This window comes from Halopseudomonas sp., assembly GCF_047631575.1.
Classification (GTDB): Bacteria; Pseudomonadota; Gammaproteobacteria; order Pseudomonadales; family Pseudomonadaceae; genus Halopseudomonas.
This window is the reverse complement of sequence record NZ_JBLIAB010000003.1, coordinates 1-57671: the sequence shown is the minus strand read 5'-3', so window position 1 is coordinate 57671 and position 57671 is coordinate 1. Positions and strand designations below refer to the sequence as shown.

The window sequence follows — 57671 nt, the reverse complement described above, 5'->3', positions numbered from 1 at the left end:
AGTCCTGCAGCGCGTCGATACTGTGGCGTCCGGTGAAAGTTCCTTCCGGCCTACCATTCTGACTGCTGATACTGCCAGCCACAGGGTTACCCAGAAACAGCCCTCTGAGTCCTTCGGCCTGCAACCCGCTGGCAGAGGTATAGGAAAACTGTCCTGCAAGGTCGCTTAGCGTGGTCTGAAGTAACGGAATCGACAGGGTCGACGCGTCCACACGCCAGGCAACATCAACCAGAGGCGCGGCACCCTCCACAAGGTTCAACAGCAGTGCCAGCTGACCCTTTACGCGCCCATCACCCATCCAGCCTTGTAGCGTATTCTTAGTCAAATCAGCCAGCGGCGTCTCCTGCATCAACCGCAAACCGTCCTGCAATGGACCCGACACATCACCTTTGACATTCAGTGCAAGCGGATCAGTTGGTTGCGCGCGGTCAGTGGTAACGCGTATATCGGTAAGCGCTGTATCCCAGAGCTGCGCAGAGGCTTGGTCAATCCGCACCAACAGATTGTCCACCCGCAATGTTCCATCCACCGCCTGAAGTCTTGGCCAACCCCGCTGGAACGTGAGACCACCATCCTCCAGCCGAGCGTACAGGGAAAATTCCCGCTCAGCCGGCAAGGCATCGCGTAGCAATGAGCCCTGATAACTAAAGATGGCCAGGGGTACAGGTCCCTCAATCTGAGCTTGATCAATCCATTGCGCCAGCTTTGAGCTGAGTGCAGGTGCGCGCGTGGGTAGATAGCGTGTACTAAAGCTCGCTTGAGTATCGTGCAGCGACACTCTAAGGGCCATCGTCGGCGTTATGCCGTTCATCGGCAGTTCCAGCTGGAGTGTAGCGGCACCTACCCCCTCTTCACTTTCTACTCGAAACCCAGGCGCATTCAGCCGTAGGCCCTTTGCTTCAGACCATTGCCAATCCATTTGACCAGTGAGCCGATCATATGACCATGCCTGGGGAAACAGTTTTGGCAAATGCATACTCCATTTATCACTGGCGACCCGCAACTGGCCCTTGGACGGGCTACCAATCAGGCTACCACTGATACCCTGTATTGCCGGCGCCCCCTGCCACGCCTGCACGCCAACGTCATCCAGCAGTGCTTGCCAACGGATGGTGCGCCAGTCACGGGCAGTCCCTTCACCTTCCAACAAGATCTGACGCACTGTACCTTGGGGGGCCAGTGTCACCAGAGTAGCCGCGGCTTTCTCGGAGAGTAGATGGGCAGGTATCATCTGCACCAACAGGCCCAGAGACAAACTATCAGCACGCAACTGCCACCGATCTTCGGCTATGTCGCGTGAAGCAAAGAAGCGGCTTACAGGCCAAGCCTGGCCGCCCAGCTGGAACTCAATGTCTTGAATGCGCAATTGTTGCGTTTCGCCCCATTGCAAAGCGAAATCTGCCCGCAAATCGTCGATTGCCGGAATGGACTGCGTGGGATCCAGCCGAACAAAAGGCGCCTTTAACCGCCCCTGCAGGGACTGTAATCGCTGTTCTTGCCAACTACCCCAAAACTGTCCGCCAGCAGTTAAGGCCTCCAGACGGGCCAGTTCAAGCCAGGTCGGCGGCACATGCTGCACCCAGTCGATCGGCGGCAAGTCGAGGAAAAAACCCAGGGACATATCCTGCCAGCGTTTGCCGTTCTGCAGGGCGCTGACCTGCCAACGAGCCACCCCCCCTTCTGGCAGATCGACTTGGCCATCCAGCCGATGCCATCCGGCACCATTCAGCAGCGAGATCTCACCCTTTTGAAAAACCCATTGTGGCCGCTCGTGAGGACTGACGAGAATATGCGTATCGAGCAAGGTAATACGACGCTGTTCAAACAGCATATTCAACGTCGCATCGAGATCAAAATCACCGGTTAACCGCTCCCCCAGTCCATGCAACCGCCAGCGGCCTTCAGCCTCCTGCACCAGTTCGAGGGCAAGCCCTTCAATCTGCAAGGCATCCATGACCAGCCTGCGTTGCCAGAGGCTCGACCATACATCGATCCGGGCCGTGACATGGTCGAGCGCCACCAGAGTAGGACCAGCGGGATCAGATGTCTCGTGGACACGCAAACCGCGCAAGGTCAGCACCGGCTGGGAGCCCTGCATCTCGCCACGCAAGCTATCCACCGTTATAGCTCGTCCGGTTTTATCCTCGACCCATTGGAGCAGTTCGGCACGGTAATCAGCGATGGCCGGGACAAACTGGCGGCCCAGACTCACGTAGGCAGCCGCCACCAGCAGCCAGGCCACCAGTAGCAAGATCAGACCATCGAGAACGCGGCTCAACCAGCGTTGCTTGTGCATCGGCTCAGTCCATCATCACATCAACACCACATCGTACTGTTCCTGGGTATAAACCGTTTCCACTTGGAACCGGATGGGCCGTTCGATAAAAATTTCCAGATCGGCCACGTTGCCAGACTCCTCGTCCAGCAAACGGTCAATGACCGCCTGTGAGGCGAGTACCGTGTAGGCGCCAGCCTGGTAAGCCCGGGCCTCGCGAAGTATCTCTCGGAAAATTTCATAACAGACACTTTCTGGCGTTTTCTGGATGCCCCGTCCGCTGCAGCAGGGGCAGGCTTCGCACAAAATCTGTTCGAGGCTTTCGCGGGTACGTTTGCGGGTCATCTGCACCAACCCTAATTCAGTGATGCCTATAATGTTGGTTTTAGCGTGATCACGCTCGAGTTGTTTTTCCAGCGTTCGCAAGACCTGACGCTGGTGCTCCTCATCCACCATGTCGATGAAATCGATGATGATGATACCGCCCAGATTACGCAGCCGAAGTTGCCGGGCGATCGATATAGCCGCTTCCAGATTCGTCTTGAAAATGGTTTCTTCAAGATTGCGATGACCCACGAAGGCACCGGTATTGACGTCGATCGTGGCCATGGCTTCAGTCTGGTCGATAACCAGATGCCCACCGGACTTGAGCATGACCCGTCGCTCCAGCGCCTTCTGAATCTCGTCTTCGATACCATACAGGTCGAAAATGGGCCTCTCACCAGGGTAGTGCTCCAGGTGGCTTTCCACTGCCGGCATGAGCTCCTGGACAAACACCTCGACTTTCTGAAAGGTTTCACGAGAGTCAACACGGATCTTTTCAGTACGCGGGCTCACCAGATCACGCAAGGTGCGCAGTGCCAGGGGCAAGTCTTCATAAATCACCGATGGCGCCACAGCGACCTGAGTCTGCTGGGCAATTTGCAGCCACAATCGCCTGACGTAGCGTATATCGGCGAGTATTTCATCTTCGCGAGCGGCCTCGGCGGCGGTACGCAGGATAAAACCGCCTGCCTCGTCCACGCCCTCAGTTTCCACGCACGAGGCCACCACCTGCTTGAGCCGCTCACGCTCTGCCTCTTCTTCAATTTTCAGGGAAATCCCGACATGCGGGGTGCGCGGCATATAGACCAGAAAGCGTGACGGAATGGACAGATGGGTCGTTAGTCGGGCGCCTTTGGTTCCTATAGGATCCTTGGTCACCTGAACTACCAGGCCCTGGCCTTCGTGAAGTAATACGTTAATCGATTCGACCGCCTGCCCTTCCCGCTCTGAAACCTCAGAGGCATGGATGAAAGCTGCGCGTTCCAGTCCAATATCGACAAAGGCAGCTTGCATTCCCGGTAGCACCCGGACCACCTTGCCTTTGTAGATATTGCCGACAATGCCCCGACGCAACGTACGCTCGACGTGAACTTCCTGCAGCACACCGTTCTCAACCAAGGCAACCCGGGTTTCCATCGGCGTAATATTGATCAGTATCTCTTCGCTCACAGGCTCTGCTCTCCAGACCAGATCACCAGGCAACGGCGTCGATCGCAATCCTTGACGATCTGGATATTATGCTTCGGAAGGCCTGAATGGACTCTCCGTTTCAAGGCTTTGCCAGCAGCCGATACCGTAATCGGCCAGCAGCCGGACGGTCTCAGACAAAGGCAGCCCAACCACCGCGCTGTAGCTGCCTTCTATTTTCTCAACAAAGACCGCACCCAGGCCCTGTATGGCGTATCCACCCGCCTTGTCTCCCGGTTCTCCGGTGGTCCAGTAGGCTTGGATCTCGTGTTCTTCAATCACCCGCAAACAGACCCGAGCCTCTACCAGAACAATGCTAATGCGCTCATCCGCGGTCACAGCCACCGCTGTCATCACCTTATGCCAGCGACCTGACAGTTGACGCAGCATACGTGCAGCGTCAGCAGCATCGACCGGCTTGCCTAGAATGCGTCCACCCACAACTACTGCGGTGTCAGCCGCCAAAACAATGGCTCCCTTCGGTACCTGGCTCTGGCCAGCCATGGCTTTAGCCCTGGTCACCCGTTCCACGTAGTGTGACGGCGGCTCATCGGCCAACACGCTCTCATCAATATCGCAGCCAAACTGGCGGTGAAAGATACCGACTTGCGCCAGCAGAGCACTGCGCCGAGGCGAAGCAGAAGCCAGGAATAAAACAGGCTGGATCAGATCAGAGTACATGAAAGCGCCGCCTTACGCCGCGCAGAACGGAAAACACCCAGGGCCATAGAACGGCGCTGACAATGACGGGTAACAGGAAAAGCAATGTGGGCGGACGGCTGCCGGTAAGACTGTTCAGCCACAACAGCAATATCTGCGCGATGCCCAGTACGGGAAGCATCACCAGACTCTGCTGCCACAGCGGGAACCGCCGAATGCGCTGGTGCAACAAAAGCATCATCCAGGCAATCAGTGTCATTACCAGCGCGTGCTGGCCGAATATCTGCCCGTAAAGCACATCGATTGCCAGGCCGGCGACCCAGGCAGTCAACAAGCCTACCCGATGGGGTAACGCCATGACCCAGTAAGCCAGCACCATCGCCAACCACATGGGGCGACCCAACTCGAGCATGGTAGGCATCGGCATCACACTCAGCAGCAGGGCCACAGCGAAGGTCATACCGATAACGAAGCTATTGCGCATCGCGGCTCTCCCCTTCTGCCGAAGTTACTTCATCTATTTCGCTCGCACCAGCAGCACCCTCCGCCGATGCACCCGTATCGGGTTGTTCGACCCCAGGCTCCTGCAAGTCAAGCGCGGGTAAGACCTCCCCATATCCGGACTCGGCGCTGAAAACCAGTAACATGTATCGGCTCCGGTTCAGTTGCGCCGTAGGCGCTACACGAACGTCAGCGAAGGGCTGGGCCGGATCCTGATTGACCGAAATGACTCGACCGACCGGATAACCCGCAGGGAATCGCTGCCCCAAACCGGAGCTGACAAGAATATCGCCCACTCGGATATCCGCGGTATCACCAATAAAGCGCAGTTCAAGCCACTCGTTGTTACCCGTACCGCTGGCTATAGCACGCAAACCATTGCGATTGACCTGTACTGGCAGACTGTGAGTAGTGTCGGTGATCAACAAAACGCGGGCAGTGTAGGGCATGACTTCGACTACCTGCCCCATTAAACCGGCGGCATCAAGCACCGGCTGCCCGAGGAATACCCCATCACTCTCGCCCCGGTTGATGAGGATGCGCTGGGTGAAAGGATTCGGATCAACGCCTACGAGTTCAGCTACCAGCACCCGCTCATCAACCAATGAGGACGAGTTGAGCAATTCGCGCAGGCGCACATTTTGTTCGGTCAAGGTAGCCAGTTTCTGCAGCTTGCGCTGTATCAACAAAGCCTCGGCGCGCAGGCGTTCATTTTCGGCAAGCAGATCAAGACGACTGGAAACCAGCTGATAGCCAGTATCCCAGCCACGAACTGGCAGATCGGCCATGTAATAGACTGGCGTCAACAACAGGCTCAGATGCGAGCGCAGAGGCTGCAATGTGGCAAAGCGGGCATCAACCACCATCAGCGCGATTGAAAGCACCGAAAAGACCAATACCCGAACACCCAATGAAGGGCCTTTGATAAACAACGGTTTAATGGCAAGCTCCTCGCAGCTGCAAGCCTCAGCCCGTCAGCAGCAACCCGCATGGACAGCAGCACACTGCCAGCAGGAGCGCTGTTCGGTGTCCGATCACTCGGTAGAGAGCAGATCCATAGTGTGCTGATCCATCATTTCCAGCGCCTTGCCGCCGCCACGCGCAACGCAGGTAAGGGGCTCTTCAGCCACGATGACTGGCAAGCCGGTTTCCTGGGTCAACAGCTTGTCCAGATCCCGCAGCAAAGCACCGCCACCAGTCAGAATCAAACCACGCTCGGCAATATCCGACGCAAGCTCAGGGGGTGACTGCTCGAGCGCACTCTTGACCGCTTGGACGATTGTGGCCAGTGATTCCTGAAGCGCTTCGAGCACTTCATTGGAGTTCAGCGTGAAGGCGCGGGGCACGCCTTCCGCCAGATTACGTCCGCGAACATCGACTTCCAGCACTTCGCCACCTGGGAAGGCAACACCGATTTCCTGCTTGATCCGCTCAGCGGTCGACTCACCTATCAGACTGCCGTAGTTGCGACGAACGTAGGTCACAATGGCTTCGTCGAAACGATCGCCACCTACTCTGACGGACTCGGCATACACGACACCGTTGAGGGAAATCAGGGCAATCTCAGTGGTACCACCGCCTATATCCACGACCATCGAGCCACGAGCTTCTTCAACCGGCAGACCGGCACCGATCGCGGCAGCCATCGGCTCTTCAATCAGAAACACTTCGCGCGCGCCAGCGCCTAGGGCTGATTCGCGAATAGCTCGGCGCTCAACCTGGGTAGACTTGCACGGCACACAAATCAACACTCTCGGGCTGGGCTGGATAAAGCTGTTCTCGTGCACTTTGTTGATAAAGTACTGCAGCATCTTCTCGCATACGCTGAAGTCGGCGATAACTCCGTCCTTCATCGGACGGATAGCTTGGATATTCCCCGGCGTACGGCCCAGCATGCGCTTGGCGTCAGTACCGACCGCCACCACGCTCTTCTGGTTGCCATGCGTGCGAATAGCCACTACAGAGGGTTCGTTGAGGACAATGCCGCGATCGCGGACATAGATAAGGGTATTGGCAGTGCCCAGGTCGATGGATAAATCACTGGAGAACATGCCGCGGATTTTTTTGAACATGCGTTGAGTACACCCTAGGACGCGTGGGTTAATTGTATGAGAAACACTGATAAGTTACCTGCGGTCACGCCTGGCTGCTCTGCCATTAAGTAAGGCGAAGACAACAGGCAGCAGAACTGGCAAGGCGGCGGGGGTAGGTACGCTCGCAGTAAACTGATCGGTACTTCCAGAAGTGTCGCAACTCTAACAACGGCGGGGTTTTTGGGCAAGGCGAGACTGTGGTAAATTCGTCCCTTCGTCCGGTTTTATACGACAAAACCACGTTATGCTCAGCACATCAGGTAAATTCAGTCCGCTCAGCCCTGTTTCACGGAGAACAGCACCATGGCATTAGACCGCAAAGCGGTGGAAGACATTGCGCACCTGGCCCGAATCGCCTTGAATGAGGACGACATTCCTGCCACCACAGCAAAGCTCTCCGGCATTCTCGATCTGATAGACCAGATGCAGGCAGTCGACACGCTAGGCGTGACACCCTTGGCGCATCCACTGGAGACCATCCAACGTTTGCGGGCCGACCGGGTCACCGAGACCAATCAGCGCGACGCATTGCAGGCTATTGCGCCCGCGACTGAGGACGGGCTCTACCTCGTGCCACGCGTTATCGAGTGATGTATCACGAACACCCTGTAAAGAGCGCCGCCATGCCATTGCGCACCAGACCGCGCCCAGCAATGAGACTATCCCATGCATGAAAACACCCTGGCCCAGCTTTCGCGGGCCTTGCAGAGCAAGACGCTATCGAGCGTCGAACTGACCGAACATTACCTCAAACGTATCGAACGGCTGGACCCGGTGCTCAACAGCTTTATTACCGTCGCACCCGAGCTGGCACTGGCCCAGGCCAAGGCTGCCGACGCACGTATTTTCGGGGGTACCGCCACGCCATTGACCGGTATTCCGCTGGCTCACAAGGACCTGTTCTGCACAACAGGCTTGCGTACCAGCTGCGGCTCGAAAATGCTCGACAACTTTATTGCTCCCTATGAGTCCAGCGTGACTACGCGATTCATTGATGCGGGTGCAGTGACACTGGGCAAGACCAATATGGACGAGTTCGCGATGGGCTCATCCACCGAATCCAGCTTTTATGGTCCAACCCGCAACCCATGGAACATCGATCATGTTCCAGGCGGCTCATCTGGCGGCTCAGCCTCGGCAGTCGCCGCTCGTCTTTGCGCCGCAGCCACCGGCACAGATACCGGCGGCTCGATCCGGCAGCCGGCAGGCTTTACGGCGCTGACAGGGCTAAAGCCAACCTACGGCCGAGTATCCCGCTGGGGGATGATCGCCTACGCCTCAAGTCTCGACCAAGCAGGCCCCATGGCGCGTTCGGCGGAAGATTGCGCGCTGATGATGCAGGTCATGGCGGGTTTCGATGAGCGTGACTCAACCTGCGTTGACGAACCCGTGGCCGACTACAGCGCGGGCCTGAACGATTCGTTAAAAGGTTTGCGCATCGGTCTACCGAAAGAATACTTTAGCAACGGCCTGGATGCAGCGACCGCCGACGCGATTCATGCAGCGGTCAAGGAGTTTCAGGCACTGGGCGCGGAGGTCAGGGAAATCAGTCTGCCCAACGCCGAGCTGGCGATTCCGGCCTACTACGTTATCGCCCCAGCTGAAGCCTCTTCCAACCTGTCGCGGTTCGATGGCGTGCGCTTCGGCTATCGCTGCGAGGATCCAGCGGACTTGACCGACCTGTACAAGCGCTCACGCGGTGAAGGTTTTGGCCCCGAGGTCAAGCGTCGCATCATGGTTGGCGCCTATGCGTTGTCAGCCGGTTACTACGATGCTTACTACCTGCAGGCACAAAAAATTCGCCGCCTGATCAAGAACGATTTCATGGCAGCCTACGAGCAGGTCGATGTCATCCTCTGCCCAACCTCACCGACACCCCCGTTCCGCCTCGGTGAAAAGATTGACGACCCCGTCAGCCTGTACCTCACCGACATCTATACCATCACCGCCAACCTGGCTGGCGTACCGGGCATAGCGCTGCCAGCCGGTTTTGCCAATGGACTGCCGCTGGGCATGCAGTTGCTAGGCCCCTATTTCAGCGAGGCACGCCTGCTAAACATCGCACACCAGTACCAGCAGGTGACCGACTGGCACAGCCGCGCTCCAGCAGGCTATTGAGAGGATCAAGAACAGACTATGCAATGGGAAATTGTTATTGGCCTGGAAATCCATGCCCAACTGACCACCGCCTCGAAGATTTTCTCCGGCAGTGCCATCGCCTTCGGCGCCGAACCTAATACCCAGGCAAGCCTGATTGATCTGGGCATGCCCGGCACACTGCCCGTGCTCAACGCACAGGCCGTGCGCAAAGCGGTCAAATTTGGCCTGGCAATCAACGCAGAGATTGCGCCGACCAACGTTTTCGCGCGCAAGAACTATTTCTACCCCGACCTGCCAAAGGGCTATCAGATCAGCCAGATGGATCTGCCCATTGTAGGCAAAGGCTTCGTCGATATCACCCTGGAAGACGGCACCATCAAACGCGTCGGCGTGACCCGTGCGCACCTGGAAGAAGATGCCGGCAAGAGCTTGCATGAAGACTTCCAGGGTATGAGCGGCATTGACCTGAACCGGGCTGGCACACCGCTGTTGGAGATCGTTTCGGAGCCGGACATGCGCAGTGCGCGCGAAGCCGTAGCCTATGCCAAGACTATCCATTCGCTGGTGCGGTACCTGGGCATCTGCGACGGAAACATGGCAGAAGGCTCCTTGCGCTGCGATTGTAACGTCTCGATCCGACCCAAGGGGCAGGAAGCCTACGGTACGCGCTGCGAAATCAAGAACGTCAACTCCTTCCGGTTCATCGAAAAGGCTATTAATACCGAAGTTCAGCGTCAAATCGAGCTGATCGAAGATGGCGGCACCGTTACTCAGGAAACCCGTCTGTACGACCCGAACAAAGACGAAACTCGCTCAATGCGCAGCAAGGAGGAAGCCAACGATTATCGCTACTTCCCCGACCCCGACCTGCTGCCGGTTATTATTGAGCCCACACTGCTGGAGGAGATTCGCGGCGAGCTGCCGGAGCTGCCACAAGAGAAGCGCGAGCGCTTCGAAAGTCAGTTCGAGCTATCTGCCTATGATGCCAGCGTACTGTCTGCCCAACGCGAAATGGCGGATTACTTCGAGCAGGTACAACAGACTTGTGACGATGCGAAGCTGGCGGCTAACTGGGTCATGGGTGATCTTTCTAGCCTGCTCAACCGCGATGATCTGGATATCATTGAATCACCGATCACCGCCGAGCAACTAGGCGCGATGATTGCGCGGATCAAGGACAACACGATCTCCGGTAAAATCGCCAAGATGGTCTTTGAGGCCATGGCTAATGGCGAAGGTGACGCTGATCAGATCATCGAGAATCGCGGGCTGAAGCAGGTGACGGACAGCGGAGCGATTGACGCTATGCTCGACGAGGTACTGGCTGCTAACGCGGATCAGGTGGAGCAGTACCGGGCCAGTGACGAAAACAAGCGTGGCAAGATGTTCGGCTTTTTTGTTGGCCAGGCCATGAAGGCATCGAAAGGCAAGGCGAACCCCCAACAAGTCAACGAGCTATTACGCAATAAGCTCGACGGCTGATCGTCAGAATGAGGTCAGGCTCTGGTCAAGCGACGCAGAGCCTGTCAGCTTCCAGAATGGACGTTACTCCGCGGCCGGCTTCAGTTTGTAAGAAAACTCATGATTCACATCCCGATGACCCGCTTCGTCCGCGCGCACGGCCACGATCACTTCTCGCAATCTCGCATCAGCCGGCAGCCGGCAGCCCCCAATAGTGTATGGCCAGTTGCGGGGCCGGAATATTCTCGTAGGTGCCATCGTCCACACCCTGCAGATACTGCGTGTAACTGTAAACGGCTTCTTCCTACAGATAACCGACGACCCGGTGCGCCGTGCGCGAAGAACACAAATAGAGCACAAAGAAAAGATTATAGAAAACGCTCTGGGCAATCATGACCAGAGTTCGTTCCAGGCGAGACGGCTGAGCAATCTGCACAAATGTCAGCAAGTGCATGTGCTCATTCTCCGCCTCCTCCAGCAACTGATGGATCCAGCCACCATCCTCTTTCATCCGGCGCGGTGAGTTCAGGTGCTGAATCGCCCCGCCGACCATACCAGGTACCGCTGCGACAGTTTCCAATACCACCGCACGATTGCCATAACGACGGGAAAAGAATGCGTCCGCAAAAAAACGCATGCATTTTACAGTGCCCAGCGCGATTCGGTCTGACACACAGCAGGGTTCATAATGCTACTTTGATACATCATCCATCAAATCACCCCTGTTCCGCCGTTTGTCGGTTTAGCGCTGCAGTACTCTTACTATTTCCGAATCCTTGAACACGCGGGTCAACGCATCGCTCATCACTTCGGTGACCAACCGGGTGTTGGTCGCCTGATTGGGCGCGTAACCGAAACGATGTTGCGCGGATGCACCGTAACGGCCCTGATATCGCGTATTACCCGCTTGTGCCTCGGCAATGAACGTTGCCGCGATATTGGCTTCGGTCACATAGGTCGTGGCGGTCGGCGACAGGTACTTGAGCTCGGCCAGACTCACGGTCAGGTTATTGGCGTTCGGAGTGCCCTCGGGGACAACATTGAAGCCTTGTTGCCGCAAAGCCTGCTCCACCTGCTGGCGTACTTTGGGTAAGGTTTGCTCACTGATAGTGATGCTGCTGGAATCAGGGTAAATACCTCCACGGGTACCCAAAACCTTACTTGTCCGAGTGTCACGCACGGTCACAACCACTGGCTGCTGACGCGCTACCGGGTTCAATGGCACCAGTATTTCCGGCTGCACACTGAGTTGCTGCGGGCTGTGAGCACAACCCACGAGGACCAGCGTGAGGCCTGCAACCAACAGCATGGACATACGATTAATCATTTTGAGACTCCTGCAAGAAACCAGTGGGACGACAAATAGTAGAGAAAAGGAACCTTCCCTGCGATGCATAGCATATCGCGGTTAAGGCTTGATGAGCAGCGCTTGCGTGTGTCGTCACGCTGCAACCTAAAAGACCCAGATTATATTCAGACAACCAAGGAGTCGGAGATGTTCAGATTACATATGAGCCGGCGCGCACGGACACGGTTTTATGCGAGGTTGGATGATGTGGGCCGCTGCGAAACACTCTAAGCGACCGAAAGCTCAATGCCTTCAGGCCGATGGGTTGATGTGACAGAGTTAAATCCGTTTTGGAATGGCCGCCAGTGACCACTCTCGGCCAGATCTGGCTGTCACGTCGACTCATTGACCCCAGCGCCTGCGAGTTATCGAGCGCGTTCTAAAGCATCCACATAATCCTCAGCCTGAGCATGCCCTCGAATAGTCTGTAAAAAACTCTTTCCTTGCGCGTCAGGCGCATCAAGATCAAAACCTTCCTGCTTGAACATCTCGATAAAACGCTCGAAGTCATGCGCCCGCAAACCTCGGTAGGCGCGCGTCAGAATATGCTGCTCGACCGATTCGCCGGCATAAGGCCGGGCGGTTAAAAACGCAGCAATCTGTTCGTCCGTCATCGGCTCGCCAATCACTTTCTGCTTGTCTTTACGCACCTGCTACCCCTTTTCTGCCATAGGCTCGATTCGATTTGCAGTATTGTACTCAGCCTGGGCACGCCTCACTAGGGGCTGATCCTTCGCCAGGAAACCCGGCAAGCCAAAGGAAGCGTTGCGATAAGCCCTATCCTGGCCAAGCGAGGAGTATGCTGTCCGGATCTGGCGCCACATCCTTGAGCCATCATCAACAGGCATGGCTGTCGGGCTCTCACCAAGGAACACATCATGGCCAATGGCACCAATCGCAGACCGGTCCTTTTCGCGGCACTACGCGATAGCCTGAGCGGGGGCTATAGCCTGCAAATGCTTCGCGGGGATCTCATCGCTGGGCTTACTGTGGGTATCATCGCGATACCTCTGGGTATGGCGTTGGCTATCGCGGTGGGTGTCGCTCCTCAACATGGTCTGTATACCGGTATTGTCGGCGGACTGATTATCGCGTTGATGGGCGGCTCGCGCTTCAATATTTCCGGTCCCACCGCCGCCTTCGTCGTGGTTCTGCTGCCCATTACACAGCAATACGGCATTGGCGGGCTTTTACTGGTGACCGCCATGTCTGGCCTGATCCTGCTGACGCTGGGCTTGGCTCGCATGGGTAATCTGATTCAATTCGTGCCCTACCCTGTGGTTCTGGGCTTCACTGCAGGGATAGGGATAGTTATTGCGACGCTGCAAATCAAGGATTTCTTTGGCCTGCAGGGCGTGGCGCAGCACGAAAGTTATCTGGATCAGTTACAGGCACTGATGGCTGCTCTGCCCAGCATCCAGCCAGGCGATACCCTGGTGGGAGCGGCGACCCTTGGCGTCCTGTTGGCCTGGCCATACCTGACCCGTCGAATACCTGGTCACATGGTCGCCTTGTTAGTCGGCAGCCTGCTTGCTGCATTGGCACTGCAAATGGATATGCAGGTCAGCACACTCGGCTCGCGTTTCAGCTATGAACTGGATGGTGTAATACACGGCGGTATTCCGCCTTTCGCTCCCCACTGGCTACTCCCATGGACATTAGCCGGCCCTGATGGCCAACCGCTGGTAATCAATTTTAATTTGCTGCGCGAGCTACTGCCCTTTGCGCTGGTCGTGGCGATGCTGGGCGCGATCGAGTCGTTGCTCTGCGCGCTGGTGGCCGATGGCATGGCCAATACACGCCACGATCCCAACGCCGAACTCGTCGGCCAAGGGCTAGGCAATCTTGTCGTGCCCTTCTTTGGGGGCATTCCAGCGACCGCTGCAATAGCCCGCACCGCGACCAGCGTGCGCTCCGGAGCGCGAACCCCGATTGCTGCCGTTATTCATGCACTGCTTATCCTGTTGTCCGTTGTCTTGCTCGCGGATCTTTTCGCCTATTTGCCGATGGCGTCGCTCGCAGCAATGCTGCTCGTGGTTGCCTGGAATATGAGCGAAGTACCGCACCTTGTGCGCATGCTGCGCATCGGACCGAAGCAGGATGCCTGGGTACTGGTGGTGTGTCTCGTTCTGACGGTATTGTTCGACATGGTGCTAGCGGTTGGCGTCGGTCTGGTGCTGGCGTCCGTCCTGTTCATCAAGCGCATGGTCGATCTTAGCCAGGGCGCCACCGTACCCCGCATAAACCATGAAGCACTCTCCGGGTTACCCGACAGTGTGGCGCTATATCAAATAGCCGGCCCGCTGTTCTTCGCTGCCGCAGACAAAGCATTGAGCGCGATGGCACGTCATGACGACAGAGTTCGCCATCTGGTAATCGATATGCACGCGGTGCCGAGCATGGACATGAGCGCGCTGGTGATGTTCGAGAAAGCGCTGGAAGAGTTCGAAAGGCGAAAGATCGAGATCTATTTTGTTGGAGTCAATGCACGGGTAAGATTGAAATTGACACGGGCAGGTATGGGAGCAACCGTCGACCGGCGTTACTATGTAACCAACGCCGAACGTGCGGCGACTATCATCCGGCACAAACTAGAAAAATCGGCGGTGCCGGCCAACACCGCATGACATCATTACCGCAGATTATCAGGCCAGGTTATTCCGGGATGGCGAATATACCTGCGGCGTTGCGCCAGTAGCCCTTGTAGTCGAGGCCATATCCAAAGATGTAGCGGTCTACCACATCAAGGCCGGTAAAGTCGGCGCGCATGCCCTTGTAGGCCTTGCGATCGTGCTGCTTGTCCAACAAAACAGCGGTCAGTACCTGAGCAGCACCGGCATCGCGACAATATTCAACAATGGCATCGAGGGTATGCCCTTCATCCAGAATATCGTCCAGGATCAACACCGTTCGACCAACCAACGAGTGTTCCGCTCGGGCTTTCCAGAAGAGCTCGCCACCAGACAGCTTGTTGCGGTAACGGGTCGCATGCAGGTATCCCAACTCCATCGGAAAATCCAGACGCGTCACCAGTTGCCCGGTAATCACCAACCCGCCATTCATGACACTGTAGACGATCGGATTGCTGTCCGCCAAAACCCGGTTGATTGCTACAGCCATGCGATCCATCGCCTCTTCTACCTGCGCGGCGGTGTAAAGGCAATCTGCCTCAGCCATCACCTGCTTGATGTGTTCCAGATCGACGGACATACGCAATCTCCAAAAAGGGTGACTATTCACGAGGGTGGGCAAAATACTGATCTTAGCGTGCAAAGGCAAGTAAACCGAAGCCGACTACCGTGAGCGGGTGACCCCAATGGCGCATTGGTTTAGGCTATAGCGCATTTACAGCGCCCCGCACGAGAGCAAACACGTCATGAATGTGAAAGAAATTCGTCATCCCTTGATTCGTCACAAACTCGGTCTTATGCGCCGCGCCGACATAAGTACGAAGAACTTTCGCGAACTCGCTCAGGAGGTCGCGGCACTGCTCACTTACGAGGCGACACAGGATATGCTGCTCGAACCGCAACAGATTGAAGGCTGGTGCGGGCCAGTGGAAGTTGAGAAGTTGTCCGGCAAAAAGGTCACTGTTGTGCCAATCCTCCGCGCTGGCCTGGGCATGCTCGACGGTGTATTGAGCCTGATACCCAGCGCCAAGGTGAGCGTGGTCGGCCTCGTGCGAAACGAACAGACGCTGGAAGCCGACACCTACCTGGAAAAACTGGTTGGCGAAATGAACCAGCGCACTGCGCTGATCATCGATCCAATGCTAGCCACCGGCGGCTCAATGCTCGCCACTATTGAAATGCTCAAACGCGCCGGCGCTCGGGAAATACGCGCTCTGGTACTGGTCGCGGCCCCTGAGGGGATCAAGCGCATCCACGACGCGCACCCGGAAGTACAGATCTTCACCGCTTCCGTCGACGAGCGACTGAACGAGCATGGTTACATCATTCCAGGCCTGGGCGATGCCGGCGACAAGATATTTGGTACCAAACAGAAGGATGTGGACTGATGGAACCAATCAATACTACCGGTTGGCGCTCAGCGCTGGCAGGTTCACAGATGCTGTTTGTCGCCTTCGGCGCACTGGTACTGATGCCACTGATTACCGGCATGGACCCGAATGTGGCTTTGTTCACTGCGGGCTTTGGCACGCTTATGTTCCAGTTCACCACGAAACGTCAGGTACCGGTTTTCCTTGCTTCCAGCTTCGCCTTCATTGCACCGATTTTATACAGCAACCAGACCTGGGGGCTGGCAGCCACGCTCGGTGGTCTGTTAGCGGCTGGCCTGATGTACATTTTGCTGAGCATGCTGATCTATTTACGCGGCCCAGGTTTCATTCGTCGACTGTTACCCCCGGTCGTGGTCGGACCGGTGATCATGGTCATTGGTCTTGGACTGGCGTCGGTGGCAGTCAACATGGCTATGGGCAAAGCCGGCGATGGTAGCGCGCAACTGATTGATTATCCGCTGGCCATTCTGATCTCGATGGCATCCCTTACAACAACTATTATCGTCGCCGTTTTTGCCAAAGGCATCTTCCGCCTTGTGCCCATTCTCGCGGGCGTCGTAGTCGGCTATGGGCTGTCCTGGATATTGGGTGTGGTGGATTTCAATGCAGTTGGCGCAGCCAGCTGGTTGGCGGTCCCGGCGTTCGTCACGCCGGAGTTCAAACTGGCCGCCATTCTGTTCATGATACCCGTCGCCATCGCCCCGGCGATCGAGCATATTGGCGACGTACTGGCTATCGGTTCAGTTACCGGTAAGGATTACATCCGCGAGCCTGGACTGCAACGCACGCTGCTGGGTGACGGGCTGGCTACTTCGGCGGCAGCATTGCTCGGCGGCCCGCCTAACACCACGTACTCAGAAGTCACTGGTGCGGTGATGCTGACGCGCAACTTCAACCCCAATGTGATGATCTGGGCGGCAATTTTCGCCATGATACTGGCGTTCATCGACAAGTTCGGCGCCGCTTTGCTGAGCATGCCGGTGCCCGTGATGGGCGGCATACTCTGCTTGCTGTTCGGATCTATTGCGGTCGTTGGCATGAACACTTTGATAAAGAACCAGGTTGATCTATCTCAGCCACGTAACCTGTGTATCGTTTCGGTTACGCTGGTATTTGGCATTGGCGGATTGATGATCGGCAATCAGACTTTCAGTCTTCAGGGCATCAGCTTATGTGGCGTGGTTGCAATCGTTCTTAATCTGCTGCTTCCCCGCGCTGATGAGGCGCTTGAGCCAGTTCAATGATCCGGTAATGCCAAGCCCTCAACGACGCCAACATTGGATATTTGCCGGCGTGCGCTGACCGACTTGATTGAAGGTATAGGTCGCACAGGCATCTTGCGCCATGATTCCACCCTGTACCGCCGTTGCGGTCAGGGTGAAGGTCGCCGGCCCCCTCACCGCGACCAGGGTATAAACCGCAGTACCACTGACCGGACTCTGCGCAGCCAGACTGACGGCGCCTGCATTATAGGTGCCAGTGCGGGTAAAATGGCGCTCCAGCAATTGCGCGTTTTCCAACAGCACAGTGGTCACTTCTGCCCGTCGAGTCTGGCGTACCTGCTCCTGATAGGCTGGATAGGCGATCGCGGCCAGGATACCGACCACGGCGACCGCAATCATAAGTTCAATCAGCGTGAACCCCGCTCTTGTGCATCCGTTCATCATGTCGTCTCCCTGACTTATCACATCAATTGTCGCCACATAATCCGGTTAAAATGGCATTGGCCCGAGCCAACAACCAGCTCAAGCGTATTGCTGGTCTGACTCAGGTTGTACTCCTGCCCGCAGTAGATGTTTTTGCATGCAGGATCTCCAGATTCACAGACGCAATCATCCACAGCCGGATCACAGGGACAGAACTCGGTCGCCGGGTTACAACTGCCTCGCGCCAGCGGAGCAGCAGGAACCGCCGGCTTGATGCGTGGCAGTTCAAGAACAATCAAATCACCTGGAAGCCCTCCCGACAAGCTGACGCCCGCACTCAGAGGGTCGCGTGCATCCACCATACCGTCGCTGTTACTATCTAGTGTTGCCACCCGCGACATGCTCCCGGAAAAGCTGTCAACAGACATAAGCCAGCCACCACCCGTATTGGTGCAAGGGTCAGCGCTGTTACGAATCAGGCTGGTATTGAAAAGAACCCGGCTGCCGCGAACCAGAATATTGCGGATAACACGCTCGCCACGCGCGGTGCCGTGCAAGAGGGGAAGGTACCAGCCCTGCCCATTCGATGAGCTCCAGTTCACGCGATTGGCTGTTACGGTTCTGACGTTACGGTTGCCTAGGGCACTTTCGGTCAGGATCGCCTGAGCCTGAAGATTCGCATAGGTGAGGTTGCCGACACCTGTCGGTTTGTCCCATACGGCATAAAAGGTCTGTACGCTGGTATCCAGGCGATCTGCCGCCTCCAGGAATGTACCGGTGCCGAAGAGTACCAGCCGCCCTCCCTGGGGATGCTCCATCAGCACGGGTTGCACAGTGATTGACTGATGGGGGTTTGCAGCAATGCCCGCTCTGAATAAAGGGTCGCCAGCAAAGGCCACGCTCCAGTCACTGATCTGGCCAGACAGGTCGAACTTCCATAACCTGCCCTGCAAATCACCTGCGTAGGCAGCCAAGGCACGACCATCGCTATTGACCCGCACCTGAGGAGCGGAAAGTCCGTTGCCGCTGAAGGAATCCCCGGGCCCCGCCTCGATGCTCTTGATCAGGCTGCCGTCAGCCAGATCGATCACATACAGAGTCGGCTGTCCGCCAGCATTACCGTAACCATTACCGCTAATGGCTACCCACCTACCGTCGAGCCTGGAAATCACTGGCTTGCCATAAACATGACCAAGATCGACAAAACCTTGTGTGTTCGGACTGATTTCCCACAGTGCACCGAGAGCATCGTTCTTGAAATCCTGATCATACAACCGGATGCCGACCAGCGCTTTCCCACCAGCACCCAGGCCCGCCACAGCGAGAGTTGTCCAGGTTGTATTGAGAACTGTATCAGCAACGGTTATCGCGCCGTCAACCCCTGACCGATGACCTCCTTGACCAAAGTCCAGGCCGGCCCGAGCACCCGCACTGGCCTGCGTTGCAGCAGGCAAGAATGCCAGGCGATGGGCACCGTTATTGGCTGCCAGCACATGCAAAAAACCATCGTTTGCACCAACAACCAGAGAAGCCTGCATATTCTGGCGTTTGTCCGCACGATACGCTTCGTATCCGGCATGGCTGTTTGCGCCCAATGTTCGCTGCGTACTGGTGAGCACCAGAGATGAGTTGACCACATCACCAAGCAAGCGCGCGCGGCTGCGATAGCCGCTCACCGACTCCCCACGAATCCAGTTCAGCAGATCCTGTCCGCTATTGGGCGCAGCGGCGAGATCAAGAACCGCCTGCTGCGCAGCTCCCATATCCAAATAGGCAGTATTATTGAGCGAGATCACCGCTCCGGGCCGGATATCGGATGACTCGCGCCAGGTCTGGTACCGCACATTACTCACGTTGCTGATAGTCGAGTCGCTAGACCAGACTCTGCTACCCAGACTCCCGTCAGCTTTAAGATTGTAGGCTTCTACCGTCCCGCTCCAATCGGCTGGGTCATACTCGGTACGATAGAACCGCGAACCAGACGTCAGGTCTGGCCCACTTGCTACACCGCCACCCCCGGAGCCGGTCATCGCGTTGATTTCCTGCAAAACACCGTGCAGCGCAAAGCTGAGCTCCTGACGGTTTTCTGCGGTGTAATACTTGCCACCGCCGAGAACCGCTGCACGCTGCAAATTGGGATCGTTGTGGGCAAAGCCGACTGTGTAAGTCCGCAGTGTTTGAGTAGCAAAGTCAGTGGCATCCCAACTGACCCCGGCAGCATCCTTGGCGACACCCGTACGATTCGTATTACGCATATCGATATCAAAGGCGAACTGGGCAATGTCATCCAGATAGAAGGTGCTCCCCTCATCATTGAGATCAGTGCTGCTCATGTCGCCGGCTGAGACTCCGTCCCAGTCCGGCAGATTCAGGCTACCCGGAATGCTTGGATTGTCGATATCGGGCTCTACCTTGACGTCCGTTGGAAATTCACTGTCATAGGTGGGTAGTCCGTCAGTCAGGATCAGCCCAGCGTTTCTCTGGCATCGATATTGTGCAGGACTGACAAATTGCTGTCGGCTACCCGCCGCCATCGACTGCGGATAAAACGCCCGCAGTCCTCGCATATACCGGGTAACTTCATAGTATGTTTCAGCCAGTGGGGTGTGGGTAAAAGGAGGCGATGCACTTGGATTAATTGCATCCAGACTGGTGTTCAACATATTGAAGTGTGAGACCCCAGCCAGGGTATTGGCCGATATATCGCCTACTTCCACCAACAGTTGGCCTCCCGGTGCATCGTGCCCATACGAAGCGGGAGGGGTATCCCTGAAACTGAAGAGCCCAAAACGCACGTTGCGGTTCTTGGCGATCACGTCCTTGGCAACATCCCGCGCTATATCAAGACGCGTCTGGCTCCCTGCCTTGTTTAGCACCATGCTCGAGGAGTTGTCGAACAGCATGATCACATTCGGCGAAACGGCCGGCCCAGACAAGGTAGGGCCGCTTAGCGGATTGAATGCCCCCTGTGCAGGAAGCGCCAGAAAAAGGCCTATCAACACACCACCTTGCAGGCCGCCAATGAATCTTTTTATACCTTGGTCAAACCGCATAATGGACATATACGCTCTCCAATACCGTACGAGTGGATCCTAGAAAGCTCACTACAACAATGCGGTACAGGTTGCCGGGGCCTTCGTAGGCGGTATTGGCGCTGACTGTATTAGCCGGCGCAAGAGTTTCACCCAGACTGGTTATGCGATACCAGACCTCCATATTATTGATTGCCGCCGAGCGGGGTATTTGAACCCATCCCGCACCAGGCGTGCCGGTGGAGTCCAAGTCGAAGACAGCATCATTCGTATTGCAGGATGCGCCAGTGCAGGGTTTGGGTAGCGGTTTATTGTTGCTGGTTGCCAACGCCAGCTGATGCTGAATGAGCCGCAGGGCTGACTCCGCAGCCTGAAAGCTGTCAATCTTGAGCTTCACATTGGCCGCCATACGCTCCTGGCCAGTAGAGGACTTGATGCCTGCTACGCTGACCAGTGTGAGCAATAACAGAAAAACCAGACTGACAATCAGTGCCGACCCCTGTTGATCCTGTGGTTGTTCCTTAACCATCGGGTCCCTCCCGGTTCTATTCCAATCTGTTGCGTATTGCGACCACCTGCTTGAAGTTCTGCGCTTTGATGTTGCCGCTCGCCGGTGTCGCCGGATTGTCACTGAGTTGCCATTGCAGATTCACACTGCGGATACGTGCAGCATCGGACGCTGCTAAAACGTTCACATAAGTGCCGCTGACCTCCCTTCCCGACGGGCTGGCCGCCAGCCCAAAACTGATAACAAGATCGGCCACACCATCGATCAAGGTTTGAAAATTGCCGGCTCCGTTGTTGCGAACCTGAATAGCGTTCTTGCTGAAGCGGTATTCCATCTGACGGATAGGAATGACGACATCCCCTGGTCGAACAGCAAGCGGGCCCGTTGCAGAAATCCTAAAATCCAGGGTGTCGCGGCAGTTGGTTACGATCAGCCATCGAGCACCATAGTCCGATGGGCTACGCGAAGCACGGGCGGTAAAGCGTTCAAAGTTGGGAACAGCGGTAACCAGTGTCAGAATACCTACTCCGGATCCGACGGTGTAACGGATCGGGTCATTGAAGGCCGCAGGAATGCTAGTGCGAATATCGGCCGGTAAGCGGGCCAGATCCAGACACCCAAACATGTTGACCATGCGTATTTCCTGGCCCAGGCGGCCGCTTAGATAACGCGCATCCTCATACAGATCTCCTGCGGCTCGTTGCAGCACGAAACTCTGTTTACTAGCGATAAAAACCTGAATGACACCCATCACCATAACGAGACCGAGGGTGAGCGCGATGAGCAGTTCAATCAGCCCAAAACCACGTAAAGAGAAGCGACTCCACACTCTCATCGGATCACCGATGACATGAGAAAGACAGTGTCTTCTTCATTTGCCACGGTTCTCGCCTCGGACCAGGAGATCGAGACTGTGGCCTGGTCACCAACGACGGCAATACTCCCATTAGCAACGGGCAGTTCGCAGCTGATCAATTCGGCGAAATCCGCCAGATCCTGGGCCGCAATATCTGCACCTCCGGGGTTTACCTGACAGACACCGGCCACAGAAGCAGTGGCGTAACGGGAAAGCTCCGATGGATTAGCCCGCATGCGATCCAGCATGTCGCGGGCAGCAAGGGCCGCCTGAGTGCTGTGACCCGCACTGACGCTATAGCGTATTGCGTTGAGCTGAAGCGACGCCGCACCCAGAACCCCGACCGCGAGGACCAGCACAGCAATCATCACTTCCAACAAACTGACACCGCCCTGCCGATGTCTGGCCTTGAGACGATCACTCAAGTGCGCTGAGGTGCCGGAAGAGTATCTTTCGTCCATCGGTTGCAGAAAACTTTCTGGCAGCATGACCACCTCCCTGAGGTCAGACGCTAACGTCACTGAAGCGTGTTATTGGTGTATTCGGGAGCTTAGCGCTTGCGCTGCACCAGCTCTATCCCTCGAACAGGTGAGTTATAACTTGCGCACTTTACAGCCCCCGGGAAGCCATCATGACTCTGCGCAATCTGGCTGACTGAGATAGAATGGGGCTTTGCGTGGAATCGACCGATGCCTTATCTGAGCGAATTTCTAATGGTAGCAGCAGTTCATTTGCTTGCAGTCATAAGCCCAGGACCCGATTTCGCGGTGGTAATACGCAACAGCGTCAGCGCCGGACGCAAGGCCGGCGTACTCACGGCCTTCGGCGTGGGCAGTGGTATTTGCCTGCACGTGGGCTATTCGTTGCTGGGTATTGGCTTAATTGTTTCCCAGTCAGCCTGGCTGTTCAACATACTCAAAATGCTCGCGGCCGGTTATCTGCTGTACGTAGGCTTTAGGGCCCTGAGTAGCCAACCCGCCAAGCTCGGCGTCGTGGCAATCCAAGACAAAACTTTATCTTCCAGCAATGCGTTCACCAATGGGTTCATCACCAATGGGCTGAATCCCAAGGCAACACTGTTTTTTTTGTCGCTTTTTACCGTCGTCATCAGTCCACAAACCCCAATCACCATACAGACTGGTTATGGCATCTATCTTGCGCTGGCCACTGCGACATGGTTCTGCATGGTCGCGGTGCTATTCAGCCATTCCCGGGTACGACGAGGCTTCGTACGCATGGGCCACTGGTTTGACCGCCTGATGGGTGCGGTGTTGATTGGACTAGGATTGCATCTGGCACTTTCAGAGTGGCTCGGGCTAAGCGCCCGGCCAGACTGAAAATGGAATCAGACCGCAGTGGGTTCGGTCTCACACCATTGGGCCAGAGTGTCGATCCATTGCGGATGATCATTCAAGCAAGGCACCAGAACCAGCTCTTCACCACCCGCTTCGATAAACTGTTCTCGGCCCCGATCGCCAATCTCCTCAAGGGTTTCGATGCAATCGGAGACGAATGCAGGACACATGACTAGCAAGCGCTTGACCCCTTGGGCTGCCAGCTCGTCGAGGCGCGCCTCAGTATAGGGCTCGATCCACTTGTCTTTGCCCAGCCGCGACTGAAACGCCAACGACCATTGATCATCGCGCAGGCCAAGGCGAGCGGTGAAGGCCCGAGTGACCGATACACACTGGGCCCGATAACAGGTGACATGGGCCGGCGATGGACGATCACAGCAATCAGGAAAGGCCAAGCAATGACTGCCGGTGGGATCGGCTTTGCGCAAGTGCCTCTCCGGTAATCCGTGATAACTGAAAAGCAAATGGTCAAAACCCTGCTTCAAATGTGGCTCAGCGCTAGCCACCAGAGCATCTATGTAGCCAGGCTTGTCATGGAAGGCCTGTACGATAGTCAGTTTGATATCGAGCTTGTGTGCCGCCACAACCCGCTGCGCTTCGATGATCGACGTAGTCGTAGTGCTATCGGCGTGTTGCGGATACTGCGGCATAAAGAGCACTTCCTTGATACCTGGCTTTGCGGCCAGCGCCAGCAGACCACGCTCTATACACGGCTCGCCATAGCGCATTGCAAGCTCCACCGGCATATCCAGCCGTGCTTGCAGCGCCTGTTGCACTCGACGGCTGATCACCACCAACGGAGAACCCTCATCCCACCAGATAGACGCGTAGGCCTCAGCTGATTTTTTCGGCCGTAATAGCAAAATCAGCCCAACAAGCAAACGGCGCAGGGGCCAAGGCAGGTCAACCACGTACGGATCCATCAAGAACTGATTGAGATAACGACGCACATCAGCCACTTCCGGGCTGGCAGGCGAACCAAGATTGGCAAGCAATACCCCACGATCAGACATCGACACAACACTCCTTCACGTTTTAACCACATCGTTAAGTGCAGCTTCCAGATGAGGAAAGCGGAACTGGTAACCCGCCTCCTGAATCTTCTGCGGCACCGCATTTTGTCCGGTTAGCAATAATCGAGACATTTCCCCCAGACCTACTTTCAACACCGGCCCCGGCAGAGGAATAACGGCTGGACGGCCGAGCACCCGGCCCAGTGTTTTGACAAACTCACGGTTGGTGGCAGGATTGGGGGCACAGGCATTGAAGGGGCCTTTGCAATCGGAATTGTCCAAAAGCAGCATTATAATACCGACCATATCTGTGCGGTGCACCCATGGCATGTACTGCTTTCCTGATCCGATGGGCCCACCCAGACCCAGCTTGAACGGCAGCAACATACGCTGCAGGAAGCCACCAGCCGGAGCGAGGACCAATCCGGTACGTAACAAGCACACCCGGATACCATAGGCTCCCGCACGCTTTGCCGCTGACTCCCAGGCATCACACAGAGTGTGGGTATATTCAATGTGAGGGTCCATGCTCTCAGTAACCGGCTGATCACCACTATCACCATACCAACCCACGGCCGACCCGCTAACCAGCACCTTCGGCTTGACTGCCAATGTGCCCAGCCAGGCAACTAATTCCTCTGTCAATGTGACCCTGCTTTCCCACAGCACCCCCTTGCGTTTGCGTGTCCAGGGGCGATCCGCTATTGGCGCACCGGCAAGGTTGACTACCGCATCAATCTGCTCGCTGCCAAGATGATCGAGCTTGGCGAAACCTCTTACCGAAGCCCCACAAATCCCAGCCACCTCTTTGGGTCGGCGACTTAATACAGAAACCTGATGTCCCTCTGCAGTCAGATATTTACTCAAGGCGCTGCCTATGAGCCCCGTGCCGCCAGTAATGAGTACGTGCATTGTCCTAGCTCCTTGCCATGTCGATCGAATATGTCTGCCAACGCACTCTCACCGACGCTCTAATGAGGATTGCTTGCAAACTGCTCTCGCTGCTAATAGACAATAGACTAGGCATTTCAGATCAACATTGTGATTGCAGCGTGGATCAGGGCATGTCAAAACCGAGGCCATTGCCACACAGAACCCTAATGCTATACAACCATAACCTTCTGTACAAGTTATGTTGAAGACCATCGCCGATAGACATAGACTATTTGGCAATACTCCATCCGATCGAGAACTCATTATGACCCAGACATTCAAAATTGCAGTCATCGGTGCCGGCATGGCTGGGCTGAGCGCTGCCGGCGCGCTCGCCCAGGCTGGGCATGAGGTCGTGCTCTTTGACAAGAGCCGTGGCAGTGGTGGCCGGATGAGCAGCAAGCGGACCGAGTCCGGCGATCTGGACATGGGCGCTCAATACTTCACCGCCCGCGACCACCATTTTCGCAATGCCCTTCAGGAGTGGATGAATCGCGGCTGGGTGGCGCAGTGGTCGCCCCGGCTGTTCGTCAAGAATGACTCGGATCTTGTGGAATCGCCGGACGACCAACAACGATTTGTAGGTACACCGCGAATGACAAGTCTGTCTCGCGGACTGTTGGAAGGTCTTACTCTGGTGAGCCAGACACGTATAGATAGTCTGCGCCAGATCGCCGATGACCTGTGGGAGCTGGTGGACGATAACGGCGGCACGCATGGACCGTTCAATCGAGTTGTGGTGGCTGCGCCGGCTCCGCAAGCGGTACCACTGCTGTCATCAGCTACCCAGCTGGCTCAGGCCGCGTCCCAGATAGAGATGCAACCTGGCTGGACGCTGGCACTCGCATTTGCGCAGCCACTCGACACCGCGGTAGAAGCCTGCTTCGTCCGGGCTGGCGACCTTGATTGGATTTCGCGCAATAGCAGCAAACCGGGCCGGCAGGGACTAGATAGCTGGATATTACAATCCAGCACACGCTGGGCGATGGGAAACCTGGACACCAACAAGCAGGAAGTGGGCAACCGGCTGCGCGCGGCGTTTGCGGATGTGCTGGGTCTCGACCTGCCCACTCCCGTTTACGAGCATGCTCATAGGTGGCTGTACGCTCGCTCTCCCGCCACCTGTAACTGGGGCGCCTTGGCTGCGCCTGAAAAGGGGCTCTACGTATGCGGTGACTGGTGTCTGGGCGGACGACTGGAAAATGCCTGGCTGAGTGGCCAGCAAGCCGCTCATACCCTGCTGGAGCGCAAGTGAACCGGATCAATCCGCAAAAATTGATGTTTTCCAAATGGACTGCGACCAGTCCACAGCGCAGGGAAAAACATTTTATTGTGATTGATTGCCAGCGTGACGAGTGTAACAACATTGTGGCGGTCGAGATTGAAGCGGTACTCACCCGACGCTGCGAGGTACTGCCTTGCCAGCGAATGCAAGATCCTAAGCAGTGGCTCATGGGCTGGCGGTAAGAGACAGTTAGTCACAAATACTTGTACAAATTTGGAAGTTATGTACACTCATTCCTATACAGAAAATAAAGACTGTACAAGGAGAGTGTGACATGTTCGCGTTACCCTACTTGCTCGCTTCTTCCGCAGACAGAGCTAATACAAGGGCATTGGCATGATGGCTGAGGCGATGCTCCCGATCCGCGAAGCGTGCCGCGTTACCGGTGTCAACCCGGTAACGTTGCGCGCCTGGGAGCGACGTTACGGTTTAATTACGCCCCATAGAACCAGTAAGGGCCATCGCCTCTATACTGAAGATAACATCAGGCAGATTCAGGATATATTGCTCTGGCTGAGCCGCGGCGTCACGGTCAGCCAAGTCAAGCCACTGCTCGACAGCCCTGTTCCGTTGGATAATGATACGTCCTCCCCATGGGGATCGATGCGACAGAGTTTTGTTCGGGCTATAACCGTGTTCGACATTACGGGGCTTAATCAACAGCTTGATCGCGCCTTCAGGTTATATACTACGACCGAGCTATGCATCAACCTGCTCGAGCCCGTATTGCTGCAATTGCAGCAGCGTTGGCAAGGCCAGTTTGGCAGCCAATTGGAAGAAGTGTTCTGTCATACCTGGTTACGCACCCGACTGGCGGCAACGCTCGACAAGGGGAACGCAACTGCACAGGGTAGCCCCGTTATTCTTGCAAGCCTCTCTGGAGAACATTGCGAGATGGGGCTGTGGCTTCTTGCCATTATGCTAAGTGCTGATGGGTACCGGGTCGAGATGCTGGAATGGGAAATACCCGCCAGCGAACTTTCCCTGATCAGCGATCAACGCCTGCCAATAGCCCTAGTGCTGTTCAGCAGTCAGGCATTGTCTGCGGCGCAACTGCGCCGACAGCTACCCCGTCTTGGCCGCCACTTGCCAGACATCCTAATGATGGCAGGGCCTGCAGCAATGATTCATGCTGACGAATTAGACCAGCTATCCATTCCTACACTCCCCGAGCGTGCTACGCTCGCCTATCCCGTTTTGATAGAGCGGTTGAGGGTCATGTCATGAGCCGAACTCAACTCTTTTGGATCCGCAATGACTTGCGGATCCACGATAACCATGCACTGTGGCACGCTCGCCAGCAGGGTCGTGTAGTGGCGGTGTGCGTACTGACACCCAGTAGTTGGCAAGAACATAACGATGCGCCGATAAAAATCGATTTTTGGATGCGCAATTTAAAGGAGCTTTATGTTCAACTCGCCAGCCTGGGCATCCCCCTTAAGATTCGCATGCTCGAGCATTTTGTCGATGCTCCTCAGGCATTACTCGACGTCGCCGGCGAAGTCGGCGCGGAGACTATTTTCTTCAATGATGAGTACGGTATCCACGAGCAGCAACGCGATGATGCTGTAGCTGAATGTTTCGCTGATGCCGGACTGGCATGCCGCCGCTTTACCGACCAGATTCTGTTCGAACCCGGCTCCCTGCTCACCCAGAATGGCACCATGTACAAGGTGTATAGCCAGTTTCGCAAACTCGCCAGCATGCGTTTGCATGATCACCTGCCCGCGTGTTTGCCTGCTCCGTCAGCGCAGGAGTCATCTGCCAACGTCAAGTCAGATCCGCTGCCGGACGCGTTGCCGCAGTTTAAGTCTGTTTCTCGCGAACAGCAGGCATTATGGCCCGCGGGCGAAGCAGCCGCAGCCGCGCGAGTTACCCTGTTTGCCGAAGAGATACTGTTCGATTACAAGGAGACGCGCGACCTTCCTGCCATCGACGGTACTAGCAGGCTTTCGGCTTATCTCGTCTGCGGCGTGATTTCCCCGCGTCAGTGCCTGCATGCTGCCCTCGCAGTCAATCAGGGTGAGCTCGACAGCGGTAACCCCGGAGCTGTCACCTGGATAAACGAGCTGCTCTGGCGCGAATTCTACAAACACATTTTGGTCTGCTATCCGCGGGTTTCACGTCACCGTGCTTTTCGTCCCGAAACCGAGGATGTGCCCTGGCGCGACGATCCTGCTGCTCTGAGAGCCTGGCAGCAAGGTCAAACTGGCATCCCCATCGTTGACGCGGCAATGCGTCAGCTACTGAGTACCGGCTGGATGCACAACCGCCTGCGAATGATCAGCGCGATGTTTCTAACCAAAAACCTGCTGATCGACTGGCGCGAGGGTGAGCGTTGGTTTATGCGCCATCTGATTGATGGCGACCTCGCTGCGAATAATGGTGGCTGGCAATGGAGCGCATCAACCGGCACCGACTCGGCACCCTACTTCCGCGTATTCAATCCGGCCACCCAGTCCAGCCGTTTCGATCCCGAGGGCGCATTTATCCGTACCTGGGTCCCAGAACTGCGCAGCCTGGATGCACGCCAGATCCACCAGCCCCCGGCCGGCGATCTATTTTCTGCCATCGATTATCCACGACCCATCGTCGACCTGAAAGAAACCCGCAAACGCGCAATCGATGTTTTCAAGACCTTGGGAGCACAGACATGAACGCTGATTTCCCGCAACGCTTTGCCGAAATATTCGCGAGCCTGAACAAGACCAACCTGCATCGCCTAGCTGAGATTTATACCGAAGCCGTGCATTTTACTGATCCCCTGCACGACATACAGGGAATCGAGCCCATGCAAACCTACTTCGACCAGCTGTATAGCAATATCGATGATCTGCAATTCGAATTTCATCAGTGCCAACTGGTCACCGAAGGCCAGGGCCTTCTGCGCTGGACTATGACCTACCGTCATCCGCGCCTGGCCAGAGGCAATTCAATCAGTGTTGAAGGTTGTAGCTGCATCTTTTTCCAGGAAGGGCGCGTATATCGACATATCGACTACTTCGACGCTGGGGCCCTGCTCTACGAGCATGTTCCGTTACTAGGCACCGCTATTCGATGGTTAAAAGGGAGACTCGCATGAATACGCGTAAACGTATCTGGTTGACCGGCGCATCAAGCGGCATAGGCAAGGCCATGGCTGAGAAACTTGCAGCCCAGGGGCATCTCCTAGCACTAAGCGCGCGTAGGGCTGAACCCCTGCAGGAGATATCAGAGCGCTTTCCAGGACAGATTACTGTGTTGCCAGTAGACATGACCGATGCTGCAGCGGTCAGCGCAGTCGGTCAAGCGATCAGCCAGCAATGGGGCGCCCTGGACTGGGCGATATTCAACGCTGGCACCTGCGAATATGTGGATGTTGCCCAGTTCGAAGCGGCCATGTTTCAGCGCGTGATGGAAACCAATGTGCTGGGTACCGCCAATTGCATAGAAGCAGCCTTGCCACTTCTGCGCAAAGGAGAGCAACCGCGTCTGGTCGGGGTAGGTAGCAGCGTTACATTCTGTCCCCTGCCGCGATCCGAAGCCTATGGTGCATCCAAGGCGGCTCTGCGCTACCTGTTTCAGTCTCTGGAGCTGGATCTTGCTGCCTGGGGTATCGGGGTCAGCCTGGTTAGCCCAGGATTTGTCGATACCCCCCTGACCGCCGGTAACGACTTTTCTATGCCAATGCAGGTAGGAAGCGACAAGGCTGCCGATATCATCATCCGCGGAATCGAAAAAGGTAAGCGCGAAATCAGCTTCCCTGGCCCATTTATCGCGGTACTCAAGTTGATCGGATCGCTGCCCGGGGCGCTACGTTTCGCATTGACCAAGGGAATGGCACGCACCGAAACATCGGAGAGTAAATCCTGATGCGTATCGCCATTATCGGTTCGGGCATCTCTGGCCTGGTATGCGCACACCAGCTGACGCGTAATAACGAGGTTGCGATATTCGAGGCCGCCGATTGGATTGGTGGCCACACCCATACCGTGGACGTCGACGTCGACGGGGAACAACATGCCGTCGATACCGGATTTATTGTATTCAACGACTGGACCTACCCTAACTTCATCAAATTGATGGATCAGCTGGGTGTTGCTTCGCGTCCGACCGAAATGAGCTTTTCGGTAAACCAGCCCTCCTCTGGACTGGAATACAACGGCAATACTCTAAACAGTTTATTTGCCCAAAGGAGCAATCTGATTTCCCCAGGATTCATCGGCATGGTCCGAGATATTCTGCGTTTCAATCGCGAGGCCATGGCGGACCTCGACAAGAACCGCATAGAGGCGGATCTCACGCTCGGCGAATACCTGCAAACCAAAGGCTATGGACAACGCTTCATCGATCATTACATCATTCCGATGGGCGCTGCGATCTGGTCGATGTCTCTGGCCGATATGCTGGCATTCCCACTGCAGTTTTTCGTCCGGTTTTTTCGTAACCACGGGCTACTGTCGATCAGCGACAGGCCTCAGTGGCGCGTTATCGAGGGTGGTTCACGGTCTTATATCGATCCGCTCACAGCCAGCTTCCGCGAAGCCATACACCTTAACTGCGCGGTAACCCAGGTCATCCGCGATACGCAAGGCGTGACAGTAGTCAGCTCGCGGGGTGAGGAGCGCTTCGACCGCGTTATTTTCGCCTGCCATAGCGATCAGGCGCTAAAATTGCTGGTGCAGCCCACTGAGCAGGAGCAATCCATTCTTGGTGCGATCGGCTACGCCGACAACGACGTGGTGCTGCACACCGATACCCGCCTCTTACCCAAGCGCAAGCTGGCCTGGGCAAGCTGGAATTATCGCTTGGGCGATGATCGTCAACAGTCAGCGGCGGTCACCTACAACATGAATATCCTGCAGGGTATCGAGTCTGCGACCACCTTTTGTGTCAGCCTCAACCAGACCGACAAGATCGACCCGGCGAAGATCCTCCGGCGCTTCACCTACGCCCACCCGCAGTTCAGTCTTGAAGCGGCAGAAGCCCAGGCACGCTGGAGCGAGCTTTCCGGCGCTAACAACACCTACTATTGCGGCGCCTATTGGGCCAATGGTTTCCATGAAGACGGCGTAGTCAGCGCATTACGCGTCACCTCCGCGCTCGGCGAGGCGTTTTGATGACCCTCAACAGCGCTCTGTACAGCGGTGTTATCCGCCATCGCAGACATGCCCCGCGCAAACACGCATTTCGTTACCGCATCAGCATGCTGTGGCTCGACCTGGCAGAGCAGCCACAAGTATTCGGTTTGAGCAGCCTGTGGTCAGGTCGTTGGTGGTCGCCCATGCGCTTTCGTGAATGCGACTACCTGAGCAAACATCGGCGCCATAATGAGCCACTCGCAGACTCCGCGCGACGTTTGGTGAGTGAGGAACTGGATCTTAAAATCGACGGCCCCGTCCGTATTCTGACCCAAGTGCGCAGTTTCGGCATGTTGTTCAATCCTGTTTCTTTTTACTACTGCCATGACCAGGACGATCAATTACGCGCGATCATCGCCGAAGTGTCCAACACGCCTTGGCGAGACCGCTTCTGCTACGTGATGCGCACCGATCCGGGCCAAGCAGCGCAGCAGTTTGAGCTAAGCAAGGCTTTTCACGTTTCACCCTTCCTGCCTCCGGAACTGACGTACCGTATGCGTTTCACGCGTCCTGCAGATACGTTACTGGTCCACATGGAAGACTGGCAGGGCGATACCCGGCTGTTCGATGCGACGCTGACACTCAACCGTCACCCACTTGACCGGCACTTGCTTCGCAGTGAAGCCTTGTCCTTCCCCTTTATGGTCGGCAAGACTGTTATTGGCATCTATTGGCAAGCGTTTTTGCTGGCACTCAAGCGCACCCCTTTCTTCAGTCATATTGCCCCACGGCACAACGCCGTAGGCACTACCGCCATTCAGGCAAAGGAGCATTGCGATGAAAACCAACAGGCCTGATTTGGCTGCCTGCTGTGACTCGGCCAAGTCGGATGTCCGCGAGCGGACGATGGCACTGCTGGGCGACACTCGCAGTATAGGAGCGGAAGACAAAACCCGCCGCAGCTGGGTAGTCCGGCTGAGCCGCACTCTGGTGCTGAAACAGCTCGCAGCGATCCGTCGGGGCACAATTACCATCCATGACGGCGATGAGATTCTGCAGTTCGGACAGCCAGATACCGATGGACTGCACGCAGAAATCCATGTTAATGACCACGCCGCCTATCCGATGATAGCCGGCAACGGCAGTATTGGTTCTGGCGAAGCTTACATCCACGGCTTCTGGACCACGCCTGAGCTGACCGCTGTAACCAAAATATTTGTGCGCAACCTGGATGTCCTCGATGGCATGGAAAAGGGTCTGGCCCGTCTTGGGCGTCCCGCTCTCAAAATCCTCCACTGGTTCAATCGCAATACGCTTTCCGGTTCACGGCGTAATATCCAGGCCCACTATGACCTGGGTAATGATCTGTTCGAGAATTTTCTCGACCCGACCATGATGTATTCGGCCGCCATCTTCCCACCCAAAAGCGATAGTCTAGAGCAGGGCCAGCTGCACAAGCTGGAACGCATCTGCCGCAAACTCGAGCTAACCGCGGACGACCACCTGCTGGAAATCGGCACCGGTTGGGGCAGCATGGCCATTTACGCTGCCCAGCATTACGGCTGCAGGGTCACCACCACCACTTTGTCTAAGGAGCAACTGACATATGCCCGTGCCAAAGTCGAGGAACTGGGGCTAGAGGATCGTGTGACGTTACTGCTGCAGGATTATCGAGAGCTTACTGGTACGTATGACAAGCTCGTCTCCATCGAGATGGTTGAGGCGGTGGGGCACGAGTACTTCCGGACGTACTTCAAGACCTGTGCGGATCTGCTCAAGCCACACGGCATGATGTTGCTGCAGGCAATCACCATCCGCGACCAACGCTACGAACAGGCAAAGGGTGCTGTCGATTTTATTCAGCGCTACATATTTCCCGGCGGATCCCTGCCCTCGGTGAGCCTGATTGGCGAATTGACGCGCAAACATACCGATCTGTCGATGCTGCATCTGGAAGATATCGGTAGCCACTACGCACGCACGCTGCGCTACTGGCACGAGAACCTCAAGACCGCTCGCAGCCACTTGGAACAGCTAGGGTATGATGATTACTTCTTCCGCTTGTGGGAATTCTATCTGTGTTACTGCGAAGGCGGTTTCGTGGAAAGATCGATCGGTACGGCGCAGATTCTGCTAACCAAGCCCGACGCTCGCCCGCAACTGAATCTGTTCAGCCTCGGAGCCTGACATGTCCCTGGATACACCTTTGCACAAGCTGATAGCCAACGCAGTGCTTTTCCAGATCGGCTGGTTCGCCTGCGTGCTCGGCGGCACCGGACCCTGGCTTCTGGTGCCTGCGGCCATACTGTGCGTGCATTTCTTCTGGATCAGCTCATGGGCTGCAGAAGGTAAACTAGTCGTCACCGTCGTCCTCGCCGGCTCCGCAATCGACTCTTTCCTCCTGCAGACTGGCGTATTCGAATTCCCGGGCGATTCGCTCATCGTACCACTCTGGCTGGCTGCGCTCTGGGCAATGCTCGCTACCACTCTTAATCATTGCCTGGACTGGACTGCACGCCGCGTATGGCTGGCTAGCCTGCTAGGCGCTGTGTCAGGTCCCCTATCTTATTTCGCAGGGGCGACGCTGTCAGACGTACGATTGCCGCTAGAACAACTGACGACCCTTGCAATCTTGGTCACCGTCTGGGCTGTCGTATTCCCACTGCTGCACGGATTTGCTCACATCTACCGGCAGCAATGGTTGATAAAGCAAATGGCCAACAAACGCTGAGCGACTACCTCAAGCCGTTTCTCGGATTTACACTCGCTCAGATCGCCAATCGGTAGTACAGCGCAACCTTGTTGATGCCCTGGTTAGGATCCTTTATACCGGCATTCGAGTAGTGATATGCGCGCACGCCGGCCTGGGAGCCAGCATTAAATCTCAGGCCCGCACCGATCATATCCTCAAACTGGAAAGCCGAACCCAGATCCCGTCCGGCACCTTCCAGATCGGTTTCCGAGAACCACGCAGCGCCAATACCCGCCTCGAGGAACGGAATGGCGCCGCCGCCCTGACCGAAACGTAACTGAAATACCGGTGTGATCGATACGGACGTCGCGTCTTCGCTGTCCCAGCGGGTGACACCCGCATCCCAGTAGCCGTGGAGACCGATGCTCCCAGAGTCGCTTTGCCACAGCGGCTGGCCAAAATCGAACTGCATCCCCAAGCGATAGACCATTTCCGAATCGGACGTCTGCCCAAGTTCAGCGGTCAGCCCCGTCCCGGCCAATGCCGGTTGCAACGTCAACGCGCCTAGCATGGCCGAGCCAATCCACAGATTGATTTTTTTCATCATTATTTCCTAGATAATTTCTGGATATTGACGCCTGCCCACAGCGCTGGCCCTCAACTTCGTCACCTCAGAACGGCAACAGTTCCACCTCTCCACTCTCACCCCAGAGAACCGGCAACACCCTGCCCAGAGCCTGAGGATCACCACTAGACCAGAAACGAGAGACTCGAGCCGGTCCTGCAGCCTCTAGGGATAAGTCGATCAACCGGGCCTGTAACTGCCTGGCAACAGCGGCACCGGTATCGATCAGCGCCACTTTCGCAGGCAATATTGATTCCAGTGCGCGCCTTAAAAAAGGGTAATGCGTACAACCGAGGATCAGTGTATCGCAACCCGCTTCCAGTAAAGGCCGAGTATAGTCCTGCAGTAGCGCATGCACCCGAGGGCTTTCAAGCTCTCCCTGCTCAATATATTCGACCAGTCCGGGACAAGGCTGAGTAACGACCTTGACCGTTCCGGCAAAGCGATCAAGTAGCGCAGCGAATCGGGCGCTCCGCAATGTACCCGTGGTTGCTAGGACGCCCACTACGCCGCTGCGGGTCGCCCGTGCCGCAGGCTTGACTGCGGGCTCCATACCAATAATCGGGATAGCATAATGTTCGCGCAGATCAGCCACCGCAGCTGCGGTCGCCGTATTGCAGGCAACGACTAGTGCCTTGGCGCCCTGATCGAGCAAAAAGGCGGTGATCCTGCGGCTACGTTCGCGTATCTCTTCGGGACTTTTTTCGCCATACGGAACGTGACCGCTATCAGCTACGTACAACAGCGACTCATTCGGCAATGCCCGGCGTATCTCCCCAAGCACCGACAATCCGCCAACCCCCGAATCGAATACTCCAATCGGCGCGTTATCCATCCTCTACTCCGCCACTGGTGCGCAGCACCTGCAGGCAGGATCTCGTCGCACACGCATTTCGCGGAAACGGCTACCCAGCGCGTCCACCAATAGTAGGCGACCGATCATCGGTTCGCCGAAACCGGCCAGCAGTTTGAGTGCCTCAAGGGCCTGCAAGCTACCGATCAAACCAACCAAAGGTCCAATAACACCCGCTTCGCTGCAGCTCAAGACAGTTTCTTCGCCGCTGCCATAAAGGCACTCATAACAGGGGCTATCGTCACGTCGGGAATCGAATACGCTAAGCTGGCCCTCAAGCCGAATCGCGGCGCCGGACACCAAAGGACGGCGTAGACAGACGCAGGCAGCGTTAACCGCCTGACGCGTAGCAAAGTTGTCACAGCAGTCCATAACCAGGTCGACATTAGCGACTGCTTTGATCAGCTCTTCTCCAGCCAGTGCTCGAGGCAGCTGCAGTATCTCGACCTCGGGGTTGAGCGCACGCACGCTGTCGGTCGCGGACTCGACCTTCGATCGGCCCACATCAGCTGTCTGGTGGATTATCTGACGCTGCAGATTAGTCAGATCCACCTCGTCATGATCCGCCAGCACCAGAGTTCCAACGCCAGCGGCAGCAAGGTACAGAGCGACGGGCGCACCCAGCCCGCCCAGCCCAACAATTAATACCCGGCTATCAAGAAGACGCTGCTGGCCGTCAATGTCGAGCTGCGGCAGCAGTATCTGTCGGCTATAACGAAGCAGTTGCTGGTCATCCACGCCACTGCCCCCCACTTATCCGTTGCTGCCCGGCCAAATCTTGCCAGGAGCGCGTCTGGTGAAACCCTCTATCTTCCAGCAACGCAACAACAGCGTTTGCCTGCTGCCAGCCGTGCTCAAGCAGGAGCCAACTATCGCGTTTGAGAAACGCCGGGGCTTGTTGAACAATATGGCAAATCGCATCCAGCCCGTCCGCACCACTGACCAACGCGCTGGCCGGCTCATAACGCACATCGCCACGCAGCAGATGAGGATCATCGGCGCTGATGTACGGCGGATTGGAAACGATCAAGTCAAAGGGCTCGGTGTCCAGAGCGAAAAACCAGTCGCTGGTCATGATATGCACATTATTCAGCCGCAAACGTTTACGATTACTGTCCGCCAGGGCTACCGCAGCAGGCACCAGATCGGTGGCAATGACATCCCATAACGGACGTTCGCAAGCCAGCGCTAATGCCACTGCGCCGGTACCCGTGCCCAGATCCAGCACACGAGCTCTGCCCTGGGGACCCAGTTCCAGCGCCAGCTCGACCAGACGTTCGGTGTCGGGTCGGGGTATCAAGGTCGTGTTATTGACCTGCAGGTCCAGACTCCAGAACCCTTGCTCGCCAAGCAGGTAGGCAATCGGCTCACCGGCCCGTCGACGCGCCATCAAAGCATTAAAAAGCTCAAGCTGCGACGGCGGCAATGAGTGCTCCGGCCAGGTGCGCAGGAAACTACGCGGTTTCTGCAGCACATGTGCCAGCAGCAATTCAGCATCCAAGGCGCAGCTGGGTGACTCTGGCAGGTCCGCTTGCGCCAGCAACTGTGCAACCGTCGGCATCAGATGTGTTCCAGCGCGGCCAGCTGGTCAGCCTGATACTCGCGTAACAGCGGATCAATGACCTGATCCAGGTTGCCCTGGATCACATCATCCAGGCTATACAGCGTCAGGTTGATCCGGTGGTCGGTCATCCTGCCCTGCGGGAAGTTGTATGTGCGTATTCGCTCTGAGCGGTCACCCGAGCCGACCAGTGAACGCCGCGTATCGGACATCTCTTTTTCATGCGCTTCACGCTGCACGTTATCCAGACGCGATTGCAACAGACTCATCGCCCGGGCACGATTCTTGTGCTGGGAGCGCTCCTCCTGGCATTCGACCACAATCCCGGACGGCAGGTGTGTCAACCGGATCGCTGAATCGGTCTTGTTAACATGCTGACCGCCCGCGCCCGAGGACCGATAAGTATCGACCCGCAGGTCTCCGGCATTGATCTCGATCTGCGCCTGCTCATCGAGCTCCGGCATGATCGCGACCGTGCAGGCCGACGTGTGGATTCGACCCTGGGATTCGGTTTCCGGTACGCGTTGCACCCGGTGGGCACCCGACTCGAACTTGAGTCGTGAGTAGACGTTCTGTCCCTCAACCCGGGCAATGACTTCTTTAAAGCCGCCATGCTCGCCCGAGCTCTCGGAGAGAATTTCAATACGCCAGCCCTGACGTTCGGCATATTTGCCGTACATGCGAAACAGGTCTCCGGCAAAAATGGCCGCCTCGTCCCCGCCGGTACCCGCACGCACCTCAAGGAACACGTTGCGCTCGTCGTTAGGGTCCTTAGGCAGCAGCAGAAAGTTCAATCGCTCCTCCAGCTCCTCGAGCCGGCTGCTGCACTGAGCCGCATCTTCTTCGGCCATTTCGCGCAGATCCGGGTCAGTATCTTTTAGCAGGCTGCGCGCCTCATCGAGATCGGCGCGAACTTTTTGCCAATCGATATAGCACGCAATGGTGGCGTCCAGCTCGGCGTACTCCTTGGAATAAGCCCGGAAGCGCTTCTGATCACTGATCACCTCCGCGTCGCTGAGCATCGCCGAGAGTTCCTCGAAACGCTCCTGCATGATATCCAGGCGGTTCAACAAAGATGCTTTCATGGTTCGCCTTGTATGGTGGTTACGTCGTCAAGCGCGAACAGCTCCTGGGCCAGCACCAGGGCTTCAGCCCGACCCTCAGCCGTCATCTGCTTGAGCTGGACACTGGGATCGTGCAGTAGTTTGTTGGTGAGCGCGCGAGCCATTTCCGCCATCACCACAGAGGGATCAGCTCCGCGATCCAGTCGAGCCTGCGCCTTGGCCAGCTCCTGATCACGCAACGTCTCCGCCTTGACCCGATAGCGGCGCAGGACATCCACAGCCGCCAGCGCACGCAAACGCTGCATGAATTCAGCTGTGCCCAAAAGGATCATCCGCTCCGCAGCCTCAGCCGCATCCTGACGCGAACGCAAATTATCTTCAATGACCTCATGCAGATCGTCGACGGAGTACAGGTAAACGTCTGCCAGGTCACCGACCTCCGGCTCGATATCACGCGGTACCGCGATATCGACCATGAACATCGGCTTGCGGCGACGCTGTTTGAGCGCGCGCTCTACCGCGCCTTTACCGAGAATCGGCAAGGGACTGGCAGTAGAGCTGATAACGATATCGCACTGGCTCAAGAAATCAGGTATCTGGTTTAGAACGATTGCCTGGCCTCCCAGGGGACCGCTGAGCAGCTCGGCGCGTTCGAGGGTGCGGTTTGCAACAATAATACGACCCACCCCCTGCTCGAACAGATGCCGTGCCACCAGCGCAATGGTCTCCCCGGCGCCAATCAACAAGGCGGTGCTACGCCGCAGGTCGGAAAATATCTGCTTGGCCAGACTTACTGCGGCGAAGGCCACAGACACCGGGTTTTCGCCGATCGCGGTATCGGTACGGACCTGCTTGGCGGTATTGAACGTGCTCTGAAAAAGACGATCCAAATAAGGGCCTAGCGTTCCGGCGCTACGAGCCGATTGCCATGCATCCTTCATCTGGCCGAAAATCTGCGGTTCACCTAGCACCATCGAATCCAGACCCGCAGCAACCCGCATCATGTGCCCAACCGCGTTCTCGTTGCTATGCTGATAACTGCAGGCTCGTAGCTCCTCGACCGGCATACCGTGAAACCGCGCGAACCAGGCCAATATGACTTCGCCGTCCAAACGATCCTGAGAACAGTATATTTCGGTTCGATTGCAGGTCGAGAGAATAGCCACTTCCTGGGTCATGGTCTCATCGCGCAGACTATGCAGCGCACCCGCCAGCTGTTCAGGGGCGAACGCCAGGCGCTCACGCACACCGACTGCGGCCGTTCTGTGATTGATCCCGAATGCGAGGAAGCCCATGGTGTCCCGTTTAGTTAAACATTGCGTGCAATTGTCCTATGTATGCCAGTGCCGATCAATTCCCTTGGGCCGGTGGGTTTGCAACAGATCCTGTGTCATGATGAACACCTTGCTGAACACCATCAGAGTCCCCATGAGCGCAACCACCAAGGCTGTTTTCCTTCGATCCCTGCTGCCCTGCTTCGTGGCCTTGGCCCTGGCCGGCTGTGCCACGACCAGCCCACCGGTCACAGTACCTCCACCGACCCCAGTGGCGGCTGTCGCACAACCGGAAAAACCCAAGGTAGTATATGGTCAGTTTGCCAAAGACACGCTTTATGATTTGCTCACCGCGGAAATTGCCGGCCAGCGCGACCGGTACGACATTGCCCTGAACAATTATTTGATCCAAGCTCAAAACACGCGCGACCCGGGCGTAGTAGAACGTGCGATGCGAGTGGCCGAGTTTCTTGGGGCTCATCAGCCGGCTCTCGAGATGGCCACGCTCTGGACCCAGGTGGATGCCAACAATCCGGAAGCCTTTCGTGCTGCGGCACTTCACCTAGCCCGAGCTGGCGAGCATGAGCGGGCCATGCTCGCAATGCAACAGGTCCTGCGAATGCAGGGCGAGACCCATTTCGACTTTCTTGCTCTGGCGGCAGCGCAAACCGACGAGCCCACTCGCGCTGCCATGCTTAAAAGCATCAGCCAGTTGCTCTCGAGCAATCCGGACAACGCCCAACTGGTATTCGCAAAGGCCTTGTTGTTGCAACAAGGTGGTGATGATGAAGCCGCACTCGCTGTGCTCAATCAACATCCGCACGCAGCCAGACAGCCAGCGGCCCTGATGCTGCATGGACGCGTACTCGCTGCGCGCGGTCAAACCCAAGAAGCAATAGAAATGTTGCAACAGGGCCTGACCGACCATCCCGGCGATACTCGCATGCGTTTGCTGCTTGCCAGACTGTTGGTATCAAGCGGTGATCTGAACGCAGCCAGCCAGCAATTTTCCACACTGATTGAACAAAATCCCCACGACACCGATCTACTGCTGTCTCTGGCTCTGGTCCATCTCGAAAACGATCAGTTCACCGAAGCCGCCAGCTACCTTGAGCAGCTCATACAAACAGATCCGCAGAATGATACCGCGCTCTATCATCTCGGCATCGCATACTATGAACTGGAACGCTACGAAGCCGCGTTGCAAGCCTGGCTTCAGGTTCAAGCCGGCCGTGAGTTTCTTGGCTCACGTTTGCAAATCAGCCAACTGCTGGCAGAGCAGAAACGACTCGACGAGCTGGCGCAGATCATGCTGACCGAGCGCGCGGCCAATCCAGACGTTGCATTGCCATTGTATCTAATTGAAATCGAAATCCTGGGTACACATGATCAACAAGCTGCACAGGAACGCCTTAGTGATGCGCTACGCCAGTTCGAGTCTGACACCAGCCTGCTCTACGCCCGCGCCATGCTCGCAGAGCAAAGGGCTGACAATGCAGCCATGGAACGTGATCTGCGCCGAATCATTGAGCTCGAGCCGGACAACGCGATGGTCTTGAATGCCCTCGGGTACACGCTTGCCGACCATAATGAAAAGCTGGATGAAGCACTGGCTATGATAGAACGTGCCGCAGTTCTGGAGCCGGAAGACCCCGCTATTACCGATAGTCTGGGCTGGGTTCACTATCGCTTGGGCAATCTCGAGCTAGCAGAAACATTCCTGCGCCAAGCCTACGCCAGCTTTCCTGACGCGGAAGTTGCCGCCCACCTTGGCGAAGTACTTTGGATGCGCGGCAAGCGTAAAGAAGCCCGCCGTATCTGGGAAGAAGCCTTGAAGGACAGCCCCGAGAACGAGCTCATTCGTTCAACCCGTCAACGAATGGAAATTAACTGATCCATGTGCCAGTTGCGTCCTGTTTTTATCATTCTGCTGCTCTCTCTGCTCGCAGGCTGCACCAGCCTGCATCAGCGTGAAACCCTTGACTTAGGTGGTGACGGCGCCGCTTGGCAGGCTCACCGCGCGACTCTAGAGCCCATACAAAGCTGGACCTTGCAGGGCAAAATCGGAGTGCGCTCCCCACAGGAATCAGGCAGCGGCACATTGACGTGGGTTCAACAACAGGACAAGTACGATATACGCATTTCCGGCCCTCTCGGCCGCGGCGCGACCCGCCTACAGGGTAGCCAGCAGGGCGTTGTGCTGGATATGGCTGGCCAGCCCACCATGCAGGCCCTCTCGGCCGAAGCCCTGCTGGAACAGCAAACTGGCTGGCGCCTGCCGGTTGAACACCTGCTCTGGTGGGTACGCGGCTTGCCGGCGCCCGATAGTGCCAGTCGTCTGCAGCTCGATTCACAAAGTCGATTGGCGCGACTTGCCCAGGCAGGATGGACGCTTGAGTACAGCCGTTACCAGGAAGTGAATGGCTTGCAATTACCGCAACGCCTTCAACTATCAGCCGACAACATCCTGCTTACGCTGGTTATTACGCAGTGGAATCTGCCGGAGCAACCGTGAATCCAGTTTCCACCTATGGTTCGCCCCCCCTATTCGACCACGAACTAAGCCTCCCCGCACCAGCCAAACTCAATCTGTTCCTGCACATTACTGGCCGCCGCCCAGATGGCTATCACACGCTGCAGACGCTGTTTCAATTCATCAATATTTGCGACACCTTGCATTTCACCCTGCGCAACGACGGCCAGCTTAATCTACGCAGCACGCTGACCGGAGTCGCTGCCGAGGACAACCTGATCATGCGCGCTGCACGACTCCTCCAGCAGGCTAGCAGCAGCCCCATGGGAGCGGACATCCGACTGGACAAGCGTCTGCCGATGGGCGGCGGTATGGGTGGCGGCAGCTCTGATGCCGCTACTACACTGGTCGGTCTCAATCATCTGTGGCAAACCGGCCTGAGCCTGGAACAACTGGCCGTACTGGGCCTGTCACTGGGCGCAGACGTGCCCGTCTTTGTGCTCGGCCAGGCTGCCTGGGCGGAAGGCGTCGGCGAAAAGCTTACTCCCGTCAGCCTTGAAGAACCCTGGTATCTGGTCGTTGTGCCGGACTGTCAGGTGAGTACAGCACAGATTTTTTCGGATGAGAGGTTGACGCGTGACACCCAGCCCATTACATTAGCGGCCTTCTGTGACCGCGGCGGTCGTAATGATTGTTTGTCGGTTGTAGAAGCGTGTTACCCGGAAATACGTAACACATTGATCTTGCTTAACAATTATTGTGAAGCTAAGATGACTGGAACTGGCAGTTGTGTGTTTGGGGCCTTCCCAAACGAACGTGAAGCTGATAAAGTTCGCGCCCGGTTGCCAACCAATCTGCAAACCTTTGTTGCACGCGGCTGTAACGTTTCACCGTTACATCGAATGCTCTACAAAGCAGCGTAATAGGATGCAACCGAGCATCCGGACAGTTATTACAGGGGCGTAGCCAAGCGGTAAGGCAGCGGGTTTTGATCCCGCGATGCGTTGGTTCGAATCCAGCCGCCCCTGCCATTTTCTCCGGCAGCAATCATTACACCTTGAATCCGCAAACAGCTGGATCGAATGCATTTACGCATCCGACCCTCAAACGGTTTCAATTGCACCGACCACTACCCAAATAAGGTAATGCAGCGTGTCCAAGATGATGGTTTTCGCGGGGAACGCCAACCCCGATCTGGCACGACGCGTCGTGCGTCAATTGCACATTCCCCTGGGCGACGCCTCAGTAGGCCGCTTCAGTGATGGCGAAGTCACCGTCGAACTGAACGAGAATGTACGCGGCAAGGATGTATTCATCATCCAGCCTACTTGCGCGCCGACCAATGACAACCTCATGGAGCTGGTGATCATGGCCGATGCGCTGCGCCGGTCATCAGCTTCACGCATTACCGCGGTCATGCCCTATTTCGGCTACGCACGCCAGGATCGCCGTCCTCGTTCGGCCCGTGTGGCCATCAGCGCGAAGGTTGTTGCCGACATGCTGGGGACCGTCGGGGTTGACCGGGTACTAACAGTCGACTTGCACGCTGACCAAATCCAGGGCTTTTTCGACATTCCCGTGGATAACATTTATGGCTCGCCGGTTCTGGTCGATGACCTGATCAGCCAACGGCATGACAACCTGATGATCGTATCACCTGACATCGGTGGCGTGGTCCGAGCCCGTGCAGTGGCCAAGCAGCTAAGCGTTGACCTGGCGATTATCGACAAGCGTCGGCCCAAGGCCAACCAGTCTGAAGTCATGCACATTATCGGTGACGTCGAGGGTCGCAATTGCATCCTCATTGATGACATGGTCGATACTGCTGGCACACTGTGCCACGCCGCCAGTGCGCTGAAAGACCACGGCGCCGCCAAAGTGTTTGCTTACGCCACGCACCCGGTGCTGTCAGGCAAGGCAATAGAAAATATTTGCAATTCCAAGCTCGACGAGCTGGTGGTAACCAACACTATTCCGCTGTCGGGTCCTGCTGCTGCTTGCGATCGTATCCGTCAGTTGGACATGGCGCCAATCATTGCCGAAGCAATGCGCCGGATCAGTAACGAAGAATCCATTAGCGCCATGTTCCGCTAGGAACAGGGCACTGGGTAAGCATCCCGGCTGATTAACAGCTCGGGTTTATATCAATCATCCGACGCGCTGGTCGCAAGTGCCCGGATGTTCAGCAAGGAGACTAACTATGGTCGACTTCACTTTAAGAGCGATAGCGCGTGACGATTTGGGGAAAGGTGCGAGCCGCCGCCTGCGTCGTAACGCCGATATGGTACCGGCAATCATTTATGGTGGTTCCAAGGCCCCCCAGAGCATTTCTCTGGAAGCCCGCGAACTGAAAAAGGCCTTGGAAAACGAAGCTTTTTTCTCGCACATCATCAAAGTTGATGTAGACGGCAAGAACCAGAACGTACTGCTCAAGGCTCTGCAGCGTCACCCGGCAAAGGGTCACGTAATGCATGCTGACCTGCTGCGCGTCATAGCAGGCCACGAAGTAACTGTTCTGGTACCACTGCACTTCATCAACGAGAAGACTTCTCCCGGCGTGAAACAGGGTGGCGGCATTGTCTCCCACACCATGACGGAAGTCGAAGTTCATTGCTTGCCCAAAGATCTGCCCGAGTTTATCGAAGTGGATATGGGTGCAGTCGAGCTCAACGGCATCGTTCACCTGACAGACCTGAAGCTGCCCAAAGGTGTGAGCCTCACCGCTCTGGCCCAAGGCGCAGTTCACGATCTGCCCGTTGCCAACGTTCACGCCCCACGCGTAGCTGTCGATGAAGAAGCTAGCGATGAAGGCGAGTCGAAGGATGATGGCGAGGAATCAGCGTAGTAATTGACCGCTGAGACCCAAAGGGGCGCCCCGTTGTGATGCAGGGAATCAAGTTGATCGTCGGCCTGGGAAATCCAGGACCTGAATATGAACTGACCCGTCACAACGCCGGCGCCTTTTTTGTTGCCCGTCTGGCCGATAAGCACAACGTGCAATTGCGCCAAGAGAGTAAGTTCTACGGCCTCACCGGCCGCCTGTCCATCAATGGCCAGGACGTCCGTCTACTGATCCCCACCACATTTATGAACCGAAGTGGTCAGGCTGTTGCCGCACTGGCCGGCTTCTATCGTATTGACCCGCAAGAGATACTTGTTGCCCACGACGAACTCGACCTGCCTCCAGGCGTGGTCAAGTGCAAACAGGGTGGCGGCACCGGCGGACATAATGGCTTGAAAGACATACTTGCCCGCATGGGCAATCTGAATACGTTTTACCGTCTGCGCCTGGGTATCGGTCATCCCGGCCATAGCGCGCAGGTGACTGGCTTTGTCCTGGGCCGTGCGCCCCGGGCCGAACAGGAGGCTTTGGAAGCCTGCGTTGATGAAGCTATCCGCGAACTTCCGGGCATTATTGACGGCGACTGGACTAAAGTCATGCAGCGCCTGCATAGCTTCAAAGCTTGATTCACTTATTCGCCGCCTCGCGGCAGAGGACACCAGTATGGGATTCAATTGCGGTATTGTCGGTCTGCCCAACGTCGGCAAATCAACGCTGTTTAATGCGCTGACCAAGTCCGGCATTGCAGCGGAAAACTTTCCTTTCTGCACTATCGAGCCAAACAGCGGTATCGTACCGATGCCCGACCCTCGCCTGGACGCCCTGGAAGCTATCGTCAAGCCACAAAAGACGCTGCCTACCACAATGGAGTTCGTTGACATCGCCGGCCTGGTAGCGGGCGCCTCGAAAGGCGAGGGCCTGGGCAACAAGTTTCTCGCCAACATCCGCGAGACCGATGCCATCGCCCATGTAGTACGCTGCTTCGAAGACGAAAACGTCATCCACGTATCCAACAGTGTGGATCCCAAACGCGATATCGAGATTATTGATCTCGAGCTGATCTTCGCTGATCTGGACAGCTGCGAAAAGCAGCTCTACAAAGTTACCCGTAATGCCAAGGGTGGTGACAAAGATGCCGTCGCCCAGAAAGCGCTGCTGGAAAAGCTTATACCGCACTTCAGCGAGGGCAAGCCTGCCCGCTCACTGATCAAGGATCTGGGCGCGGAAGACAAGCAACTGATCAAGAGCTTCCACCTGCTGACCAGTAAACCCGTGATGTACATCGCCAACGTGGCCGAAGACGGCTTCGAGAACAATCCACACCTGGATGTGGTCAACCTCATTGCCGCCGCAGAAGGCGCAATCGTAGTGCCGGTGTGCAACAAGATCGAAGCCGAAATTGCCGAGCTTGATGATGGCGAAGAAAAGGACATGTTTCTGGAGTCACTTGGACTCGAGGAGCCTGGCCTGAACCGGGTGATCCGTGCCGGCTATCAGCTGCTCGATCTGCAAACCTATTTCACTGCTGGTGTTAAGGAAGTGCGCGCCTGGACTATCAAGGTTGGCGCCACCGCACCCCAATCCGCCGCTGCGATCCATACCGATTTCGAAAAAGGCTTTATCCGCGCCGAGGTCATCGCCTACGAAGACTTCATCAAGTACAACGGCGAAGCCGGTGCCAAGGAAGCAGGCAAGTGGCGCCTGGAAGGCAAGGAATACATCGTCAAAGACGGTGACGTGATGCATTTTCGCTTCAACGTTTAAATCGCTCTCACGTATTCTCCGTCCCCCGCCTGCTGAAGCAGCCGGGGGATTTTTTTGATATGAGGAAATGCACAAACAACAGCCTCCCACTGGCACCCTTGTAAGCCCGTGCCATACTGGTAGAACATCCTTAAGAAATCTCCGTGTTATGTCAAAAAGTATTAAACACCTCGCCGTCGGTACTTTGGCAGCGTTCTTCATTTACTGTTTACTGGGTTTTCTGCTTCTTCCCGGCATCGCGCTGCATCTGATCAATAGCCAGCTTGAGCAGCGTGTATCAGTGCCATCCCGACTCGATAGCCTGGAATTCAATCCCTTCAGTCTTGAACTAAGTCTGGGGCGTCTGCACATCGGTGAAACCGATGATCCGCTGCTGAGCTTTGAACACCTGAGTGCCAATTTGCAGATAAACAGCCTGTGGCGGGACGCACTACAGCTTGAAAGCCTGACTGTTCAAGAAGCAAATCTGAACCTCGTTCTGCAGGAAGCTGGCACCCTGAACCTGACCCAAGTACTCATTGCACCCGAAAACAAGCCACCGAGCGACAGCGACAATCCCGATGCAAGATTGTTTGCGGTGCGAATCGAGCGCCTCGCACTCCTTAAAAGCCAGCTGGATTTTCAGGATAGACGACCCGCCACCCCAGTGCAGGCGAACTTCGATGCCATCAATCTGGAAGTGCTGCAATTCAGTACCGTGGCCCAGGAGCACGCACAGATGAGCCTCCTGGTTGCCGGACCCTCGGACTCTGAACTGCACCTGCAGGCAAGCCTTGGCCTTGTTCCTTTGACCTCTGCCGGCACGATTGAAATGGATGCGGTTCCTTTATCACCCTTTTGGCCTTATTTGCACGACCTGATGGACCTGAGACTTCGCTCAGGCAACCTCACCGCCAACGCGGACTACCAAATAGCCCTTTCAGACAAGATGGAAGTCACGCTTGATAACGCCAGCGCCACGCTGTGTGCCGTGGATCTCGCTACGGCCACTGGTGACGCCCTGGTCAAGCTGCCGTTTCTACAGCTGAACAACACCTCATTCAATCTGTCCGAGCGCTCGGCACGGGTAGGTAGCATTCGTAGCCGTGAGCTGGAAGCCTGGATCAGTCGAACGGAAGGCGGGACATTGAACTGGCAAGCAGTTATGCCGAAACAGGATCAGTCGAGCCCGGATGAAAATACCCAACCAAAGGATAAATCTGCTTGGCATATCAAGCTTCCCGAAGTGCAATTACGCGACTACCACCTGTATCTGTCCGATCAGCAGCCGGAGACACCCGTCAGCCTGGAGCTGAGTTCGCTCAACCTGGACGTGACTGGCTTTGACAGCGTTAGCGTCGAGCCCTTTGCGCTGGATATGAATACCACTGTCACCGGCGAGGGCCATGTGACAGCTCGCGGCCAGGCACAATTGAACCCTGCATCCGTCGACCTGAAAGTCGAAGTGGAGAATATCGATTTGCGGCTTGCCCAGGCATACCTGAACCCTCTGATGCGCATAGAGCTGCGTGAGGGCTACCTCGCAGGTACGGCCAACGTGGCGTTTGCGGCAGTTGACCCCCCCTCTCTTAGCGTCACCGCGGACGCGACAATCGCTGATCTGCACATACTCGATGCCATCGAGAACCGCGACCTGTTGAAATGGGATCATTTGCAGCTGGATAAAATTGCCTACGGTAATAACAGCCTGTCGATAGATCAGGCCAGCCTGGTGCAGCCCTATGCTCGCATCATCATCAATCAGGACCTCTCCACCAATTTAGCTAATTTACTTGTCGACCGCCCGGAGAAGACCCAAGACCCGGGCATGCCCATGGGCCTGCGCATTGGCGGTGTGAACATAGACAAGGGCGCCGTCAATTTTGCGGACTTCAGCTTGCAGCCAAACGTGGTCCTGAGTATCGAGGAGCTGACGGGGCGGCTCGGCACCCTGGATAACCAGAACAAGATACCCGCAGAGCTTAGCCTGAGTGGTCAGGTCGACCGCTACGCCCCCGTAACGGTCGATGGCAGCCTCACCCCGTTCGACCCTCTCAACAGCCTGGATGTAACAGCCAGCTTCAAGGATATAGAGCTGACCACCCTAAGCCCCTACGCTCGTAAGTTTGCCGGTTACCGAATCCGCAAGGGACGCCTCAATCTGGATCTGCACTACCGCATCGAAGCTGGCGAACTCAATGCCAGCAATGAAGTACTGCTCAGCGATTTGCAACTGGGCGAGCGCGTAGAAAGCGCAACCGCAGTGGATCTACCAATCCGCCTGGCAGTCGCGCTACTCAAAGATGCACAGGGCAATATCAATATAACACTGCCGGTGCAGGGTAATTTGAACAACCCGGAATTCAACATCATGCCGGTGATCTGGAGCAGCTTCGGCAACCTGCTCTCCCGTGCAGCCACCGCACCCTTTCGTTTCATTGCTAACCTAGTTGGCGGCGACAATGATGATGACATCAGTCACGTACGCTTTGCCGCAGGCAGCGCCAAACTCGATAACCAGGCACAGCAACGGCTCGATAGTCTGGGATCAGCACTACTTGATCGGCCCGCACTGCGCCTAGAAATCGAGGGGATGAGCTCGCCCATAACGGACGGCCCTCTGGTGGCACAGCAGCGTCTGGAGCGCGAATATGTTCGACGATGGCAAGCCGCACTAGAACAGCGGCAAGGGCCTCGTTCAGATCAACAGTCAGAAACAACCGTACCTGAACAGGAAAAGACTGAACTGCTGGAAGCCATATACTTGACTAGGCTGGGCCAAACCATCCCGGAAGAATGGACGCGGCTGGAACCGCAGGCCCGTACCGAGCGGATGCGTCTGGCCGTACTGGAAACCTGGCAAGGCAGCGATGCACTGCTCCGGCGGCTGGCCCAGAAACGCAATGCGAGCATCAAAGCGTATCTGGTGGAAAGCGCCGGACTAGCACCATCACGCGTGCAGCTCCTTGATGTAGGCATTAACGCAACAGCCGAGAACGCAGAGGTGCTAACCGCGCTGCATCTGGGCATCGACTAGACACTCGACGCTGTTCGATGATCGAAAGTTAACCGGTTGATAAGAAAGACAAATAAATCACGCTGAGCGCTTGACTTTAGGCCTGCGCAACTGAATAATGCGCAGCCTCGGAGGCTACATAGCTCAGTTGGTTAGAGCACAGCATTCATAATGCTGGGGTCCCTGGTTCAAGTCCAGGTGTAGCCACCAACCTTTTCAAGGGCTTAGCTTCGGCTAGGCCTTTTTTTTGGGTGTTTTAGAACTAAAGACGCTTGAGTAACTCACGCTCGATGATGTCAGTTGTCTGGTCACCCAGCTCCGCGACCGACAACTCTGTCAGCAGCAATTCAACTGCCCGTTCAAGCTGATCGGCTAGCAATCCGGCATGCCAGTGGTAGCGCAATAACAACGCTGCACTGAGTATCGCAGCGAGTGGATTGGCCTTGCCGCTCCCGGCGATGTCAGGCGCGCTGCCATGAACCGGCTCTGCGATGGAGATACCCCGGCCCCAGTTGAGTGACGGTGCCAACCCCAGCCCCCCTGACCAGTAACAGGCCAGGTCAGATAATATGTCGCCAAACAGATTGGTCGTAACCAGCAAGTCGAAGTCCTGGGGACGCTCGATCAGTTGCAGCGCCGCCACATCCACCAGGCGCTCATCGACCAGTCCGGCCAGACCCTCAGCGGCGAGTACATTCCGACAGCTGTCTCTAAATAAACCACAGGTCAGGGGTAACACGTTGGCCTTATGGACTAATGTGATTCGCTGGCTATCGCGCAGCCTTGCCACCTCAGCTGCGCGCTGAGCAACATGCTCACTCGCCTGACGGCTAATGTGCCGCTCCGCAATGGCCATATCCGCTGATGCCATATGCTCATGGCCGACATAGAGCCCTTCACTGTTTTCGCGCAGAATCAGCAGGTTCACGTCCATCCGCGTCGATAAACCAGGCCAACTGCGGACCGGACGCAGGCTCACAGACAACTTGAGGTCCTGGCGCAGGGTGAGAATGGCACTGCGATAGCCTTCTACTCGGTGCGCGGGGGACGATACGGCGCCGAAAAGCCCTGCGCCGTATTCGCGCATCAGCTTCAAAGTGGTATCCGGTACAGAGCACCCATGGCGCTGAAAACACTCCCACCCCGCCTCTGCCTCTGTCACCTGCAAGCTAGGCATCAGTCTTTCCAGCACTCTGACTGCAGACGGGACCACCTCGTGTCCAATCCCATCGCCTGGAATAACACACAATCGCTTCATCTCTTGCGACCCTCCCAGGTGGCCAACAGCAAGCCCAGAAACGTTAGCGTACCGCCCAGAACATGATACCAACGTAACACCTCACCCAGCAGAAGTACGCCAAGCAACGCCGTAAATACAGGCATCAGATAACTAAACAGCGACGCAGTGCCCGGGCCAAGCACTTTGACGCCATTATTCCAGGCTAGATAAGCGACCAACGAAGCAAAGATAGCCGTATAACCGACGGCACCTGCGGTATACAAACTCAGTGGCATCGGCCCTACCTGGCTGAACTCCCATAGGTAAAAGGGGAGCAGCAGCGGGACACCACACAGCAGCAAAGCGGCGAGTTGTATAAGGCCTGGCACGGGCAACATCCAGCGGCGTAGCAGTACCGAGTACAAGCCCCAGACAAGCACCGCGACGACCATGATCAGATCCCCGGGGTTAAACTGGAATTCGATCACCCGCTGGGGCTGTCCACGGGTAAGAATGACCAGCAATCCGCAGAAGGACAGCAGTGCCCCGAGCACAGTAGCCCGAGTCGGCAACTCGCGGAGGAGGATTAGCGTCCAGATGAAAGCCGCGACCGGCAACCCCGTGTTGACCAGCGTGATATTAATGGCTGTTGTGCTTTGTGCTGCGAGATACAGCAGTGTGTTGTAAGAAGAAATACTCAAGGCCGACAAAGCGATCACCTGCCAGCGACGTTCCAGCAGTACCTGACGATGACGCCAGACACCTCTGGCGGTGAACGGCAGCAGTATCAGCAACGCGGTGGTCCAGCGCCAGAACGACAGCCCTACCGGCGGTAACAACCCGGCGCTTGCCCGTGCTATCAAAGCATTGCCCGCCCAGGCCAGTGCACACACTACCAAACCGGCCATCGCCCAATATCGTGCGTTGGACCTCACGGGGGGCTAAGCCGATACTGCTCTGGAATCTGCTCAGGACCCTGAACTGTTACGTCCAAGTCCTTTAGATGCCCGTCTTTGATCCCGTAGATGAAGCCGTGAACGGTCAGCGGCTGATCGCGATGCCAAGCATTCTGGACAATACTGGTATGACTCACGTTAGCAACCTGTCGTATCACATTCAGTTCACACATACGGTCGAGCTGGGTCTCTTCGCTAGCAATCAACTTCAGTGTATTGCGCTGCTCGTAGTAGAGGTCGCGTATTGAACGCAACCAGCCGTCACTCAGGCCGAGCTGCTTGTTACGCATGGCTGCGCGGACGCCGCCACAGCCATAGTGGCCGGTAACAATAATATGTTTTACCTTGAGTACGTCTACTGCGAACTGCATGACGGATAAACAGTTGAGATCCGTATGCAACACAACATTGGCAATATTACGATGCACGAAGAGCTCGCCGGGAAGCAGACCCACTATCTCGTTGGCTGGCACCCGAGAGTCAGCACAACCAATCCACAAGTACTCAGGAGCCTGCTGCCGAGCAAGCTTGGTAAAAAACTCCGGGTCCTCCTGCTTGATAGATGCTGCCCATTCGCGGTTGTTGACGAACAGCTGCTTCAAATCGGTCATCCTAGCTACCTTGTATTGTATTCGTGCCGATCAATCGACTAGTGAGTACGCCATCACTAGCGCGTCCTCTTTACCAGTGACAGCAGGGTAATAATTGGGCCTCCGCCCGATCTCATTGAAACCAAATCGCTCGTAAAGACGGGCCGCAGTCAAATTCGATGCCCTGACTTCTAGAAAGGTCACCTCTGCGCCCCGTTGCCGCGCCCGATCAATAATGAACTCGAGCAGCGCCGCACCAAGCCCCGTATTCTGATCCTGGGGTCGAACGGATATATTCAATAAATGAGATTCATCACCCGCTACAGAGAGGACCGCATGGCCGACCTGCTGGTCCTCACGAAACAACATCCAGCTCTCGTACCCTGGCTTGATGCAATCGAGAAAAATCCCACGGGTCCAGGGATGACTGAATGCAGCAAGTTCAACAATCATTACCGCATCTACATCCTTTGGCAGCATCGGCTGAAAACGCATTTCAGTCATTTAACATCCGTCCATCGAGGCATGACACGTTTCAGTAAGCGCCACAGACTGGCCTTTAACTCTGGCTCTCGCAACATCACCTCAATACCGGGTGCAAACCACCCTACCCCCAGTTGCTCAATCGCTTGTTCACTGCCCACAAGAGCGGCGGCAGATTCCGGATCGCTGGCCGCCAAAAGTCCCGCCATGGGGCCGAAACACGCAATAGAATTGATCGACTGCTGCTCAAGCCGGGCCTGCATGAATGCCTGCATCGCCTCGCTTGCCGCTTCTGCACTTCGTGCGACCTGCGGATTGCGACTCAGCGGCCAACGGAAATCCGCTAGTAAGCGCGGATTAGGAGGCAAGCCAGCTGCCCGTAGGATGTCACACAGAAGATTGTGCTCGGACGTACCTTTTTCCAGTCCAGGATCGGTAATTTCTACCAATAGCGCACAGGGTCCCGCCATCCAGAGCTGGAGGTAAAAAGGCGCTACCGATTGGCTCTCATGCCCATCCGAGGTCAATGGATTGATAATGGATCTATCCATTTGAACATCTGGAATTCCGACCGAATCTGTCATCTTGACCGGCACCGCTGCCAATTGTGCCCGTCGGTGCTCTACTAATATCGCCGATGGCGAGATCGTTTGCGCAGGGTTCGATGCAACCGGTAGAGATTCATTCGCAGATGTCCGGACCTCATCTGGAGCCACCACCGGTGGCCGATCCCGTGACGCTGCCAGCCTATCTTTGAAAGGTGCGACGACCTCCGCTTCTGGCATTAGGCGACTAGCAGCGTGCACCAAGGGCGAGCGCGGCATCCAGCCAGTAACACCAATAGCTTGCAGATAAGCCAGTCGTTGGGACTCTCGCATTATACGTCTGCTGCTTGCGGGTGAGCGCGGTAGGCGCCTTCACGCATCAAGTTCAAGGCATTGATGTAAGCTTTCGCAGAGGCCACAACAATATCGGTATCGGCGCCATTGCCATTAACGATTCGTCCGCCTTTTTCCAGCCTGACTGTCACCTCACCCTGGGAGTCTGTTCCCTGGGTTATCGCGTTAACCGAATAGAGTTGCAAAATCGAATCCGAATGAACGATCTGCTCTATTGCCTTGAACGTGGCATCAACTGGGCCGGAGCCGGGTGCGACGGCTTCGCTTTCCTGCCCATCAATGCTCAATACAACCCGAGCCTGAGGAATCTCACCCATGCGCGACGCTACATCCAGATATACAAGCTTGGTGTGTTCGACAACTTCCGTCAGCGTCTCGGATACAAGGGCCTGGAGATCTTCATCGAAAATATCCTGTTTTTTGTCAGCCAATTCCTTGAAACGGGCAAAAGCAAGATTCAGCTCAGCCTCGCTGTTGAGTTCCATTCCAAGCTCCCCCAATCGCGAGCGAAATGCGTTGCGCCCGGATAGCTTGCCCAATGACAACCTGTTGGTATGCCAGCCAACCGATTGCGCACTCATAATCTCATATGTCTCTCGGTGCTTGAGCACACCATCCTGGTGAATGCCCGATTCGTGTGCAAAGGCGTTAGCACCCACAATCGCCTTGTTAGGCTGAACGGCAAAACCGGTAATGCCGGATACTAGCCGCGATGCACTGAGGATATTCTCTGTAACGATATTAGTATGTACGCCGAGTACGTCCGCGCGCGTCTTGATAGCCATCACTACTTCTTCAAGAGCAGCATTACCAGCCCGCTCACCCAGGCCATTAATCGTGCACTCGACCTGCCTGGCGCCAGCGCTCACAGCAGCCAGCGAGTTAGCAACTGCCAACCCCAGGTCGTTGTGACAGTGCACAGAAAATATCGCTTTGTCAGCATTCGGCACCCTTTCGATGATCTGCCGAACTGTTTCCGCAAACTGGTGTGGTATAGAGTATCCAACGGTGTCGGGAATGTTGATGGTGCGCGCACCGGCGTTTATAGCTGCTTCAATAATACGGCACAGAAAATCCAGCTCTGATCTCCCGGCGTCTTCGCACGAGAACTCCACGTCAGAACAGAGATTACGGGCTCGCTTGACCGCGCGAACAGCCTGCTCCACAACCTGCTCTGGTTGCAAACGGAGCTTGTGTTGCATATGAATCGGGCTGGTGGCGATAAACGTGTGAATGCGCCCGCTACTGGCCCCACTCAGCGCTTCTGCGGCTCGATCGATATCAGCATCCATTGCCCGCGATAAACTACACACAGTACTGTCGCGAATCGTATCGGCAATCAATTTGACCGCAGCGAAGTCACCCGGGCTGGCTATAGCGAAGCCGGCTTCTATCACGTCCACCTTGAGCTTTTCCAGCGCCCGAGCGATACGCAATTTTTCGTCCTTGGTCATCGAGGCGCCAGGACTTTGCTCGCCGTCACGCAAGGTGGTGTCAAAAATGATTACACGATCTGAGTTCATCACTCTTACCTCTCTGCGGCCTGTATGCTGTTGGACGCCAACGGGAGCTCGCAGAACGTCACGCAAAAGCCATGATTCAATGTCCCATTATAACGCATCATGGCCTAAGCTGGCTCTGGCGGTACCTGATATCAAACGCAACTTATCGCCAACTTATAACCCGCCAACACCACGACAACTGTCTGTTTGCAGTGCAGACACTGAGGGCTAAGCTAACAGTCTTATTCATCACCCGCGATGTCGGTAATTTTTTGCTGCCACTGACCGGAAAAAAATAATAATCAAAGGTATCGCATGTATGTTCGATCGTCATTTTCAAGTATGGCCAGATCAGGTACCAAGACAGCTTGATCTACCCGCCACCAGTATTTTCCACAATCTCACCGTATCTGCCCTTCGTTTTGGACAGCATCCTGCCATTCATTATTATGGAACCGACATCAGCTACGCACGCTTCATACAGGAAGCCGAAGCGCTGGCCGGCCACCTGCAACAAGCCGGAGTTAAAAAAGGCGATCGAGTCCTGCTGTATATGCAGAACAGCCCCCAATACATCATTGGATTCTTCGCTATCCTGCGAGCCAATGCCGTGGTTGTACCGGTAAATCCAATGAATCGATCGGCTGAACTTGAATATTTGATTGAAGACACCGAGGCTCCTGTAGCACTCTGCGCCCAAGAATTGTTGGTCAATATTGCACCACACATTGGCGTCGGGCATCTACGCGAAGTGGTCGTAACAGCCTACTCTGATTACATATTAGAACCGACCGACCTCGATTTACCCGATGCCGCCCGCGAACATCGTACCGACCAGAAAATAGCCGGCGTAACATCCTGGCATGACGCGCTGAGTGCTGGACTGAAACCTGGCGACCTGACTGCCGGGCCCGATGACCTCTGTGTTATTCCCTATAGTTCAGGTACCACGGGCAACCCCAAGGGCTGTGCACACACTCATCACAGTGTGATGGCGACGGCTGTGTATGGCGCCGTATGGACAAACGCTCAACATGACCTCATTCACTTGGTGTCAGTTCCTATGTTTCATGTCACCGGGATGCAGTCGTGCATGAACAGCACGCTCTATGTTGGTGGAACTCTGGTGGTCATGACGCGCTGGGATAGAAAAGTCGCGGCACAGTTGATTCAACGCTGTAAGGTCAATACGTGGCGCAATATTTCAACCATGGTTGTGGATATGCTGTCAGATCCTGATATCGACCAGTATGACATTAGCTCCCTGGATAACATTGGTGGTGGCGGGGCAGCCATGCCTGCCGCCGTTGCTGCCAAGCTGGCAGCCAAGACAGGCCTGGTCTATATGGAAGGATATGGCTTGTCTGAAACCATGGCTCCAACCCATGTCAATCCACCCCAGGCAAGCAAGGCACAATGCCTTGGCATTCCAATTATTGGTGTAGATTCCCGTGTGATTAATGTCGATACCCTGGAGGAAGTCGGACCAGGCATCACTGGCGAAATCATCATGCGCGGAGAGCAGATATTTCAGGGTTATTGGAACCGACCCGAAGCGACCGAAGAGGCATTCATTGAACTGGACGGATACCGCTTCTTCCGCTCTGGGGATTTGGGTTACTACGACGAAGAGGGTTATTTCTTCTTAGTTGATCGCGTTAAACGCATGATCAACGCAGCTGGCTACAAGGTCTGGCCAGCCGAGGTCGAATCGCTGATGTACGCTAATTCAGCTGTTCGAGAGGTGTGCGTAGTATCAACCCCTCATCCAAGACGTGGAGAGACAGTTAAAGCTTTTGTTGTGCTTGCGGCAGGCCATGAAAAGACCACCTCAGATGAAATTATTGCATGGTGCCAAACCAATATGGCCGCCTATAAATGCCCTGTAGTAATCGAATTTACCGAGAGTATTCCAAAGTCTCCTACTGGCAAGATCATGTGGCGTTTGTTGCAGGAAGAGGAATGGAAAAACGCCAAAAACTGACCCCATTCCAGCAGCGAATAATCCTCGGTCGCTTTACGCGCCCGGGGATTTTTTATGTATCAGTACATTGGTGTATGTATTGAGCCTTGTGGTCGGCGCAACGTTCGCGGGAATGTGTTTTGACTGCACAAAGTAAAACCCCGACCTGTTTCCAGATCGGGGTTTTGGTATAGCGCTTGACGATGACCTACTCTCACATGAGGAAACCTCACACTACCATCGGCGATGCATCGTTT

55 protein-coding genes, 2 tRNA genes and 1 pseudogene (1 of these 58 running past the window's edge) are annotated in these 57671 nt (G+C 56.0%); 28 read left to right on the top strand and 30 right to left on the bottom strand.

Annotation, left to right across the window (positions count from 1 at the left end):
• The 6 genes from ACJAXR_RS06980 to mreB all read right to left on the bottom strand — a co-directional run.
• Positions 1-2296 carry the 5' portion of a YhdP family protein gene (locus ACJAXR_RS06980; protein WP_415057538.1) on the bottom strand. It extends 1577 nt beyond the left edge of the window, so 2296 of the gene's 3873 nt are visible here — the first part of the coding sequence; it begins with the start codon at positions 2294-2296; its stop codon lies off the left edge, out of view.
• A gap of 15 nt (positions 2297-2311) precedes the next feature.
• A complete protein-coding gene (rng, locus tag ACJAXR_RS06975) occupies positions 2312-3769 on the bottom strand; it encodes a ribonuclease G (RefSeq protein WP_415057537.1) in 1458 nt (485 codons plus the stop codon).
• A gap of 66 nt (positions 3770-3835) precedes the next feature.
• Positions 3836-4468: a Maf family protein gene (locus tag ACJAXR_RS06970; RefSeq protein WP_415057536.1), complete on the bottom strand. Its 633-nt coding sequence runs from the start codon at positions 4466-4468 to the stop codon at positions 3836-3838.
• Positions 4458-4931, bottom strand: coding sequence for a rod shape-determining protein MreD (gene mreD / locus ACJAXR_RS06965; protein ID WP_415057535.1), 474 nt, complete (start codon positions 4929-4931; stop codon positions 4458-4460). The genes ACJAXR_RS06970 and mreD overlap by 11 nt, the downstream gene beginning before the upstream one ends.
• A complete protein-coding gene (gene mreC, locus ACJAXR_RS06960) occupies positions 4921-5844 on the bottom strand; it encodes a rod shape-determining protein MreC (RefSeq protein WP_415057881.1) in 924 nt (307 codons plus the stop codon). Before mreC ends, mreD begins: the two co-directional genes overlap by 11 nt.
• 138 nt (positions 5845-5982) lie before the next feature.
• On the bottom strand, positions 5983-7020 hold the full coding sequence (gene mreB / locus ACJAXR_RS06955; RefSeq protein ID WP_096344701.1) for a rod shape-determining protein MreB: 1038 nt from the start codon (positions 7018-7020) through the stop codon (positions 5983-5985).
• A 324-nt stretch (positions 7021-7344) separates the two neighbouring features.
• Between mreB and gatC the strand changes: the two genes are divergently transcribed.
• From gatC to gatB, 3 genes are all read left to right on the top strand, one after another.
• Positions 7345-7632, top strand: a complete 288-nt coding sequence (gene gatC, locus ACJAXR_RS06950; protein ID WP_415057534.1) for an Asp-tRNA(Asn)/Glu-tRNA(Gln) amidotransferase subunit GatC — start codon at positions 7345-7347, stop codon at positions 7630-7632.
• A gap of 75 nt (positions 7633-7707) precedes the next feature.
• Positions 7708-9159 carry an Asp-tRNA(Asn)/Glu-tRNA(Gln) amidotransferase subunit GatA gene (gene gatA / locus ACJAXR_RS06945; RefSeq protein ID WP_415057533.1) on the top strand — a complete coding sequence of 484 codons (1452 nt, stop codon included), beginning with the start codon at positions 7708-7710 and terminating at the stop codon, positions 9157-9159.
• An 18-nt stretch (positions 9160-9177) separates the two neighbouring features.
• Positions 9178-10623 carry an Asp-tRNA(Asn)/Glu-tRNA(Gln) amidotransferase subunit GatB gene (gene gatB / locus ACJAXR_RS06940; protein ID WP_415057532.1) on the top strand — a complete coding sequence of 482 codons (1446 nt, stop codon included), beginning with the start codon at positions 9178-9180 and terminating at the stop codon, positions 10621-10623.
• Positions 10624-10686: 63 nt separating this feature from the next.
• Here gatB and ACJAXR_RS06935 read toward each other — a convergent pair whose 3' ends face one another.
• From ACJAXR_RS06935 to ACJAXR_RS06920, 4 genes and pseudogenes are all read right to left on the bottom strand, one after another.
• Positions 10687-10860, bottom strand: a complete 174-nt coding sequence (locus ACJAXR_RS06935) for an alternative oxidase (protein WP_415057531.1) — start codon at positions 10858-10860, stop codon at positions 10687-10689.
• Positions 10790-11239, bottom strand: a pseudogene (locus ACJAXR_RS06930) (alternative oxidase). The gene ACJAXR_RS06935 and the pseudogene ACJAXR_RS06930 overlap by 71 nt, the downstream one beginning before the upstream one ends.
• A 105-nt stretch (positions 11240-11344) precedes the next feature.
• On the bottom strand, positions 11345-11929 hold the full coding sequence (locus ACJAXR_RS06925) for a YajG family lipoprotein (protein ID WP_415057530.1): 585 nt from the start codon (positions 11927-11929) through the stop codon (positions 11345-11347).
• A gap of 386 nt (positions 11930-12315) precedes the next feature.
• Entirely contained in the window at positions 12316-12600 is a 285-nt protein-coding gene (locus ACJAXR_RS06920; RefSeq protein ID WP_415057529.1) for a PA4642 family protein, read from the bottom strand.
• Between the two features lie 228 nt (positions 12601-12828).
• Between ACJAXR_RS06920 and dauA the strand changes: the two genes are divergently transcribed.
• Complete coding sequence (gene dauA / locus ACJAXR_RS06915; protein ID WP_415057528.1) at positions 12829-14577, top strand: C4-dicarboxylic acid transporter DauA; 1749 nt, start codon at positions 12829-12831, stop codon at positions 14575-14577.
• Between the two features lie 28 nt (positions 14578-14605).
• On the opposite strand, the gene ACJAXR_RS06910 is transcribed toward dauA, so the two are convergent.
• Positions 14606-15160, bottom strand: a complete 555-nt coding sequence (locus ACJAXR_RS06910; RefSeq protein ID WP_415057527.1) for a hypoxanthine-guanine phosphoribosyltransferase — start codon at positions 15158-15160, stop codon at positions 14606-14608.
• A gap of 166 nt (positions 15161-15326) precedes the next feature.
• Here ACJAXR_RS06910 and upp point away from each other — a divergent pair, with 166 nt between their 5' ends.
• Together upp and ACJAXR_RS06900 are read left to right on the top strand one after the other, a co-directional pair.
• Positions 15327-15968 (top strand): uracil phosphoribosyltransferase, encoded by a 642-nt coding sequence (gene upp / locus ACJAXR_RS06905; protein ID WP_415057526.1) that lies wholly within the window; start codon positions 15327-15329, stop codon positions 15966-15968.
• Entirely contained in the window at positions 15968-17215 is a 1248-nt protein-coding gene (locus tag ACJAXR_RS06900) for a uracil-xanthine permease family protein (RefSeq protein ID WP_415057525.1), read from the top strand. The genes upp and ACJAXR_RS06900 overlap by 1 nt, the downstream gene beginning before the upstream one ends.
• An 18-nt stretch (positions 17216-17233) precedes the next feature.
• On the opposite strand, the gene ACJAXR_RS06895 is transcribed toward ACJAXR_RS06900, so the two are convergent.
• From ACJAXR_RS06895 to pilV, 5 genes are read right to left on the bottom strand one after another with little or no spacing between them, the layout of a single operon-like run.
• Positions 17234-17638, bottom strand: coding sequence for a type IV pilin protein (locus ACJAXR_RS06895; RefSeq protein ID WP_415057524.1), 405 nt, complete (start codon positions 17636-17638; stop codon positions 17234-17236).
• Positions 17639-17655: 17 nt separating this feature from the next.
• Positions 17656-20679: a PilC/PilY family type IV pilus protein gene (locus tag ACJAXR_RS06890; RefSeq protein WP_415057523.1), complete on the bottom strand. Its 3024-nt coding sequence runs from the start codon at positions 20677-20679 to the stop codon at positions 17656-17658.
• Positions 20660-21178, bottom strand: a complete 519-nt coding sequence (locus ACJAXR_RS06885; protein ID WP_415057522.1) for a PilX N-terminal domain-containing pilus assembly protein — start codon at positions 21176-21178, stop codon at positions 20660-20662. The genes ACJAXR_RS06890 and ACJAXR_RS06885 overlap by 20 nt, the downstream gene beginning before the upstream one ends.
• A gap of 16 nt (positions 21179-21194) precedes the next feature.
• Complete coding sequence (locus tag ACJAXR_RS06880) at positions 21195-21992, bottom strand: hypothetical protein (protein WP_415057521.1); 798 nt, start codon at positions 21990-21992, stop codon at positions 21195-21197.
• A complete protein-coding gene (pilV, locus tag ACJAXR_RS06875; RefSeq protein ID WP_415057520.1) occupies positions 21989-22501 on the bottom strand; it encodes a type IV pilus modification protein PilV in 513 nt (170 codons plus the stop codon). Before pilV ends, ACJAXR_RS06880 begins: the two co-directional genes overlap by 4 nt.
• Positions 22502-22702: 201 nt before the next feature.
• Between pilV and ACJAXR_RS06870 the strand changes: the two genes are divergently transcribed.
• Positions 22703-23350, top strand: coding sequence for a LysE family translocator (locus tag ACJAXR_RS06870; protein WP_415057519.1), 648 nt, complete (start codon positions 22703-22705; stop codon positions 23348-23350).
• Positions 23351-23358: 8 nt separating this feature from the next.
• Here ACJAXR_RS06870 and hemH read toward each other — a convergent pair whose 3' ends face one another.
• On the bottom strand, positions 23359-24381 hold the full coding sequence (gene hemH, locus ACJAXR_RS06865) for a ferrochelatase (RefSeq protein ID WP_415057518.1): 1023 nt from the start codon (positions 24379-24381) through the stop codon (positions 23359-23361).
• A 15-nt stretch (positions 24382-24396) separates the two neighbouring features.
• On the bottom strand, positions 24397-25293 hold the full coding sequence (locus ACJAXR_RS06860) for a TIGR01777 family oxidoreductase (protein ID WP_415057517.1): 897 nt from the start codon (positions 25291-25293) through the stop codon (positions 24397-24399).
• Positions 25294-25579: 286 nt separating this feature from the next.
• Here ACJAXR_RS06860 and ACJAXR_RS06855 point away from each other — a divergent pair, with 286 nt between their 5' ends.
• The 10 genes from ACJAXR_RS06855 (at position 25580) to ACJAXR_RS06810 (ending at position 34390) form a co-directional block, all read left to right on the top strand.
• The gene (locus ACJAXR_RS06855) at positions 25580-26569 is read left to right on the top strand and encodes an NAD(P)/FAD-dependent oxidoreductase (RefSeq protein ID WP_415057516.1); all 990 of its coding nucleotides are present in this window, start codon (positions 25580-25582) and stop codon (positions 26567-26569) included.
• A gap of 23 nt (positions 26570-26592) precedes the next feature.
• Complete coding sequence (locus tag ACJAXR_RS06850; RefSeq protein WP_415057880.1) at positions 26593-26781, top strand: TIGR02450 family Trp-rich protein; 189 nt, start codon at positions 26593-26595, stop codon at positions 26779-26781.
• 154 nt (positions 26782-26935) lie between these two features.
• Positions 26936-27826 (top strand): MerR family transcriptional regulator, encoded by an 891-nt coding sequence (locus ACJAXR_RS06845; RefSeq protein WP_415057515.1) that lies wholly within the window; start codon positions 26936-26938, stop codon positions 27824-27826.
• On the top strand, positions 27823-29256 hold the full coding sequence (gene phrB / locus ACJAXR_RS06840; RefSeq protein ID WP_415057514.1) for a deoxyribodipyrimidine photo-lyase: 1434 nt from the start codon (positions 27823-27825) through the stop codon (positions 29254-29256). Before ACJAXR_RS06845 ends, phrB begins: the two co-directional genes overlap by 4 nt.
• Positions 29253-29681, top strand: a complete 429-nt coding sequence (locus tag ACJAXR_RS06835) for a nuclear transport factor 2 family protein (RefSeq protein ID WP_415057513.1) — start codon at positions 29253-29255, stop codon at positions 29679-29681. Before phrB ends, ACJAXR_RS06835 begins: the two co-directional genes overlap by 4 nt.
• The gene (locus tag ACJAXR_RS06830; RefSeq protein WP_415057512.1) at positions 29678-30451 is read left to right on the top strand and encodes an SDR family NAD(P)-dependent oxidoreductase; all 774 of its coding nucleotides are present in this window, start codon (positions 29678-29680) and stop codon (positions 30449-30451) included. Before ACJAXR_RS06835 ends, ACJAXR_RS06830 begins: the two co-directional genes overlap by 4 nt.
• Positions 30451-31698 (top strand): NAD(P)/FAD-dependent oxidoreductase, encoded by a 1248-nt coding sequence (locus ACJAXR_RS06825; RefSeq protein ID WP_415057511.1) that lies wholly within the window; start codon positions 30451-30453, stop codon positions 31696-31698. Before ACJAXR_RS06830 ends, ACJAXR_RS06825 begins: the two co-directional genes overlap by 1 nt.
• Positions 31698-32516, top strand: a complete 819-nt coding sequence (locus tag ACJAXR_RS06820) for a DUF1365 domain-containing protein (protein ID WP_415057510.1) — start codon at positions 31698-31700, stop codon at positions 32514-32516. The genes ACJAXR_RS06825 and ACJAXR_RS06820 overlap by 1 nt, the downstream gene beginning before the upstream one ends.
• 49 nt (positions 32517-32565) lie before the next feature.
• Positions 32566-33846: a class I SAM-dependent methyltransferase gene (locus tag ACJAXR_RS06815; RefSeq protein WP_415057879.1), complete on the top strand. Its 1281-nt coding sequence runs from the start codon at positions 32566-32568 to the stop codon at positions 33844-33846.
• Between the two features lie 19 nt (positions 33847-33865).
• Positions 33866-34390, top strand: coding sequence for a DUF2878 domain-containing protein (locus tag ACJAXR_RS06810; RefSeq protein WP_415057878.1), 525 nt, complete (start codon positions 33866-33868; stop codon positions 34388-34390).
• 37 nt (positions 34391-34427) lie between these two features.
• Here ACJAXR_RS06810 and ACJAXR_RS06805 read toward each other — a convergent pair whose 3' ends face one another.
• The 6 genes from ACJAXR_RS06805 to hemA form a co-directional block, all read right to left on the bottom strand.
• Positions 34428-34955 (bottom strand): acyloxyacyl hydrolase, encoded by a 528-nt coding sequence (locus ACJAXR_RS06805; protein WP_415057509.1) that lies wholly within the window; start codon positions 34953-34955, stop codon positions 34428-34430.
• Positions 34956-35022: 67 nt separating this feature from the next.
• Positions 35023-35811 carry a glutamate racemase gene (gene murI, locus ACJAXR_RS06800; protein ID WP_415057508.1) on the bottom strand — a complete coding sequence of 263 codons (789 nt, stop codon included), beginning with the start codon at positions 35809-35811 and terminating at the stop codon, positions 35023-35025.
• Between the two features lie 3 nt (positions 35812-35814).
• On the bottom strand, positions 35815-36567 hold the full coding sequence (locus ACJAXR_RS06795) for a molybdopterin-synthase adenylyltransferase MoeB (protein WP_415057507.1): 753 nt from the start codon (positions 36565-36567) through the stop codon (positions 35815-35817).
• On the bottom strand, positions 36560-37390 hold the full coding sequence (gene prmC / locus ACJAXR_RS06790; RefSeq protein WP_415057506.1) for a peptide chain release factor N(5)-glutamine methyltransferase: 831 nt from the start codon (positions 37388-37390) through the stop codon (positions 36560-36562). The genes ACJAXR_RS06795 and prmC overlap by 8 nt, the downstream gene beginning before the upstream one ends.
• Positions 37390-38475, bottom strand: a complete 1086-nt coding sequence (prfA, locus tag ACJAXR_RS06785; RefSeq protein WP_415057505.1) for a peptide chain release factor 1 — start codon at positions 38473-38475, stop codon at positions 37390-37392. The genes prmC and prfA overlap by 1 nt, the downstream gene beginning before the upstream one ends.
• Positions 38472-39749, bottom strand: coding sequence for a glutamyl-tRNA reductase (gene hemA, locus ACJAXR_RS06780; RefSeq protein WP_415057504.1), 1278 nt, complete (start codon positions 39747-39749; stop codon positions 38472-38474). The genes prfA and hemA overlap by 4 nt, the downstream gene beginning before the upstream one ends.
• A gap of 133 nt (positions 39750-39882) precedes the next feature.
• Between hemA and ACJAXR_RS06775 the strand changes: the two genes are divergently transcribed.
• The 10 genes from ACJAXR_RS06775 (at position 39883) to ACJAXR_RS06730 (ending at position 50012) form a co-directional block, all read left to right on the top strand.
• Positions 39883-41622: a tetratricopeptide repeat protein gene (locus ACJAXR_RS06775; protein WP_415057503.1), complete on the top strand. Its 1740-nt coding sequence runs from the start codon at positions 39883-39885 to the stop codon at positions 41620-41622.
• Positions 41623-41625: 3 nt separating this feature from the next.
• Complete coding sequence (gene lolB, locus ACJAXR_RS06770) at positions 41626-42243, top strand: lipoprotein insertase outer membrane protein LolB (protein ID WP_415057502.1); 618 nt, start codon at positions 41626-41628, stop codon at positions 42241-42243.
• On the top strand, positions 42240-43124 hold the full coding sequence (gene ispE, locus ACJAXR_RS06765; RefSeq protein ID WP_415057501.1) for a 4-(cytidine 5'-diphospho)-2-C-methyl-D-erythritol kinase: 885 nt from the start codon (positions 42240-42242) through the stop codon (positions 43122-43124). Before lolB ends, ispE begins: the two co-directional genes overlap by 4 nt.
• 33 nt (positions 43125-43157) lie before the next feature.
• A tRNA-Gln gene (locus ACJAXR_RS06760) sits at positions 43158-43232 on the top strand.
• A gap of 121 nt (positions 43233-43353) precedes the next feature.
• Positions 43354-44295 carry a ribose-phosphate pyrophosphokinase gene (locus ACJAXR_RS06755; protein ID WP_415057500.1) on the top strand — a complete coding sequence of 314 codons (942 nt, stop codon included), beginning with the start codon at positions 43354-43356 and terminating at the stop codon, positions 44293-44295.
• A gap of 106 nt (positions 44296-44401) precedes the next feature.
• Positions 44402-45046: a 50S ribosomal protein L25/general stress protein Ctc gene (locus ACJAXR_RS06750; protein ID WP_415057499.1), complete on the top strand. Its 645-nt coding sequence runs from the start codon at positions 44402-44404 to the stop codon at positions 45044-45046.
• Positions 45047-45084: 38 nt separating this feature from the next.
• Positions 45085-45669 carry an aminoacyl-tRNA hydrolase gene (gene pth / locus ACJAXR_RS06745; protein WP_415057498.1) on the top strand — a complete coding sequence of 195 codons (585 nt, stop codon included), beginning with the start codon at positions 45085-45087 and terminating at the stop codon, positions 45667-45669.
• 37 nt (positions 45670-45706) lie between these two features.
• Positions 45707-46807 (top strand): redox-regulated ATPase YchF, encoded by a 1101-nt coding sequence (ychF, locus tag ACJAXR_RS06740; RefSeq protein ID WP_415057497.1) that lies wholly within the window; start codon positions 45707-45709, stop codon positions 46805-46807.
• Between the two features lie 148 nt (positions 46808-46955).
• Positions 46956-49823, top strand: a complete 2868-nt coding sequence (locus ACJAXR_RS06735; RefSeq protein ID WP_415057496.1) for a DUF748 domain-containing protein — start codon at positions 46956-46958, stop codon at positions 49821-49823.
• Between the two features lie 112 nt (positions 49824-49935).
• Positions 49936-50012, top strand: a tRNA-Met gene (locus ACJAXR_RS06730).
• 52 nt (positions 50013-50064) lie between these two features.
• Here ACJAXR_RS06730 and ACJAXR_RS06725 read toward each other — a convergent pair.
• The 6 genes from ACJAXR_RS06725 to ACJAXR_RS06700 all read right to left on the bottom strand — a co-directional run bounded on the left by ACJAXR_RS06725 (position 50065) and on the right by ACJAXR_RS06700 (position 55475).
• The gene (locus ACJAXR_RS06725) at positions 50065-51060 is read right to left on the bottom strand and encodes an isocitrate/isopropylmalate family dehydrogenase (RefSeq protein WP_415057495.1); all 996 of its coding nucleotides are present in this window, start codon (positions 51058-51060) and stop codon (positions 50065-50067) included.
• Positions 51057-51929 (bottom strand): DMT family transporter, encoded by an 873-nt coding sequence (locus ACJAXR_RS06720; protein WP_415057494.1) that lies wholly within the window; start codon positions 51927-51929, stop codon positions 51057-51059. Before ACJAXR_RS06720 ends, ACJAXR_RS06725 begins: the two co-directional genes overlap by 4 nt.
• A 23-nt stretch (positions 51930-51952) precedes the next feature.
• The gene (gene can / locus ACJAXR_RS06715) at positions 51953-52588 is read right to left on the bottom strand and encodes a carbonate dehydratase (protein ID WP_415057493.1); all 636 of its coding nucleotides are present in this window, start codon (positions 52586-52588) and stop codon (positions 51953-51955) included.
• Between the two features lie 30 nt (positions 52589-52618).
• A complete protein-coding gene (gene rimI / locus ACJAXR_RS06710) occupies positions 52619-53071 on the bottom strand; it encodes a ribosomal protein S18-alanine N-acetyltransferase (RefSeq protein WP_415057492.1) in 453 nt (150 codons plus the stop codon).
• The gene (locus tag ACJAXR_RS06705) at positions 53068-53601 is read right to left on the bottom strand and encodes a hypothetical protein (protein WP_415057491.1); all 534 of its coding nucleotides are present in this window, start codon (positions 53599-53601) and stop codon (positions 53068-53070) included. Before ACJAXR_RS06705 ends, rimI begins: the two co-directional genes overlap by 4 nt.
• Before the next feature lie 326 nt (positions 53602-53927).
• Positions 53928-55475 carry a 2-isopropylmalate synthase gene (locus ACJAXR_RS06700; RefSeq protein WP_415057490.1) on the bottom strand — a complete coding sequence of 516 codons (1548 nt, stop codon included), beginning with the start codon at positions 55473-55475 and terminating at the stop codon, positions 53928-53930.
• Between the two features lie 295 nt (positions 55476-55770).
• Between ACJAXR_RS06700 and ACJAXR_RS06695 the strand changes: the two genes are divergently transcribed.
• On the top strand, positions 55771-57435 hold the full coding sequence (locus ACJAXR_RS06695; RefSeq protein ID WP_415057489.1) for a long-chain-fatty-acid--CoA ligase: 1665 nt from the start codon (positions 55771-55773) through the stop codon (positions 57433-57435).
• Positions 57436-57671 lie beyond the last annotated feature (236 nt).

Bases quoted from the DNA above. Each gene is read 5' to 3' on its own strand.
- ACJAXR_RS06970 (WP_415057536.1), bottom strand. From the start codon at position 4,468: ATGTACTCTGATCTGATCCAGCCTGTTTTATTCCTGGCTTCTGCTTCG.
- mreD (WP_415057535.1), bottom strand. From the start codon at position 4,931: ATGCGCAATAGCTTCGTTATCGGTATGACCTTCGCTGTGGCCCTGCTG.
- mreB (WP_096344701.1), bottom strand. From the start codon at position 7,020: ATGTTCAAAAAAATCCGCGGCATGTTCTCCAGTGATTTATCCATCGAC.
- gatC (WP_415057534.1), top strand. From the start codon at position 7,345: ATGGCATTAGACCGCAAAGCGGTGGAAGACATTGCGCACCTGGCCCGA.
- gatA (WP_415057533.1), top strand. From the start codon at position 7,708: ATGCATGAAAACACCCTGGCCCAGCTTTCGCGGGCCTTGCAGAGCAAG.
- gatB (WP_415057532.1), top strand. From the start codon at position 9,178: ATGCAATGGGAAATTGTTATTGGCCTGGAAATCCATGCCCAACTGACC.
- ACJAXR_RS06935 (WP_415057531.1), bottom strand. From the start codon at position 10,860: ATGGCACCTACGAGAATATTCCGGCCCCGCAACTGGCCATACACTATT.
- ACJAXR_RS06925 (WP_415057530.1), bottom strand. From the start codon at position 11,929: ATGATTAATCGTATGTCCATGCTGTTGGTTGCAGGCCTCACGCTGGTC.
- dauA (WP_415057528.1), top strand. From the start codon at position 12,829: ATGGCCAATGGCACCAATCGCAGACCGGTCCTTTTCGCGGCACTACGC.
- ACJAXR_RS06910 (WP_415057527.1), bottom strand. From the start codon at position 15,160: ATGTCCGTCGATCTGGAACACATCAAGCAGGTGATGGCTGAGGCAGAT.
- upp (WP_415057526.1), top strand. From the start codon at position 15,327: ATGAATGTGAAAGAAATTCGTCATCCCTTGATTCGTCACAAACTCGGT.
- ACJAXR_RS06900 (WP_415057525.1), top strand. From the start codon at position 15,968: ATGGAACCAATCAATACTACCGGTTGGCGCTCAGCGCTGGCAGGTTCA.
- ACJAXR_RS06895 (WP_415057524.1), bottom strand. From the start codon at position 17,638: ATGATGAACGGATGCACAAGAGCGGGGTTCACGCTGATTGAACTTATG.
- ACJAXR_RS06890 (WP_415057523.1), bottom strand. From the start codon at position 20,679: ATGTCCATTATGCGGTTTGACCAAGGTATAAAAAGATTCATTGGCGGC.
- ACJAXR_RS06885 (WP_415057522.1), bottom strand. From the start codon at position 21,178: ATGGTTAAGGAACAACCACAGGATCAACAGGGGTCGGCACTGATTGTC.
- ACJAXR_RS06880 (WP_415057521.1), bottom strand. From the start codon at position 21,992: ATGAGAGTGTGGAGTCGCTTCTCTTTACGTGGTTTTGGGCTGATTGAA.
- pilV (WP_415057520.1), bottom strand. From the start codon at position 22,501: ATGCTGCCAGAAAGTTTTCTGCAACCGATGGACGAAAGATACTCTTCC.
- ACJAXR_RS06870 (WP_415057519.1), top strand. From the start codon at position 22,703: ATGCCTTATCTGAGCGAATTTCTAATGGTAGCAGCAGTTCATTTGCTT.
- hemH (WP_415057518.1), bottom strand. From the start codon at position 24,381: ATGTCTGATCGTGGGGTATTGCTTGCCAATCTTGGTTCGCCTGCCAGC.
- ACJAXR_RS06860 (WP_415057517.1), bottom strand. From the start codon at position 25,293: ATGCACGTACTCATTACTGGCGGCACGGGGCTCATAGGCAGCGCCTTG.
- ACJAXR_RS06855 (WP_415057516.1), top strand. From the start codon at position 25,580: ATGACCCAGACATTCAAAATTGCAGTCATCGGTGCCGGCATGGCTGGG.
- ACJAXR_RS06850 (WP_415057880.1), top strand. From the start codon at position 26,593: ATGTTTTCCAAATGGACTGCGACCAGTCCACAGCGCAGGGAAAAACAT.
- ACJAXR_RS06845 (WP_415057515.1), top strand. From the start codon at position 26,936: ATGATGGCTGAGGCGATGCTCCCGATCCGCGAAGCGTGCCGCGTTACC.
- phrB (WP_415057514.1), top strand. From the start codon at position 27,823: ATGAGCCGAACTCAACTCTTTTGGATCCGCAATGACTTGCGGATCCAC.
- ACJAXR_RS06835 (WP_415057513.1), top strand. From the start codon at position 29,253: ATGAACGCTGATTTCCCGCAACGCTTTGCCGAAATATTCGCGAGCCTG.
- ACJAXR_RS06830 (WP_415057512.1), top strand. From the start codon at position 29,678: ATGAATACGCGTAAACGTATCTGGTTGACCGGCGCATCAAGCGGCATA.
- ACJAXR_RS06825 (WP_415057511.1), top strand. From the start codon at position 30,451: ATGCGTATCGCCATTATCGGTTCGGGCATCTCTGGCCTGGTATGCGCA.
- ACJAXR_RS06820 (WP_415057510.1), top strand. From the start codon at position 31,698: ATGACCCTCAACAGCGCTCTGTACAGCGGTGTTATCCGCCATCGCAGA.
- ACJAXR_RS06815 (WP_415057879.1), top strand. From the start codon at position 32,566: ATGGCACTGCTGGGCGACACTCGCAGTATAGGAGCGGAAGACAAAACC.
- ACJAXR_RS06805 (WP_415057509.1), bottom strand. From the start codon at position 34,955: ATGAAAAAAATCAATCTGTGGATTGGCTCGGCCATGCTAGGCGCGTTG.
- murI (WP_415057508.1), bottom strand. From the start codon at position 35,811: ATGGATAACGCGCCGATTGGAGTATTCGATTCGGGGGTTGGCGGATTG.
- prmC (WP_415057506.1), bottom strand. From the start codon at position 37,390: ATGCCGACGGTTGCACAGTTGCTGGCGCAAGCGGACCTGCCAGAGTCA.
- prfA (WP_415057505.1), bottom strand. From the start codon at position 38,475: ATGAAAGCATCTTTGTTGAACCGCCTGGATATCATGCAGGAGCGTTTC.
- hemA (WP_415057504.1), bottom strand. From the start codon at position 39,749: ATGGGCTTCCTCGCATTCGGGATCAATCACAGAACGGCCGCAGTCGGT.
- ACJAXR_RS06775 (WP_415057503.1), top strand. From the start codon at position 39,883: ATGAGCGCAACCACCAAGGCTGTTTTCCTTCGATCCCTGCTGCCCTGC.
- lolB (WP_415057502.1), top strand. From the start codon at position 41,626: ATGTGCCAGTTGCGTCCTGTTTTTATCATTCTGCTGCTCTCTCTGCTC.
- ACJAXR_RS06750 (WP_415057499.1), top strand. From the start codon at position 44,402: ATGGTCGACTTCACTTTAAGAGCGATAGCGCGTGACGATTTGGGGAAA.
- pth (WP_415057498.1), top strand. From the start codon at position 45,085: ATGCAGGGAATCAAGTTGATCGTCGGCCTGGGAAATCCAGGACCTGAA.
- ychF (WP_415057497.1), top strand. From the start codon at position 45,707: ATGGGATTCAATTGCGGTATTGTCGGTCTGCCCAACGTCGGCAAATCA.
- ACJAXR_RS06735 (WP_415057496.1), top strand. From the start codon at position 46,956: ATGTCAAAAAGTATTAAACACCTCGCCGTCGGTACTTTGGCAGCGTTC.
- ACJAXR_RS06725 (WP_415057495.1), bottom strand. From the start codon at position 51,060: ATGAAGCGATTGTGTGTTATTCCAGGCGATGGGATTGGACACGAGGTG.
- ACJAXR_RS06720 (WP_415057494.1), bottom strand. From the start codon at position 51,929: ATGGCCGGTTTGGTAGTGTGTGCACTGGCCTGGGCGGGCAATGCTTTG.
- can (WP_415057493.1), bottom strand. From the start codon at position 52,588: ATGACCGATTTGAAGCAGCTGTTCGTCAACAACCGCGAATGGGCAGCA.
- rimI (WP_415057492.1), bottom strand. From the start codon at position 53,071: ATGACTGAAATGCGTTTTCAGCCGATGCTGCCAAAGGATGTAGATGCG.
- ACJAXR_RS06705 (WP_415057491.1), bottom strand. From the start codon at position 53,601: ATGGATAGATCCATTATCAATCCATTGACCTCGGATGGGCATGAGAGC.
- ACJAXR_RS06695 (WP_415057489.1), top strand. From the start codon at position 55,771: ATGTTCGATCGTCATTTTCAAGTATGGCCAGATCAGGTACCAAGACAG.